Raw genomic sequence first — 50,929 nt, forward strand, 5'->3', positions numbered from 1 at the left:
AACCTATTTTAGGACTAGACAAAACCTGATCTAAATCGGACTTTATTACATGAAAATTTTATTCATTAAAAAATAGTTGAGTGCGAAGGTTTAAAGTTGTATTTTAAATGCAACTTTAAAATAAAGGAGTTCTCCTATGTCAGACTTCAAGCTCACACACAAAAAAGCCTCTAAGTTATCGGAGTACATTGCACTACGTATTACCAAGTTGCTGAAATTCACTCTGAACATCTTTTATGGCAAGAAATACGCGAAGCGCGCTGTGATTCTCGAAACAATCGCCGCTGTGCCAGGTATGGTGGCTGGGATGTTCAATCACCTTAAAGCGCTGCGTCGAATGAAAGACGATGAAGGATGGATCCGAGAACTCCTTGATGAGGCCGAAAACGAGCGCATGCACCTAATGATTTTCCTCGACATTGCCAAACCAAGTTTGGTTGAGCGTTTATTGGTGTTGCTGGGACAAGGTGTTTTCATTGTTGTGTACAGTTTCATCTATCTGCTTTCTTCTAAAATTGCTCACCGTGTTGTGGGTTACTTCGAAGAAGAAGCGTGTAATAGCTACACTGAGTACCTAGAGAAAATTGATAGCGGGGAAGTGGAGAATGTACCAGCTCCGACTCTGGCGATTGACTACTACAAGCTGCCTGCTGATGCGATGCTAAGAGACGTGATTTTGCGTATTCGAGAAGATGAAGCGGGGCACCGTGATCGCAACCATGGCTTCGCTGATGCCTATGAAGATAAAACTCTTCCAGCTCATCAATTATAGATGAAAAACAAAAAGAGCCGCGATTGCGGCTCTTTTAGATTTGGAATCAATCAGACGTGATTACTTCTTCTTAGCGGTTTTCTTTTTCGCTACTTTCTTCTTGTCGTCTTTTTTCTTTTTCTTCTTAAACACTGGTTTTTTGTGTTTAGGGCGCATCTCTTTGATGAAACGCTCTTTGATGTCTTCTTTTACGTAACGTGCAACACGATCCATCATTGGCTGGTCGTGCGCTTCTACGATAGAGATAGCGTTACCTTTTTTACCTGCACGCGCGGTACGGCCAATACGGTGAAGGTATACGTCAGCTGTGCGAGGCATGTCGTAGTTGACAACGTGTGATACGTCTGGAAGGTCGATACCACGAGCAGCAACGTCAGTGGCAAGTAGTACGTTCACAGCACCTTCACGAAAGCGTGCAATGGCATTGTTACGACGATCTTGCGGCATTTCACCTTGGATCCATGAACAAGGAATCTGCGCACTTTCTAATTGGCCACGCAACTCAGCTAGACGCTCACGAGTCTTCAAGAACACAATTGTGCGTTCTGCTTGCTCTGTGATGATGTGTTTTAACAGTTCTAGCTTATGTTCTGCTGTGTCGGCACGGTGATACCACTGAGCAATTTTTTTGCGCTCACGCAATGGTGATTTTGCATCGATCTCTGCTGGCTCGTTAAGTAGGTCTGCTGTGAAGCCTTCTACGCCTTTACCTTCTAGTGTTGCGGAGAACAGAAGGGTTTGCTTACGCCAGCGACATTCGTTTGATAGACGGTCTACCGTTGGTGCGAAGCCCATGTCTAGCATGCGGTCTGCTTCATCCAGCACTAACCATTCAATGGCACGACAGTCAAAGCGCTCTGCATCAATGTACTCACGTAGACGACCCGGTGTAGCTACGACGATGTCTTGCGTTGTTGCAAGAATATCGGCGTGCTCTTGGTACTGAACACCACCAGTGATGGTGAAGATATTCAATTTTGTGTTCTTTGCAAGCGCACGCGCTTGATCTGCAATTTGCATAGCAAGTTCACGTGTTGGCGTCAGGATCAGGATACGAGCAGGTCCAGGCTTGCGACGAGGGAAGTCTTGCAGGTATTGCAACGCAGGCAGTACGAATGCTGCCGTTTTACCTGTGCCAGTTGGTGCTGACGCTAGAATGTCACGACCATCCAACGCTTGTGGAATCGCCTCAGCCTGAATTTTAGTTGGGCGTTCGTAGCCCATCTCTTCGATGGCTTCAAGTAGGTTTGGGTCTAGATCAAGTTCAGCAAAGGTTCTGATCACAATGAGTTCTCCACAAGCAAAGCTTGGTTAATGGTTCGCCGCAGCAGCATAGAATATAAAAAGGTCGCACATTATAAAGTGATTGGTGACAAGGATCACATGTTATTTCACATCTTAAGATAAAACTCGTGAGTTAGACGGATAAATTCTTCGTCATAACCCTGATTTGAGTGGATGGTCAATTGTGATTCTTCGGTGTCGCAGACCTTTTTCGATAACTCAAATAGTACACGATGTACCGCTTTTTTCTGTGATGGTTGCACGTAGCATAGACGTGATACATACCAGCTTTGTGTTTTCGCCATGACAATAAACTGCTCACCTTCGGTGATTGGCAGAACAAAACTGGCTTTGCCGTCTTCTTCAAGTAAGTCATAGCAACACGCTAATAACGCGCGATGTTGCAATGTGTCGGTATGTCGGGCGGTGGCGCGCTGAGCCTGCTTTGATTGCTCACCATTATTGAAGTAGGGCGGATTACAAATGATGTGTTGAAAACGTTGCGTTGGTTCAAACGTTAATACATCGGTGTGCAAAACGGTTAATCGGTCAGCCCAAGGTGAATGCGTAAAGTTGGTCTGGGCGGCTTCTACTGCGGTTGATTCGATGTCCACCGCGGTGATCATCGCGCCTGAAAAGCGTTGTGCGCACATTAATGCCAGCAACCCAGTGCCAGTGCCAATGTCCAAAATTTTACTCTGTGGTGAGCAATTTGCCCAAGCGCCCAGCATCACGCCATCGGTACTGACAGGCATGCCACTTTCACCACCATCGATGGAAAATTGCTTAAACTTGAAGCCTTTAGTCTTGAATGTATCGCTCTTCATGATTGTTTTATATTTACTCAATAATAGAGTTAAATGCTCTATTGTTTCTGAATTGTATAGTTTGTTATCTTGTTGGTTATTAATTTGTATTGCTTTTTGATCGAGATAAAGAACTGGTCATAAATATCAGTGTAGTGATATCCACTGCTTTTGAGTTGGTGAACTAAATTAATATGGTGTTTTTTTCTTAAAGGTTGCCAAATGATGGTTACTTCGTCATTATGCGGCGGAAATTTATAGATTGAACCACAGGTACTCATTAACCTTGGGTATACAAAAAGTGGTCGATGCATACACAACATTCATCAATTCAGAAAAAGGGTTATCTGTGAAGCAGACGTTAAAACTAACAGATATTATCGCAGTAGGCTTTATGCTATTTGCGTTCTTTTTGGGTGCCGGCAACATCATTTTCCCACCACTAGCGGGTCAGCTAGCGGGTGATCATCTGATGCCAGCAATGTTCGGTTTCTTGCTAACAGCGGTAGGTCTACCTCTTATTACTATCGTTGCTATTGCTGTTGCAGGTGGTTCTTGGGATCATCTAACGCAAGACCTTCCTAAGAAAGCAGCAGTACTTATGGCTGCGCTTATCTTCATCATTATCGGTCCTGCATTTGCAGCGCCGCGTACTGGTCTCGTGGCTTACGAAATGGCAATCAAGCCTTTCTTCGTTGGCGCGACACAAGCACACCTTACGTCATTCTCTATCCTGTTCTTTGCAGTAGCGATGCTATTTGCTTGGTTCCAAGGTCGTCTGATTGACTTGATCGGTAAAGTGTTAACGCCTGTACTTTTCCTTGGCCTTATCGTTCTAGCAATTGCGGTATTCGTTGACCCGCAAGGCGAGATGATGGGTGCACACGGTGAGTACCTAACTCAGCCGCTGACCAAAGGTTTCCTTGAAGGCTACAACACCATGGATACGTTCGCATCGTTGATGTTCGGTATGCTAATGGTAGATGCACTTCGTAGCAAAGGCATCACTGAGCGTGCAGCAACGACAAAATACCTAATCTGCGCAGGTTGTATTGCAGCAGCAGGTCTGGCGTTCGTTTACATCTCATTGTTCTACCTAGGTGCGACGAGTGCAACTATCGCAGCTGGTGCAGACAACGGTGGTGCAGTACTAAGCCAATACGTTCAGGCACTATTTGGTCCTTACGGTCAGATTGTTCTTTCAATCATTGTATTATTGGCGTGTTTGACGACGGCGATCGGCCTTATCTCTGCATGTTCAGACTTCTTCAGCTCTAAGACGAAACTGACTTACAAGCAATGGGTTATCATTAACGGTGCCGCTTGTGCACTGATTGCGAACGTAGGTCTATCACAGCTGATTTCGTTGTCAGTTCCTGTATTGTTTGCGCTGTACCCAGTAGCAGTCGCATTGGTTGCGCTAACGTTTGTACGTAGCAAGCTACCAAACCCGCGTGTGGCATACCGCTCTGTGTTGCTAGTATCATTATTGTTTGCATTGATTGATGCAGCGAAAGTAGCAGGTCTAGACGTTTCAGCATTCAACATGCTACCACTGTTCGAAGTGGGCATGGGTTGGGTTCTACCAACGTTTGCGGCAATTGTTTGCATGTTCTTTGTAGCTAAATCTTCTCAACCTGAGTTGACAGAAGAAGCGGCATAACTGCTGACTCGCAAGATTAAAAAAGCCCGGTGAAGTGATTCACCGGGCTTTTTATTTGTCTGTCGTTTTATCAGGGTTTATGCGGACTTATAGCGTGTCGTGAAACTCAACCAACACTTGCTCACACCATTTCTCGATGCGTTCGTCACTCAATTCGTACTGGGAATCTTCATCTAATGCCAAGCCAACAAATTGACTACCATCTTCCGTTAAAGCTTTTGATGCCTCGAACTCATAACCTTCATTTGGCCAGTAACCGATAAACTGCGTCCCCGTTGCTTTGAGCTCGTCATGAAGTAGGCCCATCGCATCAAGGTACCATTCGCCGTAGCCTTCTTGGTCACCCAAGCCAAACAGTGCAACTACTTTGTCTTTTAGAGGTGTGGTTGCAATATCTTCCCAAATAGCACTCCAATCTTCTTGGATTTCACCGAAGTCCCAAGTAGAGATACCAATCAGCAATAAATCGTAGTCTGCCATCAGTGACAACGGTGTCTCTTTCACGTTGTGAATATCGACAAGGTCTGCGCCAATGATGTTGCGAATTTTCTCTGCTGCCATTTCGGTGTAGCAGGTTGTTGAGCCGTAAAAGAGTCCGATTTTCATTATATTCGTCGTTTTTTGTGTTGCTGTTGTGGCAGATTCTAACCATAAATTGAAGAAGATTGCAGCGAATATCCCGAGGGAGATGATTTTTTTATGGTATTGGCTTGGCTGTTGCCTTACTCTCAATACTGTAAATATAAACAGATAAGGACGCGTTCATGACGGCACAACAGCCTGTCAATCAACAAGATTTTGGTCTTGTTGAACAATTCTTAGATGCAATGTGGATGGAGCGTGGTTTATCAGAGAACACACTAGCTTCTTACCGAAATGACTTAATGAAGCTGCTCGTGTGGATGGAGCAACATCGCTACCGCCTCGATTTTATCAGCTTGTCAGGTTTGCAAGAGTACCAGAGTTACCTTGTTGATTTGGATTACAAGCAAACGTCCCGCGCGCGTATGTTGTCGGCGATTCGTCGTTTATTTCAATACATTCATCGTGAAAAAGTACGCGCGGATGATCCAAGTGCGTTACTGGTGAGTCCAAAGCTGCCTCAACGCCTACCAAAAGACATCAGTGAAGAACAAGTGGATGCTTTGCTTGAAGCGCCAGACCCGAATGACCCAGTAGAACTGCGTGATAAAGCCATGCTAGAGCTGCTCTATGCGACGGGGTTGCGTGTGACAGAGTTGGTCAGTCTGACAATGGAAAACGTCAGTTTGCGCCAAGGAGTAGTGCGTGTGACGGGTAAAGGTGGTAAAGAACGTCTTGTACCTATGGGGGAGAACGCCGTCGATTGGATTGAAACTTTTATCCAGCAAGGTCGGTCTGCTCTATTGGGAGAGACTACGTCAGATGTGGTATTCCCAAGTAAACGTGCCAGACAAATGACCCGTCAAACCTTCTGGCATCGTATCAAGTACTATGCTGTGATTGCGGGTATTGATACTGACCAATTGTCGCCACACGTTTTACGTCATGCATTTGCAACGCATTTATTGAACTATGGCGCAGATCTCAGGGTCGTACAGATGCTGTTGGGGCATAGTGACTTATCGACCACGCAAATTTATACTCACGTGGCGACTGAGCGATTGAAACAGATCCACAGTCAACACCACCCAAGAGCATAATGATGGTTTGTTTCATCCATTGTCTCATTGGATGAAAGGATTTTATTTTAAGGTGAATTTAATGAGCGTATTACGCCGACTAACTCTGCTGACTTTACCGTTTTTCGTTACCGCTTGTGGTGCTGAAGAAAGTCAGGCAAAAACGGAAACTCCTGCACAACAAGTCGCACCAGCGGCAAAACAGAACTTTGATGAGGCAGCGCTAAAAGCGAAGTTCTCTAAATTGGGCGTATCTATTCTTGATATCAAACCATCAGACGTTGCTGGATTATTAGAAATTCAAACTAATGGTGGTGTGCTGTTCGCATCAAACGATGGTAATCACTTTATTGCCGGTACGCTTTACGCCATCGATGATAACGGTGGTTACAAAGACGTAATTGCTGAGCGTCAAGCACCTCTAAACGCAGAGAAAATTGCCAAGTTTTCAGATAGCGTGATCGAGTACAAAGCGGACAATGAAAAGTACGTAGTGACGGTCTTTACTGACATCACTTGTGGTTACTGCGTGCGTCTGCACAGTCAAATGCAAGGTTACAACGATCTGGGTATTACCGTGCGTTACATGGCTTACCCTCGCCAAGGTGCAGCAGGTCCTGTCGCTGAGCAAATGGCAACCGTTTGGTGTGCTGAAGATCCTAAAGCAGCAATGCACAACGCAAAAGTTGATCGTTCATTTGGTAACCCAGCGAAAGATCTTAAGCAATGTAAAGAAACGATTAAAGCGCATTACGATCTAGGTCGTGAGCTTGGTATTTCTGGTACGCCAGCTATTTTCCTACCAAACGGTGAGCTAGTTGGTGGTTACTTACCACCAGCAGAACTGCTAAAACGTTTAGAGCAACAATAATCCTTTAAGGAGCAGAGTCAGCGGTATTCGCTGGCTCTTTTCAAACATGATAGAAATTCAACGACGTCCCGAACCGGACCTTTCTCTTCTTCCTGATTCTATTCCTGCGATTCTCAAACGTATCTACATTAACCGTGGTATCACGGATGTGGCGCAGTTAGAGACATCTGCTCGTGGTTTACATTCTTACCAACAACTTGGCGGTATCGATAAAGCGGTCGAGCTTTTATTCCAAGCGATCGAAGAGAAAAAACGCATTATTGTCGTAGGTGACTTTGACGCTGATGGCGCTACTAGCTCGGCTCTGTCGGTACTCGCATTGCGTATGCTTGGTAGCAACAACGTCGACTACTTAGTGCCGAACCGCTTTGAAGATGGTTATGGCCTGAGCCCTGAAGTCGTGGACCAAGCCTTAGAACTCGGCGCTGAAATGATCATGACGGTCGACAATGGTGTGTCGTCGATTGAAGGTGTTCGCTACGCCAAAGAAAATGGCATAACGGTACTGGTCACCGATCACCACTTACCGGGGCAAGTGCTACCGAATGTCGATGCAATGGTTAACCCGAACCTCGACAGCTGTGCTTTTCCATCGAAAGCGTTAGCAGGGGTTGGTGTTGCTTTCTATCTGATGATGGCACTTTGCGTGTACATGCGTAAACAGAATTGGTTTGCACTACAAGGTATGCAAGAACCAAAGCTTATGGAGCTGATTGACCTTGTTGCGCTTGGCACCGTCGCTGACGTTGTACCACTCGACGAGAACAACCGCATTCTTGTACACCAAGGCTTGCAGCGTATCCGTGCAGGTAAAGCACGTCCTGGTATTCAAGCGTTGATCGAAGTGGCGAAGCGCGATGCGCGTCGTTTGGTTGCGTCTGATTTTGGTTTCGCTTTGGGGCCACGTATTAACGCCGCCGGCCGTCTTGATGACATGTCATTCGGTGTTGAACTACTGATGAGCAATAACATCCACGCTGCGCGCCGCATGGCAAGTGAATTGGACGGACTGAACCAAACTCGTAAAGAGATTGAAGAGGGCATGAAACAAGAAGCGATGGCTTTCTGTGAGCGTCTTCAGTTTGGTGAAAACAGTGAACTTCCATACGGCTTGGCACTTTTCCAACGTGATTGGCACCAAGGTGTGATTGGTATTCTGGCTTCACGTATTAAAGAGAAGTTCCACCGTCCTGTTATTGCTTTTGCTGATGGCGGAGAAGGGACGATCAAAGGTTCTTGTCGTTCGATTCCTGGCTTACACATGCGTGATGCGTTGGACCTTATCGATACGCAAAACCCAGGTTTGATCATCAAATTTGGTGGTCACGCGATGGCGGCAGGTTTAACCATCAAAGAGCAAGACTTTGAGCGTTTTTGTCGTCTATTCGATGATGTTGTGAAAAAAGAACTTGATGAAGCGGCGCTAAAAGGCGTGATCATGTCTGATGGTGAGCTCAAGCCAGAAGAATTTTCTATGCACATTGCGGAGCAACTGCGCTCAGGTGGTCCATTTGGTCAGGCTTTCCCAGAACCTATCTTTGATGGCGAGTTTAAAGTATTACATCAAAAGCTGGTGGGAGAAAAACACCTTAAGCTAATGTTAGAGCCACTGCATAAAGGTCACCCAACGAATGTGATGATCGATGGCATTGCCTTCAATGTTGATTTGCGTCGTTGGCCAGATGCCTCGGTCAAAACGGTACGTCTCGCGTATAAGTTGGATGTGAATGAGTTTCGTGGTAATCAATCATTGCAATTGATGATTGACTACATCGAAGCCAAGTAAAGTCAGGTTTTACACTTTATATAGAGTACGGTTGCCTTTAAGTGGGGCAAAAATTTTATGACCGTGCTCTCTCTAATTGCAATCTGATTTCCCAGCCGAAATTTTCCTGTATCTCCGTCACATTTTTGAGTAGAATTTCTCGGTTAAATTCTATTCTAAAATGTTGAGCAAACATGTTTGAAATCAATCCAATTAAAAACCGTCTTCAGGACGTGTCTGAGCGCACGAATGTCCTGAGGGGGTATCTTTGACTATGACGCAAAGAAAGAGCGTCTAGAAGAAGTCAACGCAGAACTTGAACAACCAGATGTATGGAACGAGCCAGAGCGTGCGCAAGCACTAGGTAAAGAACGTGCATCTCTAGAAGCGGTTGTTGAAACTATCGTTCAACTAGAACAAGGTGTAGAAGACGTTGATGGTCTTCTAGAGCTTGCGGTTGAAGAAGAAGATCAAGAAACGTTTGACGAAATCGAAGCAGAACTTGCTGAGTTGGAACAGAAGCTAGAACAGCTTGAATTCCGTCGTATGTTCTCTGGCGACCACGACAGCTCTGATTGCTACATTGACTTGCAAGCAGGCTCAGGTGGTACCGAGGCACAAGACTGGACCAACATGATGCTACGTATGTACCTGCGTTGGGCTGAAGCAAAAGGCTTCAAGGCAGAGGTTATCGAAGTATCTGAAGGTGAAGTCGCTGGCCTTAAAGGCGCGACAGTTAAGATTTCTGGTGAGTACGCTTACGGTTGGCTACGTACGGAAACAGGTGTTCACCGCCTAGTACGTAAATCGCCATTCGATTCAGGCGGCCGTCGTCATACGTCATTTGCTTCTGCGTTCATCTACCCTGAGATTGATGAAAACATTGCTATCGACATTAACCCTTCTGACCTACGTATCGATGTTTACCGAGCGTCAGGTGCAGGTGGTCAGCACGTCAACACGACTGAATCTGCGGTACGTATTACACACGTTCCAACGAACACCGTTGTGCAATGTCAGAATGACCGTTCTCAACATAAGAACAAAGATCAGGCAATGAAACAGCTTCGAGCGAAGCTATTTGAGCTTGAATTGCAAAAGCAAAACGCGGAAAAACAAGCTAATGAAGACGCTAAGTCTGACATTGGCTGGGGTAGCCAGATCCGTTCTTACGTATTGGATGACTCACGCATTAAAGACCTCCGTACGGGCGTTGAAAACCGCAATACTCAAGCGGTTCTTGATGGCGATCTGGACAAATTTATTGAAGCTAGCCTGAAATCAGGTCTATAAAGCTTTTCACCGACAAAAAACAGGATACATCGAAAATGACTGATGCTGTTCAAAACGAAACTGTACAAGAAGCCTCTGCACAAGAAGAGAACAAGCTAATTGCTGAACGCCGCGCTAAACTGGATGCAATCCGAAAGAGCTGCAAAGCGAACGGCCATCCAAACGACTTCCGTCGTGACGCACTAGCGGGCGACCTTCAGAAAGAGTTCGGTGAAAAGACGAAGGAAGAGCTAGAAGAGCTTAACCACGTAGTAGCAATCGCTGGCCGTATCATGGCTAAACGTGGTCCATTCTTGGTAATCCAAGAGACTTCTGGCCGTATCCAAGCTTACGCTGACAAAGCAGTACAAAAAGTACTGAAAGACCAATACCAAGGCCTAGATATCGGTGACATCATCGGTGTGAAAGGTGCACTTCACAAGTCTGGTAAAGGCGACCTATACGTGAACATGGAAGAATACGAGTTGCTAACCAAAGCACTACGTCCACTTCCAGAGAAGTTCCACGGTCTAACTGACCAAGAGATGCGTTACCGTCAACGTTACGTTGACCTAATCGTTAACGAAGATTCTCGTCAAGCGTTCGTAGTACGTTCTAAAGTAATGTCTGCAATCCGTAACTTCATGATCTCTAAACAGTTCATGGAAGTTGAAACGCCAATGATGCACGTTATCCCTGGCGGTGCGAGTGCGCGTCCATTCATCACGCACCACAACGCACTAGATATGCCAATGTACCTACGTATTGCGCCAGAGCTATACCTGAAGCGTCTAGTCGTTGGTGGTTTCGATCGCGTATTTGAAATCAACCGTAACTTCCGTAACGAAGGTCTTTCTCCACGTCACAACCCAGAATTCACAATGATGGAATTCTACATGGCGTACGCAGACTACAAAGATCTGATGGACCTAACTGAAGAACTACTAAGCTCTATCGCACTAGAAGTTCTAGGTTCAACATCAATGCCTTACGGTGAAGATACAGTAGAGTTCGGTGGCACTTACACTCGCATGAGCATGTTCGAAGCAATCAAGCACTACAACCCAGACCACACGCAAATCCAAGCACTAACAGAAGAAGACATTCAAAACCGTGACCTAATGGTTTCTATCGCGAAATCTGTTCACGTTGAAGTGGAATCTTTCTGGACATGTGGTCAGCTTCTAGAAGAGATCTTCGGCGAAACTGCAGAACCTAAGCTAATGCAGCCAACGTTCATCACTGGTTACCCAGCAGATATCTCTCCACTGGCTCGTCGTAGCGATGACAACCCATTCTTCACAGACCGCTTTGAATTCTTCATCGGTGGCCGTGAAGTTGCGAACGGCTTCTCAGAGCTTAACGATGCAGAAGACCAAGATGCGCGCTTTAAAGCACAGGTTGAAGCGAAAGAATCTGGTGATGATGAAGCAATGTTCTACGATGCAGACTACATTACTGCTCTAGAGCACGGCCTACCACCAACAGCAGGTCAAGGTATCGGTATCGACCGTCTAGTTATGCTATTGACTAACACGCACACAATCCGTGACGTGATCCTATTCCCAGCGATGCGCCCACAAGCGTAATCTCCTCGCTGAGCCATAAAAAACCACCTTCGGGTGGTTTTTTTGTATCTTTAATTTGAACAAATTCAACTATTTGCATTTGAGGTCGGATAGGAGTAGTAAATAAGTATTCGCGAAATCTCAATCTGTTGCATAGTCTTAATATTGAGACAGACTTCGTCAGGCGTAGTCTCGATAATGTTACCCGTTCGCAAAGTTGGGTTTGTGGCGCGAAATTTCAATCAACAATCAATAAGGGTTAGAGAATGGCTGGGCAGTTTAAGATGGATTCCATTCCGGGATCGCTAGTCGTAGTTGGCGGTACTTATGAACCTTGGTTATCAGTACTAGAACAAGTGGGATGGAAGTGTCATCAAGTGGGTGACTTACGTAAAGCCAACACATTGTTAGAAGATATTGGACCATGCATCGGTATAGTTGACCTCAGCCATGATGAGTTCAGTCTTAATGGTTTAGCGAACTTAGTGAGTTCTCATAAACACGTTCGTTGGTTGGCGTTCATCCGCGAATCTCAACTTGGTACTGACACCATCTGCCAGTTCATCGTGAACTTCTGTATCGACTTCTTTACTGCACCAATCCCAGATGCGCAGCTATTGAGCACGATTGGTCACCAATTGGGTATGCTTAAGCTTGAAAAGAAAGTTTGGCCAAGTTTTGGTAACAGTTTAGATATGGGGTTGATTGGTGAGTCAATTCCAATGAAGCGCCTGCGTGACCAAGTTAAGCGTATCGGTCCAACAGACGTGAGTATTCTTATTTACGGTGAAAGCGGCACGGGTAAAGAGGCTGTCGCTCGTGCAATTCACAAAGTGTCGTCACGTTCACATAAGCCGTTCCTATCGATTAACTGTCGTGCACTTAACGAGCAACGTTTCCAAGCTGAAGTATTTGGGATTGAGGCGGAAGAAGAGATGGGACCAAGCCTGCTAGAGCAAGCTGATGGCGGCACCGTTTTATTCAATGACATTCTAACCATCTCAAAAGAGCAACAGATGAACCTGCTACGCTTCCTGCAAGAAGGGACGATTGAAACACGTGATGGCGCGAAGAACGTCAATGTACGGGTTCTTGCCGCTAACTCGTCTGATGTAGAGAAAGCACTCATTGACGGAGACTTCAATGAAGAGCTTTACCACTACATTAATGTACTGCGTATCAACGTACCAAGCTTGAAAGAGCGCGCAAGTGACATCGCTTTGTTGGCGCGTTTCTACCTGCAGGAGTTCTCTAAAGAGTACAACTCACAGGCGAAGAGCTTTTCTGAAGATGCTTTGAAGGCTCTGACACGTTATTTCTGGCCAGGTAATGTCCGTGAGTTGATGAACCAAGTGAAACGCGCTGTACTGATGTCTGACAGCGTCATGATTGAAGAGCATCACCTAGACCTACCTCAACGCAATGACTCAAAGCGCAGCTTGAAATCGATTCGTGAGAAGAGTGAACGAGATGCGTTGCTGGTGGTATTAGAGTCGCATTCTGGTCAAGTATCGAATGCCGCAAAAGAGCTTGGTGTGTCACGTGCGACCATGTATCGATTACTGAACAAACACAACTTGATTACAGAGCAGACGGTATAAACCCTCTATCTGACAGCAAGATAAAAGGAGCGCAATGACGCTCCTTTTTTTTTGTGCGCAAATTCTAAATATTTATAAAACTCGAGTTTTTATATATTCCTTAGTTGAATATGTTATTCAAAAAACCATATGCAACCTTATTTTAGGCTAATGGTTTGTTTTTAAGCAAAAACACAAAAATGGTTTGATAAATATCCTCTGTTGCTTACAATTCAACCGTAACTCAATGAGTTATACCACATCAATCACGGATTAATTTTTAGCTAGGAGGCGCAAGATGAAACATTACGTTGTTAACACCACTGCTTGCGCTGATCGTATGTCTGATGTTCGCTCAACCTTTGAAGCGATCAAACAAGATACTACTGGCTCATTAGATTAAATTAATCCGTAACCTACCTCTTATTACTAGGCTGCGGAAAAGTAGCGGCTTAGTCTCAACAGAGTCTTTCTGTTTAATTAGTCCACTATTTTTCCCTGTCGATTATTTATCGCTATTTGGAGAAAAATTATGCGTCACTCTATCTATTTGAAACTGGCCACTGTGCTTTTAAAAGCCGATCTCAAACGTGAAGAAAAGCAATGGCAACGTATGGTCCGCCGTAATGCTCATCAAATCCCTTGGACAAATGAGCACTTGTTAAAAGATATTGGCTTAGATAAAGAAGGTCGTTCAAACCATGTCAGTGTGCCTGATGCTGTCAAAGTTGAACGCCGAGTTCGTCATCTACGTCGTGTTTTAACTGCGCGAATACCAACGTAATCAATAACCCAAGTGGAGCTCTCAATCATATCTATTCGGTTCAACTTGGGTTTAATTCGCCAATGCAAAGAGGCTGACCATTGTGGTCAGCCTCTTTGTTTTTAGTCTATTGGGAAGTGAAATACTATGGGCATGGGTTCGAGTAAGTCGTACCAATCGCTTGGATATCATTTAGCAACGCTTCACTTAGGTGAACATCGATACTGTCGATATTGGATTTAAGCTGTTCTAGGTTAGTAGCGCCAATGATATTTGAACCCACAAACGGGCGCTGATTGACGAAGGCAAGCGCCATTTGCGCAGGATCTAATCCATGGTCTCTCGCTAGGTTGACGTATGCTTCTGTCGCTTTAACACCTTGTGGTGTGAAGTAGCGAGCGAAGCGTTCCCAAACCGTGCAACGCGCACCTTCTGGTTTTGCTCCGTTGAGGTATTTACCGCTCAAACAACCAAATGCTAGTGGTGAATAAGCCAGCAGCTGAACGCCTTCGTAGTGGCTGATTTCAGACAAACCAACTTCGAAACTGCGATTAAGTAAGTTATATGGATTTTGGATTGAAACGATTCTTGGTAAGTCATGCTTTTCTGCCAAACGCAGCAGTGACATCACGCCCCATGGCGTTTCGTTTGAGACACCGATGTAACGCACTTTACCTGCGTTGACTAACTCCGTTAGAGCTTCAAGGGTCTCGATCAGTGTGACCTCTTCTTGTTTATCTGGGTAAGGGTAGTTGAGCTGACCAAAGCAGTTGGTCTGACGCTGTGGCCAATGCAATTGGTATAGATCGACATAATCGGTTTGCAGGCGTTTTAAGCTATCGTCGATCGCAGTGTGAATATGGCGACGGTTAAGGCTCATGTTTTCACGAATGTATGGGACGTTGCGCGGACCAGCTACTTTAGTTGCTAAAACCACTTTCTCACGTTTACCACTTTTCGCTAACCAATTGCCAATGTACTGCTCGGTGAGTCCTTGTGTCTCTGCTTTCGGTGGTACGGGATACATCTCGGCAGTATCGATGAAGTTCACCCCATGATCGAGGGCAAAGTCGAGCTGTTGAAAAGCTTCTTGTTCGGTATTTTGCTCACCAAACGTCATAGTGCCAAGGCAGATCTTACTGATCTCGAGTGATGAGTGCGGTAGTTTTGTATATTGCATTTCACATCCTTGAAGAGTTACCGACTGAATAAGTCATTCCAATATAGGGGATTTTGAGTTGCTGTCGCAAATGATTTAAGTTTCGTTATGTAGTTAACTCGAAAGTTATCAATACGGTAACTAGACTTAAAGGATCTTGTAAAGGAGGTGCAATATGCAGAAGCATCAACTCGACATGTGGTTGCATGGCTATCACAAAGACTCCTATAAAACGCCTAAGGTCTTTGTGATTGGTTGTTCTGATGTCTCTGATTACCTATTAGCAGTGGAGTACAAACACCAACTTGAACCGATCAAAGACGGTGAAGATCCGATTCATTTCGGCTCATTGGATCTGGTGAAAGAAGAACTGCTGAGGTTGGGGATAGATAAAGCTTATTTGAGGCTGCACAATGCCTACGATGAGTTTGGCAGTGAAGGTACAGCCTCGTACTGTGATATTGAGTTGTCACTCGTGACACACTGATCATTCTGATTGGGCGTTGATGTAGTGCTTCAATAATATCTGTTCGGTGAATTGTGTCCTAAGGTAGAAACCACGGGGCAGGGTTTTTATCGGTTTACCATTTGAGCTGTAAGCTTCAGTTAGTGCTTTTGCGTTTGCTGCTTTAGGTCGCAAGTGAAGCGCTTCTCCATGTCTGGCGGAAATTTGATCAAACTTACCCAACACGATCAATTCCATCAGTTCTTCCCAATCATTTTTTAGAATTAACTCTTCTTCTTGATCGGGTGACCATATCAATGGGCTACCAACTCTTCGCTTTGCCAAAGGAATCTCGCGCTCGCCCTCTACAGGTACCCACAGTACTCGTGACAGTTTGTTGCGAACGTGACTGGTTTCCCACGTGAGTCCCTGAACCCCAGTCAATGGCGCAACAGAGACAAAGGTTGTCTCTAGTGGTCGACCTGAATGACTGATCGGAATGCTTTTTAGCTCGATCCCAAGCTTAGCAAAGTCTTGTTGCGGTTTGCTTCCTGCTGGCGCACCTAAATGCCATTCCAGTAATTGCCCAACCCAGCCTTTATCGCGTTTTAAGTTTTCAGGAACAGCCATTCCTGCCTCTTCGGCAAGCTCTGTAAAGCTTAAGCCCGCAATATCATGTGCGCGCTCCATCAGTTCAGCTTCGGATTGTGGTTCTGGTTTCATAACGGCAATGTGATGAGGGAAAACGTTAGTCTACCAAATTTCATCAAAATCGACTGTCCAAGATTTCACCGAGCTGGATTAAGAATGATCAATTCATAACTTATCCACAGATTAGAAAGCCACCAATAGGATCTCCATGTGGGCTGGATGAATAAACAGGGGTTTAAAGGTGGATTGAGACTTGATTTTATTGAGATGTCATGAAGTCCTACCTGTTCAATGTGGATAAATAACCGATTGAGCGATCTTTGACCGATCTGTATTTGGTGAAAAGATCATCAGGAAAATAAAGATCGTTAAATCGCCATTTTTGTGTTTTATGTTTTTATAATCAATATCTTATGTTTATTTTGTTTGTGGTTGGAAAATATTGCTTGTAATGGTTTTGAACAAAAATCTTTATTGATAATGATTTCTTCACAAAGTTATTCACAGAAAAGGTGAATAAATGTGGGCTATGTCTCAATCTTGTGTTGATAAAATAATGTCTGTCTAAAAGATATCCAAAAAAGGCCAAAAGGTAATAAATCTTGCTCATATCACATCAGTAAGTTTGCTAGTAATGGGGATATGTGGAAAAATCACGGTAATAAAAAATTATTCATAGAGGTTAGCCGGTGATAGATGGCGATGGTTACCGACTTAATGTTGGTATTGTGATCTGTAATAACCATGGTCAGGTCTTCTGGGCTAAACGATACGGGCAACACTCATGGCAATTTCCACAAGGTGGGATTGACGAAGGTGAAACACCTGAACAAGCCATGTTCAGGGAGTTATATGAAGAAGTCGGTCTGACGAAAAAAGACGTTAAGATCATCGCAACAAGTCGTCATTGGTTAAGATATAAGCTACCAAAGCGATTGGTGCGTTGGGACTCCAAGCCTGTTTGTATCGGCCAAAAACAGAAATGGTTTCTGCTGCGATTAGAATGCGATGAATCCCGCATCAATATGCAGCGTGGGAAATCCCCTGAATTTGATGGTTGGCGCTGGGTAAGCTACTGGTATCCAGTTAGGCAAGTTGTTTCTTTCAAGCGAGACGTTTATCGTCGTGCGATGAAAGAGTTTGCATCTTTAGCCATGCCTTTTCGAGAGCGTAAGACGAAAGGGAAAAGAAAAAAGCAACGTAGATAGAGGATCAACATGCTCAGTCAGCTAAGGGAAATAGTTGAGAAAGTCTCCAGAGTCGATGATGTGCATCAGGCACTGGATATATTGGTTAAAGAGACTTGCGCAGCCCTATGCACTGAGTGTTGTACTATTTATCTAGCTAATGATGAAATGCAGCGCCTTGAGTTAATGGCAACTCAAGGCCTTATTTTTGAAGGCGATAGTATTCATATCAACTTCAACGAAGGCTTGGTCGGTTTAGTCAAACGCAGTGCGGAACCCCTAAACTTAGCTGAGGCTTCAACCCATCCTGATTTTAAATTCTTCCCTCAACTCGGTGAGCAGGTTTACCACTCCTTTCTAGGTACGCCGATCATTCATCGTAAACAAGTGCTCGGTGTTCTGGTTATCCAGCAGAAAACCCCACGCTTGTTTAGTGAGATGGAAGAGTCTTTCCTTGTGACCTTATCTGCGCAGCTTGCTGTGTTGATTGCGCATGCGCAAAACTTAGGTCACTGGCAACTCGCTTCCAAGCCGACTGTTATCAAGGGGCTTCCAGCTTCGACTGGTGTCGCTATCGGTGAGTTCTGGTTTGATAATACTCAACCTAATTTAAGTGATGTTTTCCCTGCCTCTGCCTTAGATAAAGAAAGGGAACATGAACTTTTGGCGGTTGCTGTGGAAAGAGCGTTGAATGATTTTCGCCGTATGCGTAAGAAGTTTGACAGCGAAATCAATAAAGACGCGTTAGCTATTTTTGACCTCTTTACCCACTTACTCAACGATCCAATGTTGCGTGGTGATCTTAAGAAGCAGATCGAAAAAGGCGACCGAGCGGATTGGGCATTGCGACAAGTCGTCGAAACCTACTCAAACCGCTTCGCGCGTATGTCAGACGTTTATCTACGTGAACGTGCTCAAGACATTCGCGAGCTTGGGCAACGCTTGCTTTACTTTTTACATAATAGTGAGCAAGAGCATGCCTCGATTGATCGCCCGGTGATTTTAGTTGCCAATGAACTCACGGCGACGCTACTTGCTTCAATACCAAAACAGCACTTACTTGCCGTTGTTTCGCTGGAAGGTGCGGCGAACTCCCATGCTGCGATTCTATCTCGTGCGCTGGGTGTTCCTGCCATTATGGGCGCAAACATTAATACTCGCGCTGTAAACGGCAAGAAGGGCATTGTCGATGGCTACACTGGCGAGATCTATTTAGAACCGAACCGTCAATTGCTGCGTGAATATCGCAGCTTAGTGAGTGAAGAATCTGAATTGTTCGCAATGGTGAACAAAGATCTTGCACTGCCTGCGATCACACAAGATGACCATCCGATTGAAGTCATGCTCAACGCGGGCTTGAGTGCGGATAGCAATATCGCCATCAACTCTGGTGTGGATGGCGTGGGTTTGTACCGTACTGAAATCGCTTTTTTACTTAAGCATCACTTTCCATCGGAAGATGAGCAGTATCATCAGTATCAAGCAATCCTCAATAGCTATCCAAATCAACGAGTCGTAATGCGTACGCTGGATATCGGTGGTGATAAACCGTTACCGTATCTTCCGATTGAAGAAGATAATCCGTTTTTGGGTTGGCGAGGTATTCGTTTTACGTTGGATCACCCTGATATCTTTTTGATCCAGTTGCGTGCGATGCTTAGGGCGAGTGCGGAAAGTGGTAATCTAAGCATCTTACTACCGATGGTTTCTGGTATTAAAGAGCTGGATGATGCTATTACGCTGATTAACCAAGCTTACAGCGAAGTCGTGTTATTGGATGACCGCATTCAAGCGCCGAAGGTTGGGGTAATGATTGAAGTGCCATCAATGGTGTACTTATTGCCCGCGATAGCCCATCGTGTTGACTTCGTTTCTGTTGGTACTAACGATTTAACTCAATATTTGTTGGCGGTCGATCGGAACAATTCTCGTGTTGCGGATGTCTATGAATCCATGCATCCGGCAGTACTGCTGGCGTTGAAGCAAATTCATGATGTTTGCCATCAATATCAGGTTCCGGTCTGTATCTGTGGTGAGCTCGCAGGCGACCCATTTGGTGCCCTTTTACTGTTGGGCTTAGGTTACGACAGTTTGAGTATGAACACCTCTAACGTGGCTAAGGTGAAGTATTTGATTCGCCATAGCCAGCAAAAAGAATTAGAAAAACTCGTCGAAAAAGCCATGTCATGCTCTTATGGGCAAGAAATCCATCAAATGATGCATGATTTCTTTATTCAACAAGGTTTTGCCGGCTTTATTCGTGCAGGTAAGAAGTAGGTAATTGTGACCATCTCTTTATTTATATTATTGCTCGCGCTAGGCGCTTTCGTTGGCGTGATGGCAGGACTCTTAGGCATCGGAGGCGGGCTAATAGTTGTACCGGCATTACTGTATCTTCTTCCTTTAGCTGGCATTTCTCCTGAAATGAGTATGCACATGGCACTTGCTACTTCCTTGGCGAGTATCATCGTGACCTCCGGTTCGTCGGCGATGAATCACCTTAAACTGGGTAACGTCGATATGTTCGTCGTGAAATGGCTGATGCCTGGTGTGGTTATCGGTGGTTTTGTTGGTGCCAATATCGCCGAATGGATCCCTACACACTATTTACCGAAAGTCTTTGGTGTGATTGTGTTGTGTCTAGCGGTGCAGATGTTTCGTTCAATTAAAACGAAAAGCGAGAAGCCCATGCCGAGTAGTCCGGTCACTATGATGTACGGAACGGGAATTGGTGTGGTATCAAGTCTTGCAGGTATTGGCGGTGGTTCACTGTCGGTCCCTTTCTTGAACAAACATGGTATTGAAATGCGTAAAGCGGTTGGCTCCTCTTCGGTGTGCGGCTGCGTGATCGCCATCTCAGGCATGATTGGATTCATCTTACATGGCTACAAAGTAGAAGGATTACCTGACTACAGTGTAGGTTATGTGTACCTTCCAGCTTTGTTAGCAATCGCCATGACGTCGATGCTCACGACTAAAGTTGGCGCAAAACTGGCTTCTACCCTTCCAACTGCGGTATTGAAGAAAATATTTGCCGTATTCTTGATGTTTGTTGCAGCGACCATGCTGCTGTAAAGTCCACCTGTTTTATTAGTAATAAGAAGAGAATGAGTTATGTCTCAGGGATACTTTGAATTTCCCAATATTGATCCGGTTTTAGTCTCTATTGGTCCTGTTTCTGTTCGTTGGTACGGTTTGATGTACCTTGTCGGCTTCATGTTCGCACTTTGGCTGGCAAACCGCCGCGCAGATAAGCCGGGTAGTGGTTGGACACGTGAGCAAGTTTCTGACTTGTTGTTTGCGGGTTTCCTTGGGGTAGTGATTGGTGGTCGTGTTGGCTACGTGATTTTCTACAACTTCGATTTATTCTTAGCGGACCCTTTGTACCTATTTAAAGTTTGGACCGGCGGCATGTCGTTCCACGGTGGTTTAATGGGCGTGATTACTGCCATGTTCTGGTACGCGCACAAGAATGGTCGAACTTTCTTTGGCGTGGCAGACTTTGTGGCACCGCTTGTGCCATTTGGCCTTGGTATGGGCCGTATGGGTAACTTTATGAACAGTGAGCTTTGGGGCCGCGTGACAGACGTACCATGGGCGATTATCTTCCCGAATGGTGGACCACTCCCACGTCATCCATCTCAGCTTTATGAGATGTTCCTAGAGGGTATCGTACTGTTCTTAATCTTGAACTGGTTTATTAAAAAGCCTCGTCCTTTAGGGGCGGTATCAGGGCTATTTTTAGCTGGATATGGTACATTCCGTTTCCTAGTTGAGTTTGTCCGTGAACCGGATGCACAGCTTGGTTTATTTGGTGGTTATATTTCGATGGGGCAAATCCTATCTTCACCAATGATCATTCTAGGTGTGCTTATGATGGTTTGGGCGTACAAACGTGGTCTTTACCAAGACAAAGTCCAAGCAGAAACGAAGTAAGGAATTGGTGTGAAACAGTATTTAGATTTGTGTCAGCGTATCGTTGACCAAGGCACTTGGGTTGAAAACGAACGCACAGGCAAACGCTGCCTAACGGTGATCAACGCAGACTTGACCTACGATGTTGCCAACAACCAATTCCCATTAGTAACGACACGTAAGAGCTTTTGGAAAGCGGCAGTTGCTGAGCTACTTGGTTATATCCGAGGCTACGACAACGCTGAAGACTTCCGTAAGTTAGGTACGAAAACATGGGATGCGAACGCAAACCTAAATGAAGCATGGCTGAACAACTCATTCCGCAAGGGTGAAGATGACATGGGACGTGTATACGGCGTTCAAGGTCGTTCATGGGCGAAGCCAGATGGCGGTCATATCGACCAGCTGCGTAAGATTGTGGATGATTTAACGCGCGGTGTTGATGACCGTGGTGAAATCCTAAACTTCTACAACCCTGGAGAGTTCCATATGGGGTGTTTGCGCCCATGTATGTACAGCCACCACTTCTCACTGTTAGGTGACACGCTGTACCTAAACAGCACGCAGCGCTCTTGTGACGTTCCGCTGGGTCTGAACTTCAATATGGTTCAAGTGTATGTGTTCTTGGCAATCATGGCGCAAATTACAGGTAAGAAACCTGGTCAGGCTTATCATAAGATTGTTAATGCACACATCTACGAAGATCAGCTTGCGCCAATGCGTGACATCCAGTTGAAGCGTGAACCTCTGAAAGCTGCAACCTTCCACATCAATCCAGAAATCAAATCTCTAGAAGATTTGGAAACATGGGTAACTCTAGATGACTTCTGGGTAGAAGGTTACGAGCACCACGATCCAATTCAGTACCCGTTCTCAGTTTAACGAGTATATTGAGTTTCTAAGCCGCCTTTATGGGCGGCTTTTTTATATCCGAAGGGTGGCGGACAGGCTTCGCCCTACAGAACGCTACGCTTCGAAATGTGAGAGGGGATAAAAGATCCTCCAACTCACTCGAGCCTCGCTCTTGAAGATGATGTTCACTCACTCTGAAATCAAACGGTCGTCGGGAATCTCTTTTACCATAGTTTACTGCGTGATCAAGAAATGAGAGCGCTCCGCTGTAGGTATCGAGAGTGGGGGACCAGAAGCTTAGTGAAAGGAAGTTGAACTTAAAGAATTTTGGCAGGACTTGATGTCTTAGGTGGATATCATCGAGCCTTATCCCTCTCGGAGCTTAGCGTTCCTAGGGCGAGCCCGTTCTTACTTCTCTAAAACGAAAAAAGGCCCCACCGAAGTGGAGCCTAACATAAGCGATGGTAATCTTATTATTATGCTGTCAGAGCAAGGATAGAGCCTGGTAGCACGATGAATACTGCTAGTAGGTAACCTGCTACAACCGCTTTGTTCTTAATAGCCATTTCTGAAATTACTTCTGCACATTTTACTGGAATCTCACGTAGGAACGGGATACCGAAGATGAACAGTGTCGCCAGAATGTTGAACGTTAGGTGTACTAATGCAATCTGTAGTGCGAATACCGCGAACTCACCAGATACTGCTGTTGCTGCTAGTAGAGCCGTGATACATGTACCGATATTAGCACCTAAAGTGAACGGGTAGATATCACGTACTTTTAGAACACCTGAGCCTACTAGTGGAACCATTAGACTTGTTGTCGTAGAAGAAGACTGAACAAGAACCGTTACTACAGAGCCCGATACGATACCGTGGATAGGACCACGACCGATTGCGTTCTTAAGGATGTCACGAGCACGACCAACCATCAGGCTCTTCATTAGCTTACCCATAACAGTGATAGCGACGAAGATAGTACCGATACCTAGAGCGATTAGTGCTACACCACCCATGGTGTCACCAAATGTAGATAGAGGCTCTTTAATCGCGCTTACTACAGGTTTAGTGATTGGTTTGATGAAGTCAAAACCACCCATGCTCATATCGCCAGTTTTTAGTAGAGGCGATACTAACCAGTGTGAAATCTTTTCTAGAATGCCGAACATCATTTCCAATGGTAGGAAGATCAGTACTGCAAGTAAGTTAAAGAAATCGTGGATTGTTGCACTTGCGAATGCACGTTTAAATTCTTCTTTACAACGTACGTGGCCAAGTGAAACAAGAGTATTTGTTACGGTAGTACCGATGTTAGCACCCATTACCATAGGAATAGCGGTTTCTACAGGTAAACCACCTGCAACCAAACCTACAATAATAGAAGTTACGGTACTTGAAGATTGGATTAGGGCCGTAGCCACCAAACCGATCATTAGACCTGCGACTGGGTGAGACGCAAATTCAAAGAGTACTTTAGCTTGATCGCCAGTCGCCCATTTGAAGCCGCTACCAACCATAGATACTGCTAGAAGAAGCAGATATAACATGAATGCCAAGTTAGCCCAGCGTAACCAGCGAGTCGTGCTCGAGATTGGTGCTGCTGTTGAAGTAGCTTGGTTCATCATAATTTTCTCCGTGGACCTTTCAGTTCGTTTATTTGGTCTGTTGTTGAAACTGAGGGCGATGTTAGAGATTAAATATTTCAGTAATATTACAGTTCGGTTTCTATGGAGAATTTTTATTATTCTTTTTAATAGTTGCCTGTGAAGAAAAATTCACAGTATTATAATTGATTGAAATTTATGTAATTTTCTGTGTTGTTGGTTCGCTGCCACTTATCTTGATGAGATTAAAAAAGTGCGTTTTACTTCAAGTTTTATGACAGTGTGAATTCGTTATTTTCGGTAAAACTTATCTTTTTCTTATTTATTGTAGGTTTTGCCGAACTTCTTGTCTGTCCTTGTCACATTTGATATAAAAAGTGTCATCTTCTTTATAGGGATTGATGATGTCACATCTAAATTACAACCACCTTTATTACTTCTGGATGGTGTGCAAACAAGGTTCTGTAACTAAAGCTGCTGATGCTTTATTTCTAACACCACAAACTGTAACTGGGCAGATCAAAGCACTTGAAGACCGCATGAAGGGGAAGTTGACCAAGCGTAATGGGCGCACGGTAGAACCAACAGAACTAGGACAGTTGGTGTTTAAGTACGCCGACCGTATGTTTGGTTTGAGCTACGAAATGCTCGATATCGTTAACTACAGCCAGCACTCTAATATTCTTTTCGAAGTTGGCGTTGCCGATGCACTATCTAAGCGACTCGTAAGCAAAGTCTTAATGACGACGGTTCCTGAAGATAACAGCATTCACTTACGCTGCTACGAATCGACTCACGAACTGCTTTTGGAGCGTTTATCCCAGCATAAACTTGATATGATCCTTTCTGATTGTCCGGTGGACTCAACACAAAGTCCGGGCCTTTACAGCAAGAAGTTAGGTGAGAGTAGCATGAGCTTTTTTGCTTCGTCTGAAATACCAGATGTGAAATTTCCTGAAGTTTTAGAGAATAAAAAATTACTTATCCCAGCCAGTAGGACGGCAATGGGACGTAAAGTATTGCAGTGGTTTGATAGACAAGGATTACAGCCAGATGTGCTGGGCGAGTTTGATGATGTTGCCTTAATGAAGGCATTTGCTCGTTATCGTGATGATGTGATTTTTTTAGCTCCGACCGTTTATATGTCGGAGATTGAAGATGACCGCAATTTACAACTGATCGGTCACGTAGACGACCTTAAAGAAGAGTATTACGTTATTTTTGCTGAACGAATGATACAACATCCAGCAGTTAAGAACGTTTGTGATGCAGATTTTAGCCAAATGTTTGAATGAACACGTTTCGTTGCGCAAATAAATAGATTACTATCGACAAAACTATAACTCTAAATTATAAAATCTTTGTAACACAACAAACTGGCCAGGGTTGGGGAAAGTAAGTTGTAGCTAGAGGTCCAGCACATGAATCTACAAGAAATGGAGAAAAACTCCGCCAAAGCTGTCGTGTTGCTTAAAGCAATGGCAAACGAGAGACGCCTACAAATCCTTTGCATGCTGCATAATCAAGAACTATCGGTCGGGGAACTTTGCGCAAAACTAGAGTTGAGCCAATCGGCACTGTCTCAACATTTAGCTTGGCTTCGTCGCGACGAACTGGTGGCTACGAGAAAAGAAGCACAAACGGTATACTACACGTTAAAGAGTGATGAAGTGAAGGAATTAATCCAAACGCTTCATGGCCTTTACTGTGCAGAGGCCATGTGATGACAGGTCACATATAAGAAAAGCTGGCATCGCCAGCTTTTTTATTGTCTAAAATTCGATGAGTTACACGGAATTTAGATATAAAAAAACCGGCAGTAGCCGGTTTTTTCTTCACTGTAAAATCAAGTTTCTATTAAAGAGCTTTGATTTGTGCAGCGAAACGAGACTTATGACGTGCTGCTTTGTTCTTATGAACAAGGCCTTTAGTCGCCATACGGTCTAGGATAGGTGTAACTGCAGCGAATGCAGCAGTTGCAGCTTCTTTGTCGCCTGCTTCGATAGCAGCAACAGTTTTCTTCATGTAAGTACGCATCATTGAGCGACGGCTAGCATTGTGCTGACGACGTTTCTCAGCTTGGATAGCGCGCTTCTTAGCAGATTTACTATTTGCCAAGGGTCTAACTCCCAAAAACTTATTTCTGTGACAATTTAAGGGCGAGGACTATCCCTCATTTGCGCCTAAATGTCAAATGATTTGTGCAAAAACCAATCGAAGCCAAAACAAATTTTGGTAAGAAAGGTTATCGCGGTTAAGATGGCGGGGATTCTAACAGCATTTTTAGACCATTGCTAATAATTATCCGCCTAGATCTGACAATAAACGGATATATTTTTAACGCCCATTTGTAGCTTTCAAAGGCTTAGAGGAATAGGGTTGGCTATCTTTTGGTGATATTCCGAGGTTACAGTGAGTAAACGACTGCTCAAGTCTGGCATGATCGTCAGTGCCATGACATTAATTTCGCGCGTCCTAGGTTTAGTTCGTGATGTGGTAGTAGCAAACTTGATGGGGGCAGGCGCGAGTGCCGACGTCTTCTTCTTTGCCAATAAAATTCCTAATTTCTTACGCCGTTTGTTCGCAGAAGGCGCATTTTCTCAGGCCTTTGTGCCAGTACTAACCGAAAGTCACGCTCAAGGGGATATGGATAAAACTCGTGAGTTGATTGCTCGTGCGGCTGGTACGCTGGGCGTGATTGTCTCTATTGTTACCATTCTAGGGGTTTTAGGCTCTGGTGTAGTGACGGCGCTGTTTGGTTTTGGTTGGTTCCTAGACTGGATGCATGGCGGCCCGGCCGCTGAGAAGTTCGAACTTGCCAGTGTCATGCTCAAGATTACCTTTCCTTATTTATGGTTCATTACTTTTGTTGCGCTTTCTGGTGCGATCCTTAATACCTTAGGTAAGTTTGCCGTCTCTTCTTTTACGCCTGTCTTCCTCAATGTGATGATCATTTTGGCGGCGTGGTTTATTTCGCCTCAGATGTCGCAACCAGAAATCGGTCTTGCGATTGGCGTATTACTAGGTGGCCTTGTTCAGTTTCTATTCCAGATTCCCTTCCTTATTAAAGCGGGAGTAATGGTTAAGCCTAAATGGGGTTGGCGCGATCCGGGTGTGGTGAAGATCCGTACCTTGATGATTCCTGCCTTATTTGGTGTGTCGGTAAGCCAAATCAACTTATTGTTTGATACTTTTATTGCCAGTTTTCTGCAAACCGGTTCGATCAGTTGGTTGTACTATTCAGATCGCTTACTTGAATTCCCGTTAGGTTTGTTTGGTATCGCGATTGCGACGGTGATTCTCCCTGCATTGTCACGTAAACACGTAGATGCTCACAGTGAAGGTTTTGCTCATACCATGGATTGGGGCGTGCGCATGGTGACCTTACTGGGTATTCCTGCCATGCTTGGGTTGATGGCATTAGCGAAGCCTATGTTGATGGTGTTGTTTATGCGTGGAGAGTTTTCCCCGCAAGATGTACATCAAGCTTCTCTCTCTTTATTAGCATACGCCTCAGGCTTGCTTAACTTTATGTTAATTAAAGTGCTCGCTCCGGGCTACTACTCGCGTCAAGACACCAAAACGCCTGTGAAATACGGCATTATTGCGATGGTGACCAATATGGTCTTCAATGCAATTTTTGCTTATTTCTACGGTTATGTTGGCCTTGCGATTGCCACTGCACTCTCTGCGTTTGTAAACATGGCATTGTTGTATCGTGGTTTACATATTGCTGGGGTGTACCAAGTCACCAAGCGAACGGTCTTTTTTATTGTTCGTTTGATGGTGGCGGGGGGCGCAATGGTTGCGGCAATTCTATGGCAGCTCGAAGACATGTCGGTGTGGTTGGATTGGAGCTTTGCTCATCGTAGTGGTGTGCTAGCGATGTTGATTGGTTTAGGTGCCGCGGTTTACCTTGCTGTGGTGTTTTTACTCGGTGTTCGTTTAAAAGATCTAAAAGCTGGGACAGAATAAGGTTGATTGGTATATAATCCGTCAGTTTCACACAGTGCAAAGTAAAAACAGAGGCATAAAGCAGTATCCAATGGAACTGATTAGAGGCATTCACAATATCAAGTCGCGCCATCAAGGCTGCGTGCTGACTATTGGCAATTTCGATGGCGTACATAGAGGCCATCAACAAGTATTGCAACAAGTGTCTGAACAAGCGAAGAAACTTTTGTTACCTTCGGTTGTGATGACCTTTGAACCTCAGCCTATGGAGCTGTTCGCTCGAGATAAGGCACCAGCAAGGTTAACGCGACTGCGAGACAAATTTGTCCAGCTGAGTAAGCTGGATATTGATCGCTTACTTTGCGTTAACTTCAATCGTCATTTTTCCGACCTAACGGCGGAAGAGTTTATCCGTGACTTGTTGGTTACTCGATTGGGTGTTAAGTTTCTTGTCATTGGTGATGATTTCTGTTTTGGCAAAGGTCGAACAGGTAACTTTGCAATGCTACAAGAAGCGGGGGAAAAGTACGGCTTTAAAGTCGTAAGTACTCAAAGCTTTTGTTTACAGCAGTTACGAGTCAGCAGTACAGCAATTCGAGATGCATTGGCTCGTGATGATTTGCAGTCCGCACATGAGATGCTGGGAAGAGATTACAGCATCAGCGGTCGTGTTTCACATGGAAGAAAACTAGGTAGAACCATCGGGTTCCCTACGGCAAATATTCCTTTGAAACGCTGTGTTTCTCCGGTTTCCGGAGTCTATGTTGTTCAAGCGCTTGGCTTAGGAGATAAGCCGATTGGTGGTGTCGCTAACATTGGTCAACGACCGACGGTTAATGGTGTTCGCCAACAGTTAGAAGTACACTTATTCGACTTTCATGCTGATTTATATGGTAAACAGCTAGAAGTGAAACTTTTGCATAAACTTAGAGATGAGCAAAAGTTTGAGTCGTTTGAAGCACTTAAACAACAAATCGTATTGGATGCTGAAGCAGCAAGGGTGTGGCTGCGTCAGCTTAAGCGTTGAGCGGTTTATTCCACCGTTCAACATAATGTCTAATTTTCGCCCAATATAACGGAATTAAGAATCGATGAGTGAGTATAAAGATACCCTGAACTTACCTGAAACAGGGTTTCCAATGCGCGGCAACCTGGCCAATCGTGAGCCAGAAATGCTTAAGCGTTGGTACAAAGAAGATCTTTACGGTGAAATCCGTAAAGCGAAGAAAGGCAAAAAGTCATTCGTATTGCACGATGGCCCTCCTTACGCGAACGGTGACATTCACATTGGTCACGCACTAAACAAGATTCTTAAAGACATTATTATTAAATCCAAAACACTTTCAGGTTTTGACGCACCTTACATCCCAGGCTGGGACTGCCACGGTCTACCAATTGAATTGATGGTAGAGAAGAAAGTCGGCAAACCAGGTCAAAAAGTGACAGCAGCTGAGTTCCGCGAGAAATGTCGTGAGTACGCTGCAGGTCAGGTTGAAGGTCAAAAAGAGAGCTTCAAGCGTCTTGGCATCATGGGTGAGTGGGACAAGCCATACCGCACTATGGATTTCGCAACTGAAGCGAACATCATCCGTGCTCTTGGTAAGATCGCAAGCAAAGGTCACCTACTGAAAGGTTTTAAACCAGTTCACTGGTGTACAGACTGTGGCTCAGCACTGGCTGAAGCTGAAGTTGAGTACAAAGATAAAGTATCGCCATCTATCGACGTTCGTTTTAAAGCGGCTGACGAAGCGGCACTATTGTCTAAGTTTGAACTGACAGAAGGTCATGAAGGTCACGGTGACGTATCTATCGTTATCTGGACAACAACACCTTGGACACTGCCAGCAAACCGCGCAGTATGTCTACGTGATGATCTAGAGTACGTGCTTATCCAAACAGAAGGCGACAACGCTGAGCGTATCATCGTTGCTGCTGAGCTGGCGAAAGACGTAATGGATCGTGCGGGTATCGAGCACTTCCACAACCTTGGCTTTGCTAAAGGTGCGGATCTTGAGCTTTCTCAATTCCAACACCCATTCTACGATTTCACTGTACCGGCGATCCTTGGTGATCACGTTACGACTGATTCAGGTACTGGTGTTGTTCACACTGCACCTGGTCACGGTCAAGAAGACTTCGCGGTTGGTAACAAGTACAACCTAGAAGTAGCAAACCCAGTTGGCTCAAACGGCGTTTACCTACCAGATACAGAGCTATTTGCTGGTCAGCACGTATTTAAAGCGAACGATGCAGTAGTAGAAGTACTGAAAGAAAAAGGTGCACTACTACACCACCACGCTTACGAGCACAGCTACCCACACTGTTGGCGTCATAAGACTCCAATCATCTTCCGTGCTACGCCTCAATGGTTCGTTTCTATGGACCAAGCTGGCCTACGTGCTAAAGCACTAGAGTCAATCAAGAACGTAGAGTGGATGCCTGAGTGGGGGCAAAGCCGTATCGAAGGTATGATCGAAGGTCGCCCTGAGTGGTGTATCTCTCGTCAACGTACTTGGGGTGTGCCAATTGCTCTGTTTGTTCATAAAGAAACAGCAGAACTTCATCCAAACACGCTAGAGCTGATCGAGAAAGTCGCTAAGCTGGTTGAAGAGAAAGGCATCCAAGCATGGTGGGATGTAGATGCAGCTGAACTACTAGGTGCTGACGCTGACCAATACGAAAAAGTACTAGATACGCTAGACGTATGGTTCGATTCAGGTGTGACTCACTTCTCTGTGGTTGATGCTCGTGAAGAGTACAACGGCAACAGTGCAGACCTATACCTAGAAGGTTCTGACCAACACCGTGGTTGGTTCCAGTCTTCTCTAATTTCATCTATCGCGATGAAAGACGAAGCGCCTTACAAACAAGTACTGACACACGGTTTCGTGGTTGACGGTCACGGTCGTAAGATGTCGAAATCTATCGGTAACGTAGTTGCACCAAAAGACGTAACTAACAAGCTAGGTGCTGACATTCTTCGTCTATGGGTTGCTTCAACAGACTATACGGGTGAAGTTGCGGTTTCTGATGAAATCCTAAAACGCAGCGCAGATGCTTACCGTCGTATCCGTAACACAGCGCGTTTCTTCCTTGCTAACCTAAGCGGCTTCAATCCTGAAACAGACATCGTTCCTGTTGAAGAAATGGTTGCGCTAGATCGCTGGGCGGTTGGTCGTGCACTAGCTGCACAAGAAGAGATTGTTAAAGCATACGAAGAGTACAACACACACGGTGTGACTCAGCGTCTAATGCAATTCTGTTCAATCGAAATGGGCTCTTTCTACCTAGACGTTATTAAAGACCGTCAGTACACAGCAAAACGTGGCGGCAACGCTCAACGTAGCTGTCAGACTGCACTTTACTACATCGTAGAAGCGCTAGTTCGTTGGATGGCGCCAATCATGTCGTTCACTGCAGATGAAATCTGGAACGAAATGCCAGGTCAACGCGACAAGTTCGTATTCACTGGTGAGTGGTTCGATGGTCTATTCGGTCTTGCTGAAGGTGAAGAGCTGAACAACGAATTCTGGACTGAGCTCCAAGCGGTTCGTGGTGCAGTAAACAAACTTCTAGAAGATGCGCGTAAAGAGAAAACCATTGGTGGTGCACTACAAGCTGAAGTGACTCTATTTGCTGATGACGCACTCGCGGCGAAGATCAACAAACTTGAAGATGAACTGCGTTTTGTTCTACTAACATCTGCTGCGAAAGTTAAGCCACTAAGTGAGAAGACTGATGCAGCACAAACGACGGATATCGAAGGCTTGTTTGTTGAAGTAGCAGCAGCTGAAGGCGAGAAGTGTGACCGTTGTTGGCACCACACGCCAGACGTAGGCACAATCGAAGGTCACGAGAAGATCTGTGGTCGTTGTGTGTCGAACGTAGACGGCGAAGGTGAAGTACGTAAATTCGCGTAATTGCCTAGAACGACTGAACTTTTTTTAAAATTAACAGCCCCAGTATTTACTGGGGCTGTTTGTAGGTAAAGTAATGAGTGAAAAAGCACTGACGTTAAAGCAATCTGGAGTTCGCTGGCTGTGGTTAGCAATTCTGGTATTTATTGCAGATATTGGCATCAAATTGGTGGTGATGGACAACATGGGCTATGGATGGGCAAACCGAATTGAGGTGCTGCCATTCTTCAACCTACTTTATGTTCATAACTACGGTGCAGCATTCAGCTTCTTGAGCGATCAAGCGGGTTGGCAGCGCTGGTTGTTCACAGGTATCGCGTTTGTTGTGACAGGTCTTTTGACCTACTGGATGAGCAAGCTTCCAGCAAAGGAAAAATGGAACAACATCGCTTACGCACTGATTATTGGTGGTGCAGTGGGCAACGTGTTTGACCGTGTTGTTCATGGCTTTGTTGTTGATTACCTAGACTTCTTCTGGGGTAACTACCACTGGCCAGCATTCAACCTTGCAGATACAACTATCTGTATTGGTGCGGCAATGATCATTCTTGATGGCTTTCGCAAAAAGGACGCTGACAAGTAATCTTTTGCGATATATCGAATAACCCTAAGCGTCGTCCGTTGATTCGGACGACGCTTTTTATTATGTTGGAGCCCAATCCGCGTATCTTCGTACAATAAAAAGCAATCACAGCAGGTGATCAGATAGAGCGCAGGAAACCCAAGAACAAGGAAGCAGTAACGTGACAACAATAAATCAAGATTCAGCAGTAACGCTGCACTTCACCATTAAAATGCAAGATGGCTCTGTAGCGGACAGTACACATAATATGGGCAAACCTGCTAAGTTCGTTATGGGCGACGGTAGCTTGAGTGAGAACTTCGAGCAATGCTTACTGGGCTTACAAGTAGGCGAGCAAAAGGCAATTGAACTAAAAGCGGCGGACGCTTTTGGTATGCCAAACCCAGACCATATCCACTATATGGACCGCACTAAATTTGTTGGCGAAGCGGAAGTTGAAGTCGGCACAATCATGGCATTTAGCGGTCCTGATGGAATGGAAATTCCAGGCATTATCACTGAGATTGCTGGTGACTCAGTGACTGTGGACTTCAACCATCCACTCGCGGGACAAGACGTGACTTTCGAAGTCGAAATTTTGTCAGTAGAATAGCGAACCAAATAAAAGATAACTTCCATGAGCAATGAAATGAAAATCCTGTTAGCTAACCCACGTGGTTTCTGTGCTGGTGTTGACCGCGCGATTAGCATCGTAGAGCGTGCGCTAGAGATGTATCAGCCACCTATCTATGTTCGACATGAAGTGGTGCATAACCGTTTTGTGGTTGAAGGTCTAAAACAGCGTGGTGCTATCTTCGTTGAAGAACTGCACGAAGTTCCAGACAACCACATTGTGATTTTCTCCGCTCATGGTGTATCTCAAGCTGTTCGTCAAGAAGCGAAGTCTCGTGACCTAACGGTATTCGATGCGACCTGTCCACTGGTAACCAAAGTACATATGGAAGTGGCACGTGCAAGCCGTCGCAATATGGAAGTGGTACTGATCGGTCACGCTGGTCACCCAGAAGTGGAAGGCACAATGGGTCAGTATTCAAGTGATACAGGCGGCATGTACCTAGTGGAAACGCCAGCCGATGTTGAGAAGCTAAAAGCGATCGTGAAAGATCCATCGGATCTGCACTACGTGAGCCAAACGACACTGTCTGTTGATGAAACTGCTGACGTAATTGAAGAGCTACGCCGCGTATTCCCAGACATCCAAGGTCCTCGTAAAGATGACATCTGCTACGCGACGCAAAACCGTCAAGATGCCGTGCGTGAGCTTTCTGCTGATGTAGATGTGATGGTTGTTGTAGGTTCCAAGAATTCATCAAACTCAACGCGCTTAAAAGAACTGGCTGAAAAGCTAGGTACGCCAGGATACCTAACAGACTGCCCAGAAGACATCATGCCTGAATGGTTTGAAGGCAAAGTGAAAGTTGGTGTGACTGCTGGCGCATCTGCACCAGAAGAGCTGGTAAACCAAATCCTAGATCGCATCAAAGAGCTGGTTGGTGCAGAAGCGGTAGACGAAGTGCTTGGTCGTGAAGAGAACATGTTCTTCGAAGTGCCAAAAGAGCTACAAATTAAGCAAGTCGATTAAGACGAGTCAAACATCAAAAAGGCGACCACAAGGTCGCCTTTTTAATTGGGAATTTCTACACGAGTTATGCCAGAGTCTGAGCTTAGTGACTGATGCCTAGAAGTTCTTTGAGCACCTTTAAGTAACGGCGGCTCACTGGGATCTCAAAGCCTGTTTTGGTGATGATTTCAGCTAGGCCGTTTTCCAATAATCTAATCTCGCTGATGGCTTTGATACTCACCAGATACTGGCGATGACAACGCACCAGTGGCGTTTTTTCTTCCAAGGTTTTCAACGTTAACTGTGTACTGGCCGTTTGGTTGGTAGAGCGCACATGCACACCGCTAATATCGCTGTAAGCAGACTCAACTGTCTCGGTTGCCATGATCACAATGCGGTTGTGGCCAATGCATGGGATTTGATCAAGGCTATCAGGAGCAATGCTGGAGATTTGTTGCGTCAAAGCTGATTGGCTAACGACTTTATTTAAGCGTTTCACCGTCTTTGTTAAGCGGCATGGATCAACCGGTTTTAATAGATAGTCGAACGCATTGTCCTCAAAAGCTTGAATCGCATATTGGTCGTAAGCGGTAACAAATACCACGTAGGGCATGGTCTCTGGATCTAACATACCCAGTAGCTCGATGCCCGTCACCTGAGGCATTTGGATATCAAGGAACACCACATCGGGCTTGAGCTCATTGATCTTCTTAAGGCCCATAATGGCGTTTGATGCATCGCCTATTACTTCAATTTGGCCTGTTTCGTCCAATAGCTCTGCCAGCTCTTCACGAGCAAACTGTTCATCATCAATGACGAGGGCGGTTAACATCCAGCATTACCTTTTTATGCGTTTTTATTGCGCTTATCGCGATGAGGGAATGATAAAACTCATTTTAGTAAATTGGTGTTGTTGATAGTTAATTTTTAGCGCTGAATCACGTCCAAATTGATTAGAGAGGCGCTTATCGACAATTTCCATCCCCAAACCAGAATGATTCTCTTTTGGTGATTCATAGCTGCCTGCATTGTCTTCCACGGTAATAAGGTACCCTTGTGCATGAGGTTGGCTATAGATTTTTACTTTGCCGCCTTCCAACATAGTCGAGATGCCGTGTTTGATTGCATTTTCGACCAAAGGTTGCAGCGTAAAGCTTGGTAACTTGATATCCAGCAGTTCAGGTTCAATATCAATCTCAACTTCTAGGCGATCAGTAAAGCGTGCTTTTTCGATCGATAAGTAGGAATTCACATGTGCTAATTCTTCTTTCAGCGTCACGGTATTGATGTTCTGTTTTAAGTTACTACGGAAGAAGTGCGACAAGTTTTGGATCAGTTCTCGTGCTTTATCTGGATCACGACGCGTAATCGCACTGATGGTGTTTAGCGCGTTGAATAAGAAATGTGGGTTCACTTGCGCGTGCAGTAGTTTGATTTCTGCCTGAGCTAATAACGTTTGTTGCTGTTGGTAATCGCCATAAAGAATTTGACTCGAAAGAAGCTGAGCAATGCCTTCTGCCATTGACATATTTGCCGTCGAGAACAGCTTACGTTTTGGTTCGTAAAGCTTAATGGTGCCCACCACTTCTTTTCCTGCTCGTAGTGGAATTATCAGTGCGGAGCCCAGTTTACAGTCTTGTGCTAATGAACATTGGTAAGGGTGCTCACTGCCATCAAGGTAGATGATGTCGTTCTTCTCCATTGAGTCGAGCGTACTCTGCGATGAGATTGGAGTATTTGGCCTATGATGATCATCGCCGATGCCAACGAAAGCCAGAATCTTCTCTTGGTCAGTAATGGCGACTGCGCCTACTTTGGTTTCTTCATAAATGATGCGGGCGATCTTATCGGCATTTTCGCTGTTAAATCCGGTGCTGAGAATACCAACTGAGCGGTCGGCAATGCTTAATGCTCGGCGGGAAAAGGCGGCCGAGTACTTTTCAAAAATGGTTTTACGATCTTGCAGAATACTCATAAACAGAGCGGCACCAACGGAGTTAGCGATGATCATTGGGGCAGCAATCGCTGAAACGAGTTCATAGGCTTGGTTGAATGGTTTAGCGACAGCAAGCAGCAGCACCATCTGAACGATTTCTGCAACAAAAGTAATGCTGAATACTACGCTCGGGTTAAACAGCATTGCCCCTTTGTTACGCTTAATGAGGTAAACGTGGAGTAGCCCCCCAATGAGCCCTTCTGCTGTTGTGGAAATCGCACAAGCTAAGTCGGTAAAACCGCCTAAAGTATAACGATGAATCCCCCCAGTTAAGCCCACCGCAAAACCGACAACAGGACCGCCAAACAGTCCTCCCATCACCGCACCAATTGCACGCGTGTTTGCTATCGCGTCGTTGATCTGTAAACCGAAGTAGGTGCCTAGGATACAAAAACCAGAGAAAAGCACATAACAAATGAGTCGGTGACTTAAGCGAGAAGAAATGCTCAGTAAGGGAAGAATGATTGGCGTTTTACTCAGCATATAAGCCAGCACTAAGTAAACACACATTTGTTGCAAAAGGGAGATGATCAGTTCCATAGCGAACCTAACCTAGACATGATGTTGTTATTGTAAGTGAATTCATTCTTTAAAGAGAAAGAAAAAGAGCCTGCGATAGGCAGGCTCTTAGCGTTATCCAGATATTGATAATGAATCGGTTAGCAAGCGAAGGATTTCATTACGCCGTTTCTGAGACAGTGTCTGGTTTATCTTCATCTGCAAGATCTGTTTCGCCTTTGCCTTTCGAGATTTTGATAACGTAAGCCGCTGCAGCAAGAGCGAACAAAACGCCAGAGATTGTCGAGATTTGCATTGGTAGACCGAAGCCTAGCGTGCTGTTGTTCAAAATGAAAGTGACACACACGGTTGTCATGAAGACTGCTGGGATAGTCGTAATCCAATGCAGTTTGTTGTGACGTAGTAGGTAAGCCGACGCAGTCCAAAGCATCATTACTGCTGTTGTTTGGTTTGCGAAACCGAAGTAGCGCCAGATAATACCGAAGTCTACTTGAGTCAGAATGCCACCGATAACGAACAGTGGTAGAGCCATTAGAAGACGGTTACGTAGTGTTTTCTGTTCCATACCGAAGTATTCAGCAAGAATCAGACGGCTTGAGCGGAATGCGGTGTCACCCGATGTGATTGGCAGAATAACAACACCAAGGAAGGCAATCACACCACCGAATACACCCAGTAGACCGAATGAAGCGCTGTATACCACGTTACCAGGGCCACCGTTTTTCACTGCTTCTGCAAGGCCATCAAGCGTGCCGAAGAAAGACAGAGCGATAGCACACCAGATTAGCGCGATAACGCCTTCACCAATCATTGCACCGTAGAATACGAAGCGACCGTTCTTCTCATTTTCCATACAACGCGCCATCAGTGGAGACTGAGTTGCGTGGAAGCCAGAGATAGCACCACATGCGATAGTGATGAATAGTGCAGGCCATAGAGGCATATCGTTCGGGTTCAAGTTAGTCAGCATGTCGCTTACTTGGAAGTCACCCATCACAGTGTGTTCGCTAGAGAAAGCAATAGCAGTCATTAGACCTACAGACATGAAGATCAGTAGCGCGCCAAACAATGGGTAGAAGCGACCGATGATTTTGTCTACAGGAACAATTGTCGCGATGATGTAGTAAGCGAAAATCAACACAACCATGGTTGTCATGCTTACGCTAAAGCTAGTTTGGTCGTTGATTAGGTTTGTGATCATGCCTGCTGGCGCTGACACGAATACCACACCAACAAGAAGCAATAGGACAATGGCAAAGATGTTCATAAAGTGTTTTGCGCCATTGCCTAGGTAGCGACCCGTAATTGTTGGTACTGATGCACCGCCGTTACGAACAGAAAGCATGCCTGAGAAGTAATCGTGTACCGCACCTGCGAAGATACAGCCAACAACAATCCAAAGCATTGCAGCAGGACCGTATAGGGCACCCATGATTGGGCCAAAGATAGGACCAACACCTGCGATGTTCAGAAGCTGAACAAGGTAAACACGCTTGGTTGACATTGGAACGTAGTCAACGCCGTCCGTCTTAGTATGAGCTGGCGTTTGACGATTCTCATTGATGCCGAAAATCTTCTCAACGAAAGCACCGTAGATGAAGTATCCGCCGATGAGGGCTGCGACACAGGTTAGAAACCACATCATAGCAATTGTCCTTGGTTTGTTAGGTAGGGTAATTTTTTAAGCTCAGGATGTATGGTATTCATCTCTTTTGTTAAGCGCATTCGCTCTATGGATGAGTGGTCGAATAGAGAAGCGAGTGGTCGATATAACGGTTAAGTGGTTTTATCGTTTGCCTAGTGGTCGTGCGTAGGGCTGAGTGGTTCTATTAACCATTAAGCGGTGGTTATCAAAGGTGAGCGGCGAGTTCGAGAGTTAAGTGGTGAAATCAACAGATAAGCGGCAAAGCACAGGCTTTAGTGGTAAGCTTGTTTTGAAAACAATTAGTTAAGGAAGAATGATGAAAAAGGCAACGTTAGGCTTGGCGCTGGCTTTACTAGCAGGGTGTGCGGCAACAACGGAAGAACTGGCGCAGTCCGGAGATTGGTACCAGATCGGTTATCAAGATGGTGTCGCTGGGCATACCTCTCGTACCATGAAAGAACTTCGCTCGTTAGGAAATGTAAAGCAAGGCGATTATGACCAAGGTTACCTTGAAGGGGTGACTGAATATTGTAATCCTGATTTTGCTTACCAAATGGGCTTATCTGGTCAGTATTATGAAGGTGTATGTGAGGGAACGCCTGGGGCACAAAAATTCCGTATGGAATGGCAACGTGGCTGGAACGAATACAGCAACTAGATCTGTTTCATAATCAAGACTGTGGTTTTGCTTGTTGATCTTCTGACATTTGAATTTTATTGCTTTGCTGTACTTATGGCTTGAGATTCAATCAGAAGTGAAATGAAAACATGAAGAAGTATTTTTTGGTCGCATTAGCATTGTTGCCCTTAACGGTCGGTGCGACCAACGTGTTGAAAGAGTCGATTAAGATGAAGCGTAAATACGATCACGATAAGCATCGTATTACCAATACCATCAACAATACCAAGCGTAATATTAAAGAAGTCACTGACGGTACTTATGTCGAGAACCAAGTGAAGCGAGAAGTAAACCAAACCACTCGCAAGTACACCAATAAAGTAGAGAACGTTAAGAACATAACGAACCCTGATCACATCAAACGTAAAGCAAATGACAAGCTTAACCAAGAGTTTGATGAATGGTTGTATGAAGACTAAATCTTGATATCTAAAACAAAAAAGGAGACTACGAGGTCTCCTTTTTGTTTGTCTTCTATCGACAGATTTGAACTACGGGACTCGAGATTTATTTAGGCTGGTGGTTTTCCACTGCTTTGCGTAAGAAGCCGTCTTGGTGGTGCAGGTGAGCACGAGCAGATTCAATATCAAGATCGGTCAGGATCATTAAGATCGCCAGTTTCACCTCATAACCAGTTTGTTTAAGTACGTCGGTAGCTTGTTCTTTGCTGCAATCGGTCGCTTGCATCACAATACGTGCGGCGCGTGCAACGAGCTTATTGTTGGTTGCTTTCACATCGACCATTAAGTTTTGATAACTCTTACCCAAACGGATCATGCTGGCAGTAGTCAGCATGTTCAGGACCAGTTTCTGCGCCGTACCTGATTTCAAACGTGTTGAGCCAGTCAATGCTTCAGGGCCTACAACAGGGCTAATTGCGACGTCGGCAATGTCGGCGATTGGAGAATCTGGATTACAAGATAGTGCAATCGTGGTTGCACCGATCTCGTTGGCGTACTCCAAACCACCAATGACATAAGGCGTTCGGCCACTTGCAGCGATACCTACGACCACATCGAGATTTGTGAATTTGATATCTTTTAGGTCTTGCTCACCTAAAGCCGGCGAATCTTCCGCACCTTCTTTTGCTTTTAGAATCGCCTCTGGGCCACCTGCAATCAGACCGACCACCATCTTGTCAGATACGCCAAATGTTGGCGGACATTCCGATGCATCAAGCACACCTAAACGGCCACTGGTGCCAGCGCCTATATAAACCAGACGACCGCCGACTTTAAACGCGTCGGTGATCTTATCCACCGCGAGTGCGATTTCGGGTAAAACCTTCTCAACCGCAAGTGGTACGAGCTTATCTTGCTGATTAAGTCGCTGAACAATGTCCAGAGAGGGCAGTAAATCGATGTCCATCGTATCTGGGTTACGACCTTCTGATACTAGGTGGGCAAGAGCAGCAATAAGCGCGTCATTTGTCATAGTGGTTTAAGCCTTTTGAATACTGATTTCGATTTATTTTGTCGCTGTGTCTGGCACAACGCATTTAGTTTTTAGGATGGAGCACACCCAGCGAAGCAAGACGGCTCGCACCAGTCACTTCAGGTAAGTTGCTCGGCAGCCCGTCAATATGTCGCTGAGCAAGCCAAGCAAACGCCATGGCTTCCATGTAATCGCCATCGACACCTTTATCATCCGTTGTTGCGACTTGCCACTGCGGCAGAAGTTCCGCTAAACGTTGCATCAGTAGAGGGTTTCTCGCCCCTCCGCCACACACCAACAGCTGTGGCTGCTGACCATACGTGAATTTCTCCACTTCGTTTGTAATGGTCTTCGCCGAGTATTCACACAGCGTGCGTTGTACATCTTGTGCTGAGATATTGTGGTTGGCTAACTGATGATGCAGCCAATCGATATTGAACAGCTCTCGACCAGTGCTCTTAGGCGCCGACATGGCGAGGTAAGGCTCTGCTAAGAGTTGAGTTAGTAGTGTTGCATCGGTGTTGCCTTGCAGAGCAAATCGCGCGTCTTTGTCGAAGCCTTGTCCTGTGTGCTGTTCACACCATGCATCCATCAACATGTTGCCTGGGCCAGTATCGTAGCCGATCACTGCTTGGTCAGGATGCAGTACCGAGATATTGGCAATTCCACCGATGTTAAGCACCACGGTGGTGGAATCTTGCATGGCAAAAATACTTTTATGGAAGGCAGGGACGAGCGGTGCACCTTGGCCACCTAACGCCATGTCTTTACGACGAAAATCTGCCACGGTATCAATGCCAGTTTTGACTGCAATGATGTTGGCATCACCCAGTTGGGTGGTGAAGGGCTGTTCGCCAGTCGGCTGATGGAACACGGTTTGACCATGATTACCAATGGCTCGGATTTGCTCTGCGGAATAGCCGGATTTATCCAGTAGCTGTAAAACCGCATCGGCAAACAGATGGCCAAGTTGGTGGTCGAGCTCACCAATGGCTTTTAGATTCGTGTCTTGCCCAGTGCAAACCGACAAAAGCGTCTGCTTAATATGAGCAGGCATTGGGTAATCATCGTGTGCGAGCAAGCGAACACGGTTATCTTCAATTTCAACCAGTGCGGTATCTACACCGTCCATACTGGTTCCAGACATCACACCGATATACAGTTTGTTAAGATTCACAGCCAATTCCGTCAATTCTTCGATTCACTTATTGTAAAGCAATTCTGAAGCGAATAACCTCATCGAATACGAGATATTCAGCCGATTTTGAGGAGAAAAAATGGGACCGTTATGGGTTGATGTTGCAGGCTATGAACTGACTGCAGAAGACAGAGAAATTTTGGAGCATCCAACGGTTGGTGGTTTGATTTTATTTACGCGTAACTACCACGACAGCAAGCAGCTTCAAGCTCTTACCCAATCTATCCGAGAAGCGGCGAAACGTCCGATTTTGATTGGTGTTGACCAAGAGGGCGGACGCGTTCAGCGTTTCCGTGAAGGCTTTTCATTGATTCCTGCGGCAGACGAATACGCCAAACACCAAAACAGTGAAGATCTGGCCCGCATGGGCGGTTGGTTGATGGCTGCTGAGCTGATTGTTCATGATATCGACCTAAGCTTCGCGCCAGTGTTGGATAAAGGTCACCAATGTAAAGCGATTGGCAGCCGTGCTTTTGGTGAGGATTTAGACACTATTTTGCGTCACAGCACTGCTTATATGCAGGGTATGAAGAGTGTCGGTATGGCGACGACGGGCAAACATTTCCCGGGTCATGGTGGTGTGATTGCTGATTCACACTTAGAGACACCATATGACGAGCGTAGTGATATCTTTGAGCAAGACATGGCTATCTTCAAAGCACAAATTGATGCTGGCATCTTAGACGCGATGATGCCTGCTCACGTCATTTTCTCAAATTATGATGACCAACCTGCTAGCGGCTCTGAGTATTGGCTTAAACAAATCCTGCGCCAGCAACTTGGTTTTAAAGGTTTGATCTTCTCTGATGATTTGACCATGGAAGGTGCCGCAATTATGGGTGGTCCTGCCGAACGTGGCGCACAAGCATTAAACGCTGGCTGCGATATGCTGCTGGTTTGCAACAAGCGCGATGCGCAAGTTGAGGTGCTTGATAATCTACCCATCACTTCTGTTCCTCTCGCTGGTGCCTTGTTGAAGAAACAGAGCTTTTCTCTAAGCGAGCTAAAACGTTCGCAAGAGTGGAAAGACGCCTCTGAAGCTATGAAGCGATTGGTTGGCTAGCCATCTCACCCCTGAATAATGGTTTGTTCAGGGTGAGACGTAAACTTTCTAAAACATCCATTTAAAGCCGAAGTGCTCTGCATTTCGGCTTTTTCTTTTAATGTAAATTTAAATTTACACTGGATGTTTTTTATTGTGTACGGTTGTAATTCTTTTTTAGCCTGTTATCTTGTCCGTAAAGCTTAGTTTTCTCACCAAGGAATTGGTTGGGTGTAAAAAATAATATACAGGTCAAGGTTATGCAAAGAAGTGAATTGAGCAACATTAACATCTGCGAAGAACAAGTTCTTATCACGCCTGAGGAGCTAAAAGTTAAGCTTCCTCTAAGTGAAAAGGCCCGTCGTTTTATCCAAGATTCTCGTCAAACCATCGCTGATATCATTCACAAAAAAGATCATCGTCTACTCGTTGTATGTGGACCATGTTCTATCCATGACGTAGACGCTGCGAAGGATTACGCCAAGCGTTTAAAAGCACTTTCAGAACAACTAAGCGACCAACTGTATATTGTTATGCGTGTTTACTTTGAGAAGCCTCGAACCACGGTTGGTTGGAAAGGCTTGATCAATGACCCACACCTAGACGGCAGCTTCGACATTGAACATGGCCTGCATGTTGGTCGTGAACTGTTGGTTGAACTCGCTGAGATGGATATTCCGCTGGCAACAGAAGCTCTTGACCCAATTAGCCCACAATACTTGGCAGATACGTTTAGTTGGGCAGCGATCGGCGCTCGTACGACTGAGTCACAAACACACCGTGAGATGGCAAGTGGTCTCTCAATGCCTATCGGCTTTAAGAATGGTACGGACGGTAGCTTGGCAACGGCGATCAACGCAATGCAAGCGGCTTCTTCTAGCCACCGTTTCATGGGTATTAACCGTGAAGGTCAAGTAGCGCTTCTGACTACGCAAGGCAACCCGAATGGTCATGTGATTCTTCGTGGTGGTAAGCAGACCAATTACGACTCAGTATCCGTTACTGAGTGTGAGCAAGAGATGGCGAAGTCCAACCTTGATGCGTCCTTGATGGTGGATTGTAGCCATGCGAACTCACGTAAAGATTACCGCCGTCAGCCGTTAGTTGCAGAAGACGTGATTCACCAGATTCGAGAAGGCAACACGTCGATCATTGGCCTGATGATTGAAAGTCATATTAATGAAGGTAATCAATCTTCAGACCTTACTCTCGAAGAGATGAAATACGGTGTTTCAATTACCGACGCGTGTATCAATTGGGATTCAACTGAGGCACTATTACGTCATGCACACGAAGAGCTGGTGCCTTTCTTAGAGAATCGCCTTAAAGGCTAAAACGGAACTTATTTAAGGAACATCAATGGCAGTTGAACTTAACGCATTGCGCGATCAGATTGATGCAGTCGACAAGCAAATGCTAGAGCTACTCTCTCAGCGTTTAGCGCTAGTAGAGAAAGTGGGTGAAGTAAAAAGCGAACACGGTTTGCCAATTTACGCCCCAGATCGTGAGGCGGCAATGCTGGCATCACGACGAGCTGAAGCTGAAAAAATGGGGATCCCTCCACAGCTGATAGAAGACATTCTTCGTCGAACAATGCGTGAGTCTTATGCCAGCGAGAAAGATTCCGGTTTTAAGTGTTTGAACCCAGAATTGCGCTCAGTCGTTATTATTGGTGGTAATGGCCAGTTAGGTGGTTTGTTCGGACGTATGTTCAAACTGTCTGGATACCAAGTGAAAGTCTTGGGCAGTAAAGACTGGGAGCACGCTGACGAAATCTTAAAAGACGCTGGCCTGGTGGTCGTGACTGTGCCAATCCATTTAACTGAAGGTGTGATTGAAAAGCTCGGTAACCTGCCACAAGATTGCATTCTTTGTGATCTGACTTCTATCAAGTCCAAGCCACTGCAAGCAATGTTAAATGTACACTCTGGCCCGGTTGTTGGTCTCCATCCAATGTTTGGTCCTGATGTGCCAAGCTTAGCGAAACAGGTGATTGTGTACTGCGATGGTCGTGAGAATGAGCAATACCAATGGCTACTGCAACAGTTTGGTATTTGGGGCGCAAGCTTGTGCCAGATCGATGCGCAAGAGCACGATCATGGTATGACTTTGATTCAGGCGCTACGTCACTTTACTTCCTTCGCTTACGGTATGCACCTAAGCAAAGAAAACCCTAATATTGAACAATTGTTAAAGCTGAGCTCGCCAATTTACCGCTTGGAGCTAGCGATGGTAGGGCGTCTGTTTGGTCAAGACCCAAATCTATACGGTGACATCATTCTTTCATCACAAGAAAACATCGATATGATTAAGCGTTTCCACCAACGCTTTGGTGAAGCTTTGTCTGTTTTAGACAGTAAAGACAAGGCTGAGTTTGTCGAAAGCTTCGAGCAAGTGAGCGATTGGTTTGGTGAGTACTCTCAGCAATTCATGAACGAGAGTCAGAACCTACTTAAGCAAGCGAACGATAATATCCATCGTGGCTAATTCCCTATTTTAGATGCAAAAAGAGCAGCACATTGGCTGCTCTTTTTTGTTTGAAAATAATCAGTTGGTCGATGTACCACTGTTGTCTTCACTTGATACCGTGCTAATACTCGTATCTCGGTATGGCGAATTGGTTAGATTGATTTGCAGACGAACCACGTTATCGATCAACTGAACCAGAGGACCCCATTTTACCATCTTTTCTTTCTCGAACACGGAGTTAAAGTTCTCTGGTGTCCAATCCATTAAGTAGCGCGGGTTTAGCGTACGCCCAAGAAAGCGTACTTCGTAATGAAGGTGTGGCCCAGTCGAGTTACCTGAATTACCACATTTCGCTATTACATCGCCTTTACTGACAAACTGGCCATTTTTCACGCTGAATTTGTTCAGATGAGCGAATGAGCTTGAGAAACCAAATGAATGACGGAGCGTAAGGTAGTTACCGTATCCACGATTACTTGGTCGCACCGTTTCTACCACACCATCCGCTGGGGCTAAGATTTCTTCGCCGCGTTTACATGTAAGGTCGATGCCTGTATGCACATGACGTTTGCCAGAAATAGGGTTAATCCGACTGCCATAAGGGGAGGAGATACGTTGGTAAGTCATCGGACTGTCGTTTGGAATTAAACGGAACATCGTTGCGCGCACTGCTGAATCAATGGCTGCGGCATCAATACGCTCTTCTAGGGCAACGTTGTACTCTTCGCTTTCAAGCTCTTCGTCAGCGAGACCGAGAACCGACTCCACATCATATACACGCTTACCTAGCAATTGAATCTGATTGTTTTTGTCAGTTAAAGATTGAGAAAGAGAGTGGTTCGTATCAAGTTGTTCTTCATACAGTGCCGTGATCTCCGCTTTTTCACCTTCCAGCTTTGCGATGGTTTGGTTTAGCGTCTCTTGATTGTATGTTTGTTGTTGATTCAAATACCAAGCGCTACCAACGACGGCAGGCAAAGCGATGACTGACACACATACTGCAAGGATCGAAAGGCGACCCACATAAAATTGCTGATTCCCATCTTTTGTTGGGATCTGCATGATGATTTTTTTAGACATAGTTATTGTTACTAAAGCAGGCGTTCAATTTATTCTTCCCCCAAATCAGAAAGGTATTCTAACTCTCGATTCAGCAGCTCGTTATTGCCTACGTTTAACTCTATAAATCGTTTTAATTGGCTAATACTGTCGATGTCTATGTTGATGATCTTCAGCCGGATCTCGTTACTTGCAACAGCGATGATATCAGCGGTTAACTGCATCACCTGTTCTGATTGAGCGAACGAGAATGCGACTTCTACCGGTAGTGACGACTCAAGTGAGTTTGCATTTTCAGCTCTTAACAATAAACCATGTAATGAGAGATCTTGAATCGTGGCTTGTAGTGCCAAGTCACTTTGTTCCACTAAAGCAGAAACTTGGTAGATGATGCGTGAAAAGCGTCGTCTCTCCGTCATAGAGCTTTCTCATATAGTCGTCGAATCTGTCGATGACTATATCAAATAGAACAAAAATTGTTCAATTGTTGTTCTTAAAATGTCGAGGTAGCACAGAGTTACGATTGCTAAAGGTCAAGCTCTTAATTGAAAAAATGCCAATCTGAGCCATTTATGCAACACATATAACAAAGGCCGCTATGATAGCGACCTTTGTACGAATTACAAGCAAAGGTGAGTGTAAGGTGATATACCGCACACTCATCTTATAAACGAAATTACTTCGATACGCGCTTGTATTTGATACGGTGTGGTTCAGCGGCTTCAGGACCAAGCGTCTTCTTCAGCCATTCCATATACTCGTTGTAGTTACCTTCGTAGAAGTTAACTTGGCCTTCATCGCGGTAGTCGATGATGTGCGTTGCGATACGGTCTAGGAACCAACGGTCGTGCGAGATAACCATGGCACAACCAGGGAACTCAAGCAGCGCTTCTTCAAGTGCACGTAGTGTTTCAACGTCAAGGTCGTTGGTTGGCTCATCGAGTAGTAGTACGTTACCGCCGGCTTTAAGCAGTTTAGCAAGGTGCACACGGTTACGCTCACCACCAGAAAGCTCGCCGATAACTTTCTGTTGATCTGAGCCTTTGAAGTTAAAGCGAGAACAGTAAGCACGTGCAGGGATTTCGAAGTTGTTGATCTTGATGATGTCAGCGCCTTCTGAGATCTCTTGGAATACCGTGTTTTTATCGTTCATTGAATCACGGAACTGCTCAACAGAAGCCAGTTTCACAGTGTCACCCAGTTCAATCGTACCCGAATCAGGTTGTTCAGTACCGCTTAGCATCTTGAATAGGGTTGATTTACCCGCACCGTTGGCACCGATGATACCCACGATGGCACCCTTAGGCATGCTGAATGATAGATCATCGATAAGAACGCGACCGTCGAATGACTTAGTCAGGTTGTTCACTTCGATAACTTTATCACCTAGACGCTCACCTGGCGGGATGAACAGCTCGTTAGTTTCGTTACGTTTTTGGTGGTCAGTGTTTTGTAGCTCTTCAAAGCGCGCCATACGTGCTTTAGATTTCGCTTGGCGACCTTTAGGGTTTTGACGAACCCATTCAAGTTCTTTCTCGATGGTCTTTTGACGAGCTTTTTCTTGCGACGCTTCTTGTTGTAGGCGCGCATCTTTTTGCTCTAGCCAAGAGGTGTAGTTACCTTCCCATGGAATACCTTCACCACGGTCAAGTTCTAGGATCCAACCCGCTGCGTTATCTAGGAAGTAACGGTCGTGGGTAATCGCAACTACAGTACCAGTGTAATCAACTAGGAAGCGTTCTAGCCATGCAACAGACTCAGCATCCAAGTGGTTGGTTGGTTCGTCGAGCAGTAGCATGTCTGGTTTTTCTAAAAGAAGACGACAGATAGCCACACGGCGACGCTCACCACCGGATAGGTGTTGGATTTTTTGATCCCATTCAGGAAGACGAAGTGCATCAGCAGCACGTTCTAGCGCGTTGTCTAGGTTGTGACCATCTTTCGCTTGAATTAGCGCTTCTAGTTCACCCTGTTCTTTTGCTAGAGCATCAAAATCGGCATCTGGTTCTGCATACGCTGCATATACCGCATCCAAGCGCTTAAGTGCGCCAGCAACATCTGCAACAGCTTCTTCAACGATTTCACGAACGGTTTTTGACTCGTCCAGAACGGGCTCCTGCGGTAGGTAACCTACGTTTAGGCCCGGTTGTGGGCGTGCTTCACCATCGATATCGGTATCGATACCCGCCATGATACGTAGCAGCGTAGATTTACCCGCACCGTTCAGACCTAGAACACCGATTTTTGCACCAGGGAAGAAGCTTAGAGAGATGTCTTTAAGAATTTGACGCTTAGGTGGCACAATTTTGCTCACCCGCGACATGGTATATACGTATTCAGCCATTGCCGATCGTTCCTAAATTAACTGTCATTCAAAGGCTCTATTTTATACCAACTCCTTCAGTTTTGTTACCGCATTGCAAGAAATTAGCATCTTGTGTGATTTCTTCTTCATCGCTGACCGGAAACTCTCAACTTTAGGGTATACACTTTTCTTGTTCGTCTTTAAATCAAAGCCAACAGTTCATTTAGTTGGATGAATTGATGGGAATCTATTTGTCTTAAAGGGTTCTAAAGTTTTACGAGTACAACATTTATTACATCAAGTCGCTTTACAATAAGCACTTATTACGGTGTAAATAGATGCATATGCTTTATTGCTTACTACGTTTGTATTCACCAGTGGTAAAGCATGAAGAGAGAAACGTCTGGGGAAAATGACGCACATGAAATTCAACGTAACTGAATTGGCTAAAAGAGTATGCTACGCAGCCGCTTTATGTGCGGTAAGCGTGTCGGCAAACGCGACGCTGAGCCTAGAAAAGCAGCGTCAAGTCTATGAGCAGGCACAAAATTTATTAGACAAGAATGACATTGATGGCTACTTGTCTATTCGTTCCAAAATCGCTGATTATCCACTCACTCCTTATGTGGACTATCGGGTATTTCTGAGGCAATTATCGAGCAAGTCACCACAACAGGTAGATGCGTTTATTAGTGAACATGAAGCTTTTCCATTCTCACGTCGTATTCGCGCCCCGTATCTAGATAACCTTTATCGCCAGAAAGATTGGAAAACCATTACCGAGTTCCAGAAAGTTGAGCCAAGTGGTGAGCGTTATCAGTGTATTTTTTATGTCGCTCAATTAGAACAGGGTAAACAAGTTGCTGCCTTTAAAGGCGCAGAGCATATGTGGCTGCGCGGCAAGAGTATTGCTGATGAATGTGACCCACTGTTCTCTGCATGGGACAAAGCGGGTGAACGTACAGATGACATGATTTTACAACGCATGTTATTAGCATTTGATGCGCGTAATGGCGGGCTAATGGCCTATCTGCAAAAGTTGCCTACATCGGCCAAAGCTCAGCAGCAAGCCAAAGCGATGAAGGCATTGTTCGATAAGCCTGAAAATGTGGCGGAGTTTGCCAAGAAGCAACAAGCGAATGACTTTAATCGAACTCAAGCAGAATTCGCATTAGAGAAACTGGCTCGAAAAAACACCAAGCAAGCGCAAGATGCTTATGCGACCGTAGTGAAAGGGCAAAAGTTCTCTCCAGAAAAGGCTCAAGCACTGGCGGATTACATTGCGATTCGTTTGATTCGTACTGAATCAGATTCATTGGCGAAGTGGCGCGATGACAAAACAAAAACCAGTAAAAACCTACCTCTGATTGAAAGTCGTATTCGTTTATCGATTCAAAATGGCGACTGGCAAGGGGTAAAAAAATGGATCGCAGTGCTTAATGATGAAGAGCAAGCATCACTTCGGTGGCAATACTGGTTAGGGCGCAGTGAAATCGCATTGGGTGATGAAGTCGCAGGTAAGCAACGTTTAGCAAAACAGACTGGCCAGCGTAACTTTTACAGTGTGGCCGCAGCGAATGCGATTGGTCAATCGATCAAGTATCCATCAAGCTCTGTTAAGCTCGATAAGACAGCTATTCAGCCATATCAAAAATCGCTGCTTCGTATTGAAGAGCTGATAGCAACCGACAAGATCGCTGCGGCGAAGAGTGAATGGACACATTTGCTCCGTCGTGTTGGTAAAGAGGAGAAAACGCAACTTGCCGCTTTTGCCGCGTCTAAGCATTGGCATAACTTGACGGTTATTGCGAGTATTCAAGCTCAGATGTGGGATAACATTCCGTTGCGATTCCCTGTCGCGCATCGCTGGTGGTTTAACTTTTACGCTGAGAAACACAATATCGACCCAATCACAATGATGTCTTTGGCGAGACAAGAGAGTGCACTTGATTCTGAAGCGCGCTCTCCGGTTGGAGCTCGTGGTCTGATGCAGATTATGCCAGCGACGGCTAAGTACACGGCAAACAAGTACAAGCTGAAATATCAAGGTACGCAAGATCTCTACAATGTAGGTAAGAACATTGAAATTGGTAGCCATTACTTACAAGGCTTAATGGAAGATTACGATAATAATCGTATTTTTTCGCTCGCTGCTTATAATGCAGGGCCTAACCGAGTAAAAATGTGGCGAGAGCGAACTCAAGGAAAAGTGGATGCTTATTCCTTTATAGAGGCGATTTCATTTAAAGAGACGCGTGGGTATGTACAGAACATTTTGATGTTCGAAACGTACTACCGCGACCTTTTAGGTGTCGACGGTTCGTTCTTGACCCAAGAAGAGATCAATACCAAGTATTGAGTGAGGTAACTTGATGTCACATGAACCTGAGTACAAAGACTGGCAACAGATTGTCGAGTTAATCTGTTCAAGTGTGGACAATCAGCAACACGAAATGTTGTTGACCATGCTAATGACACCGGATGAGCGAGAGTCACTGACCGCACGTGTTAATATTCTCAACGAGTTGCTAAAAGGTGAGCTCTCACAGCGTCAAATCAGTCAAATGCTTGGGGTTGGTATTGCGACAATTACCCGTGGCTCTAACGAGTTAAAGTCAAAGTCCGATGTCGACAAAGACAAACTTAAGACATTATTAGAGCAGGGCGCTCAATAATCTTTGAGTTACGGACAGCAAAAAGGGCGGAATATCCGCCCTTTTTAATACGTATGTACCGTCCTAAATAAGGTT

General features: G+C 45.2%; 45 protein-coding genes. 30 read left to right on the forward strand and 15 right to left on the reverse strand.

Translation table 11 applies throughout. The annotated features are described in order from the left end of the window. Positions 1-136 precede the first annotated feature (136 nt). Complete coding sequence (locus tag BCT11_RS07355; RefSeq protein ID WP_005434918.1) at positions 137-772, forward strand: alternative oxidase; 636 nt, start codon at positions 137-139, stop codon at positions 770-772. A gap of 60 nt (positions 773-832) precedes the next feature. Here BCT11_RS07355 and srmB read toward each other — a convergent pair whose 3' ends face one another. Beyond that, positions 833-2,056: an ATP-dependent RNA helicase SrmB gene (gene srmB, locus BCT11_RS07360; RefSeq protein WP_039977403.1), complete on the reverse strand. Its 1,224-nt coding sequence runs from the start codon at positions 2,054-2,056 to the stop codon at positions 833-835. A 107-nt stretch (positions 2,057-2,163) separates the two neighbouring features. Further along, on the reverse strand, positions 2,164-2,883 hold the full coding sequence (locus BCT11_RS07365; protein WP_042605381.1) for a tRNA1(Val) (adenine(37)-N6)-methyltransferase: 720 nt from the start codon (positions 2,881-2,883) through the stop codon (positions 2,164-2,166). Positions 2,884-3,211: 328 nt separating this feature from the next. On the opposite strand from BCT11_RS07365, the gene brnQ reads away from it, so the two are divergent. Beyond that, complete coding sequence (gene brnQ, locus BCT11_RS07370; protein ID WP_102387805.1) at positions 3,212-4,525, forward strand: branched-chain amino acid transport system II carrier protein; 1,314 nt, start codon at positions 3,212-3,214, stop codon at positions 4,523-4,525. Between the two features lie 87 nt (positions 4,526-4,612). On the opposite strand, the gene fldB is transcribed toward brnQ, so the two are convergent. Continuing rightward, positions 4,613-5,131 (reverse strand): flavodoxin FldB, encoded by a 519-nt coding sequence (gene fldB / locus BCT11_RS07375; RefSeq protein ID WP_039977400.1) that lies wholly within the window; start codon positions 5,129-5,131, stop codon positions 4,613-4,615. Between the two features lie 158 nt (positions 5,132-5,289). On the opposite strand from fldB, the gene xerD reads away from it, so the two are divergent. From xerD to BCT11_RS07410, 7 genes are all read left to right on the forward strand, one after another. Next, positions 5,290-6,207 (forward strand): site-specific tyrosine recombinase XerD, encoded by a 918-nt coding sequence (gene xerD / locus BCT11_RS07380; protein WP_038876233.1) that lies wholly within the window; start codon positions 5,290-5,292, stop codon positions 6,205-6,207. Positions 6,208-6,268: 61 nt separating this feature from the next. Next, positions 6,269-7,057 carry a bifunctional protein-disulfide isomerase/oxidoreductase DsbC gene (gene dsbC, locus BCT11_RS07385; protein ID WP_102387795.1) on the forward strand — a complete coding sequence of 263 codons (789 nt, stop codon included), beginning with the start codon at positions 6,269-6,271 and terminating at the stop codon, positions 7,055-7,057. Positions 7,058-7,103: 46 nt separating this feature from the next. Beyond that, positions 7,104-8,843 carry a single-stranded-DNA-specific exonuclease RecJ gene (gene recJ, locus BCT11_RS07390; RefSeq protein WP_039977397.1) on the forward strand — a complete coding sequence of 580 codons (1,740 nt, stop codon included), beginning with the start codon at positions 7,104-7,106 and terminating at the stop codon, positions 8,841-8,843. Between the two features lie 173 nt (positions 8,844-9,016). Then, positions 9,017-10,115, forward strand: a protein-coding gene (gene prfB, locus BCT11_RS07395; RefSeq protein WP_102387796.1) for a peptide chain release factor 2 whose coding sequence is annotated in 2 segments (ribosomal slippage) — positions 9,017-9,091 and positions 9,093-10,115 — 1,098 coding nt in all. Because the reading frame shifts where the segments join, the coding sequence is not laid out codon by codon here. Positions 10,116-10,150: 35 nt separating this feature from the next. After that, positions 10,151-11,683 (forward strand): lysine--tRNA ligase, encoded by a 1,533-nt coding sequence (lysS, locus tag BCT11_RS07400; protein ID WP_102387797.1) that lies wholly within the window; start codon positions 10,151-10,153, stop codon positions 11,681-11,683. Positions 11,684-11,928: 245 nt separating this feature from the next. Then, positions 11,929-13,263 carry a cyclic-di-GMP-binding transcriptional regulator VpsR gene (vpsR, locus tag BCT11_RS07405; RefSeq protein WP_038866373.1) on the forward strand — a complete coding sequence of 445 codons (1,335 nt, stop codon included), beginning with the start codon at positions 11,929-11,931 and terminating at the stop codon, positions 13,261-13,263. A gap of 511 nt (positions 13,264-13,774) precedes the next feature. Further along, positions 13,775-14,026 carry a hypothetical protein gene (locus tag BCT11_RS07410; protein ID WP_038866374.1) on the forward strand — a complete coding sequence of 84 codons (252 nt, stop codon included), beginning with the start codon at positions 13,775-13,777 and terminating at the stop codon, positions 14,024-14,026. Between the two features lie 124 nt (positions 14,027-14,150). On the opposite strand, the gene BCT11_RS07415 is transcribed toward BCT11_RS07410, so the two are convergent. Then, complete coding sequence (locus BCT11_RS07415; RefSeq protein ID WP_038866375.1) at positions 14,151-15,185, reverse strand: NADP(H)-dependent aldo-keto reductase; 1,035 nt, start codon at positions 15,183-15,185, stop codon at positions 14,151-14,153. Between the two features lie 154 nt (positions 15,186-15,339). Here BCT11_RS07415 and BCT11_RS07420 point away from each other — a divergent pair, with 154 nt between their 5' ends. After that, entirely contained in the window at positions 15,340-15,651 is a 312-nt protein-coding gene (locus tag BCT11_RS07420) for a DUF6482 family protein (protein WP_038866376.1), read from the forward strand. On the opposite strand, the gene mutH is transcribed toward BCT11_RS07420, so the two are convergent. After that, positions 15,652-16,332 carry a DNA mismatch repair endonuclease MutH gene (gene mutH, locus BCT11_RS07425; RefSeq protein ID WP_102387798.1) on the reverse strand — a complete coding sequence of 227 codons (681 nt, stop codon included), beginning with the start codon at positions 16,330-16,332 and terminating at the stop codon, positions 15,652-15,654. It lies immediately after the preceding gene. Positions 16,333-16,949: 617 nt separating this feature from the next. Between mutH and rppH the strand changes: the two genes are divergently transcribed. Genes rppH through BCT11_RS07455 form a run of 5 tightly spaced genes read left to right on the forward strand, consistent with a single transcriptional unit; the run spans position 16,950 to position 22,244 of the window. Beyond that, the gene (gene rppH, locus BCT11_RS07435) at positions 16,950-17,468 is read left to right on the forward strand and encodes an RNA pyrophosphohydrolase (protein WP_005434895.1); all 519 of its coding nucleotides are present in this window, start codon (positions 16,950-16,952) and stop codon (positions 17,466-17,468) included. 9 nt (positions 17,469-17,477) lie between these two features. Further along, positions 17,478-19,724, forward strand: a complete 2,247-nt coding sequence (gene ptsP, locus BCT11_RS07440) for a phosphoenolpyruvate--protein phosphotransferase (protein ID WP_102387799.1) — start codon at positions 17,478-17,480, stop codon at positions 19,722-19,724. 6 nt (positions 19,725-19,730) lie between these two features. Beyond that, positions 19,731-20,522: a sulfite exporter TauE/SafE family protein gene (locus BCT11_RS07445; RefSeq protein WP_038866383.1), complete on the forward strand. Its 792-nt coding sequence runs from the start codon at positions 19,731-19,733 to the stop codon at positions 20,520-20,522. Positions 20,523-20,561: 39 nt separating this feature from the next. Next, positions 20,562-21,383 (forward strand): prolipoprotein diacylglyceryl transferase, encoded by an 822-nt coding sequence (gene lgt, locus BCT11_RS07450; protein ID WP_038866385.1) that lies wholly within the window; start codon positions 20,562-20,564, stop codon positions 21,381-21,383. A gap of 9 nt (positions 21,384-21,392) precedes the next feature. Beyond that, positions 21,393-22,244 carry a thymidylate synthase gene (locus tag BCT11_RS07455; RefSeq protein WP_102387800.1) on the forward strand — a complete coding sequence of 284 codons (852 nt, stop codon included), beginning with the start codon at positions 21,393-21,395 and terminating at the stop codon, positions 22,242-22,244. Between the two features lie 446 nt (positions 22,245-22,690). On the opposite strand, the gene BCT11_RS07460 is transcribed toward BCT11_RS07455, so the two are convergent. Beyond that, positions 22,691-23,839, reverse strand: coding sequence for a Na/Pi symporter (locus tag BCT11_RS07460; RefSeq protein ID WP_005440565.1), 1,149 nt, complete (start codon positions 23,837-23,839; stop codon positions 22,691-22,693). 383 nt (positions 23,840-24,222) lie between these two features. On the opposite strand from BCT11_RS07460, the gene nhaR reads away from it, so the two are divergent. Together nhaR and BCT11_RS07470 are read left to right on the forward strand one after the other, a co-directional pair. Beyond that, positions 24,223-25,113: a transcriptional activator NhaR gene (gene nhaR / locus BCT11_RS07465; RefSeq protein WP_038866387.1), complete on the forward strand. Its 891-nt coding sequence runs from the start codon at positions 24,223-24,225 to the stop codon at positions 25,111-25,113. Between the two features lie 126 nt (positions 25,114-25,239). After that, positions 25,240-25,542 (forward strand): metalloregulator ArsR/SmtB family transcription factor, encoded by a 303-nt coding sequence (locus tag BCT11_RS07470; RefSeq protein WP_038866389.1) that lies wholly within the window; start codon positions 25,240-25,242, stop codon positions 25,540-25,542. Between the two features lie 133 nt (positions 25,543-25,675). Here the strand turns inward: BCT11_RS07470 and rpsT are convergent, their stop codons facing one another. Next, positions 25,676-25,936, reverse strand: a complete 261-nt coding sequence (rpsT, locus tag BCT11_RS07475) for a 30S ribosomal protein S20 (RefSeq protein ID WP_005440571.1) — start codon at positions 25,934-25,936, stop codon at positions 25,676-25,678. A 294-nt stretch (positions 25,937-26,230) separates the two neighbouring features. Between rpsT and murJ the strand changes: the two genes are divergently transcribed. The 6 genes from murJ (at position 26,231) to ispH (ending at position 33,854) form a co-directional block, all read left to right on the forward strand. Continuing rightward, entirely contained in the window at positions 26,231-27,793 is a 1,563-nt protein-coding gene (gene murJ, locus BCT11_RS07480) for a murein biosynthesis integral membrane protein MurJ (RefSeq protein ID WP_045498982.1), read from the forward strand. Positions 27,794-27,863: 70 nt separating this feature from the next. After that, complete coding sequence (gene ribF / locus BCT11_RS07485; protein WP_038866392.1) at positions 27,864-28,799, forward strand: bifunctional riboflavin kinase/FAD synthetase; 936 nt, start codon at positions 27,864-27,866, stop codon at positions 28,797-28,799. 64 nt (positions 28,800-28,863) lie between these two features. Then, on the forward strand, positions 28,864-31,692 hold the full coding sequence (ileS, locus tag BCT11_RS07490) for an isoleucine--tRNA ligase (RefSeq protein ID WP_054756171.1): 2,829 nt from the start codon (positions 28,864-28,866) through the stop codon (positions 31,690-31,692). 73 nt (positions 31,693-31,765) lie between these two features. After that, a complete protein-coding gene (gene lspA, locus BCT11_RS07495) occupies positions 31,766-32,272 on the forward strand; it encodes a signal peptidase II (RefSeq protein ID WP_005440576.1) in 507 nt (168 codons plus the stop codon). Positions 32,273-32,432: 160 nt separating this feature from the next. Further along, positions 32,433-32,864, forward strand: a complete 432-nt coding sequence (fkpB, locus tag BCT11_RS07500; RefSeq protein ID WP_038876251.1) for an FKBP-type peptidyl-prolyl cis-trans isomerase — start codon at positions 32,433-32,435, stop codon at positions 32,862-32,864. 24 nt (positions 32,865-32,888) lie between these two features. Continuing rightward, on the forward strand, positions 32,889-33,854 hold the full coding sequence (gene ispH / locus BCT11_RS07505; protein WP_198593927.1) for a 4-hydroxy-3-methylbut-2-enyl diphosphate reductase: 966 nt from the start codon (positions 32,889-32,891) through the stop codon (positions 33,852-33,854). Between the two features lie 82 nt (positions 33,855-33,936). On the opposite strand, the gene btsR is transcribed toward ispH, so the two are convergent. The 3 genes from btsR to BCT11_RS07520 form a co-directional block, all read right to left on the reverse strand. Then, complete coding sequence (btsR, locus tag BCT11_RS07510) at positions 33,937-34,665, reverse strand: two-component system response regulator BtsR (protein ID WP_045400249.1); 729 nt, start codon at positions 34,663-34,665, stop codon at positions 33,937-33,939. A gap of 33 nt (positions 34,666-34,698) precedes the next feature. After that, entirely contained in the window at positions 34,699-36,369 is a 1,671-nt protein-coding gene (locus tag BCT11_RS07515; RefSeq protein WP_038876256.1) for a sensor histidine kinase, read from the reverse strand. A gap of 139 nt (positions 36,370-36,508) precedes the next feature. After that, positions 36,509-37,993 carry a carbon starvation protein A gene (locus BCT11_RS07520; protein ID WP_039973777.1) on the reverse strand — a complete coding sequence of 495 codons (1,485 nt, stop codon included), beginning with the start codon at positions 37,991-37,993 and terminating at the stop codon, positions 36,509-36,511. A 316-nt stretch (positions 37,994-38,309) separates the two neighbouring features. On the opposite strand from BCT11_RS07520, the gene BCT11_RS07525 reads away from it, so the two are divergent. Continuing rightward, a complete protein-coding gene (locus tag BCT11_RS07525; protein ID WP_009707688.1) occupies positions 38,310-38,651 on the forward strand; it encodes a DUF2799 domain-containing protein in 342 nt (113 codons plus the stop codon). A gap of 110 nt (positions 38,652-38,761) precedes the next feature. Further along, positions 38,762-39,091 (forward strand): hypothetical protein, encoded by a 330-nt coding sequence (locus tag BCT11_RS07530; protein WP_005440588.1) that lies wholly within the window; start codon positions 38,762-38,764, stop codon positions 39,089-39,091. An 88-nt stretch (positions 39,092-39,179) separates the two neighbouring features. Here BCT11_RS07530 and murQ read toward each other — a convergent pair whose 3' ends face one another. Next, positions 39,180-40,106 carry an N-acetylmuramic acid 6-phosphate etherase gene (murQ, locus tag BCT11_RS07535; protein ID WP_102387801.1) on the reverse strand — a complete coding sequence of 309 codons (927 nt, stop codon included), beginning with the start codon at positions 40,104-40,106 and terminating at the stop codon, positions 39,180-39,182. Positions 40,107-40,170: 64 nt separating this feature from the next. Further along, positions 40,171-41,283, reverse strand: a complete 1,113-nt coding sequence (locus BCT11_RS07540) for an anhydro-N-acetylmuramic acid kinase (protein ID WP_102387802.1) — start codon at positions 41,281-41,283, stop codon at positions 40,171-40,173. A gap of 100 nt (positions 41,284-41,383) precedes the next feature. Here BCT11_RS07540 and nagZ point away from each other — a divergent pair, with 100 nt between their 5' ends. The 3 genes from nagZ (at position 41,384) to tyrA (ending at position 44,833) form a co-directional block, all read left to right on the forward strand. Then, entirely contained in the window at positions 41,384-42,367 is a 984-nt protein-coding gene (gene nagZ / locus BCT11_RS07545) for a beta-N-acetylhexosaminidase (protein WP_102387803.1), read from the forward strand. A gap of 239 nt (positions 42,368-42,606) precedes the next feature. Beyond that, positions 42,607-43,680, forward strand: a complete 1,074-nt coding sequence (locus BCT11_RS07550) for a 3-deoxy-7-phosphoheptulonate synthase (RefSeq protein ID WP_038866412.1) — start codon at positions 42,607-42,609, stop codon at positions 43,678-43,680. Between the two features lie 25 nt (positions 43,681-43,705). Continuing rightward, positions 43,706-44,833 (forward strand): bifunctional chorismate mutase/prephenate dehydrogenase, encoded by a 1,128-nt coding sequence (gene tyrA, locus BCT11_RS07555; RefSeq protein WP_038866413.1) that lies wholly within the window; start codon positions 43,706-43,708, stop codon positions 44,831-44,833. Between the two features lie 60 nt (positions 44,834-44,893). Here the strand turns inward: tyrA and BCT11_RS07560 are convergent, their stop codons facing one another. From BCT11_RS07560 to ettA, 3 genes are all read right to left on the reverse strand, one after another. Next, positions 44,894-45,895, reverse strand: coding sequence for a M23 family metallopeptidase (locus tag BCT11_RS07560; RefSeq protein ID WP_038876270.1), 1,002 nt, complete (start codon positions 45,893-45,895; stop codon positions 44,894-44,896). Between the two features lie 29 nt (positions 45,896-45,924). After that, positions 45,925-46,293: a PilZ domain-containing protein gene (locus tag BCT11_RS07565; protein ID WP_038876273.1), complete on the reverse strand. Its 369-nt coding sequence runs from the start codon at positions 46,291-46,293 to the stop codon at positions 45,925-45,927. 257 nt (positions 46,294-46,550) lie between these two features. Continuing rightward, positions 46,551-48,218: an energy-dependent translational throttle protein EttA gene (ettA, locus tag BCT11_RS07570; RefSeq protein WP_038866420.1), complete on the reverse strand. Its 1,668-nt coding sequence runs from the start codon at positions 48,216-48,218 to the stop codon at positions 46,551-46,553. A gap of 373 nt (positions 48,219-48,591) precedes the next feature. Here ettA and BCT11_RS07575 point away from each other — a divergent pair, with 373 nt between their 5' ends. Both BCT11_RS07575 and trpR read left to right on the forward strand, forming a co-directional pair. Further along, complete coding sequence (locus tag BCT11_RS07575) at positions 48,592-50,538, forward strand: transglycosylase SLT domain-containing protein (RefSeq protein WP_038876277.1); 1,947 nt, start codon at positions 48,592-48,594, stop codon at positions 50,536-50,538. A 13-nt stretch (positions 50,539-50,551) separates the two neighbouring features. Then, a complete protein-coding gene (gene trpR / locus BCT11_RS07580; RefSeq protein ID WP_102387804.1) occupies positions 50,552-50,854 on the forward strand; it encodes a trp operon repressor in 303 nt (100 codons plus the stop codon). The last annotated feature ends 75 nt before the right edge of the window (positions 50,855-50,929 follow it).

Origin of the sequence: Vibrio sp. 10N.222.52.B12 (genome assembly GCF_002875385.1) — a bacterium.
Lineage (GTDB): Bacteria > Pseudomonadota > Gammaproteobacteria > Enterobacterales > Vibrionaceae > Vibrio > Vibrio jasicida.

Coding starts and splice junctions, on each gene's coding strand:
- tyrA (WP_038866413.1), top strand. CDS start 43,706: ATGGCAGTTGAACTTAACGCATTGCGCGATCAGATTGATGCAGTCGAC.
- BCT11_RS07365 (WP_042605381.1), bottom strand. CDS start 2,883: ATGAAGAGCGATACATTCAAGACTAAAGGCTTCAAGTTTAAGCAATTT.
- btsR (WP_045400249.1), bottom strand. CDS start 34,665: ATGTTAACCGCCCTCGTCATTGATGATGAACAGTTTGCTCGTGAAGAG.
- vpsR (WP_038866373.1), top strand. CDS start 11,929: ATGGCTGGGCAGTTTAAGATGGATTCCATTCCGGGATCGCTAGTCGTA.
- BCT11_RS07420 (WP_038866376.1), top strand. CDS start 15,340: ATGCAGAAGCATCAACTCGACATGTGGTTGCATGGCTATCACAAAGAC.
- BCT11_RS07515 (WP_038876256.1), bottom strand. CDS start 36,369: ATGGAACTGATCATCTCCCTTTTGCAACAAATGTGTGTTTACTTAGTG.
- ettA (WP_038866420.1), bottom strand. CDS start 48,218: ATGGCTGAATACGTATATACCATGTCGCGGGTGAGCAAAATTGTGCCA.
- BCT11_RS07355 (WP_005434918.1), top strand. CDS start 137: ATGTCAGACTTCAAGCTCACACACAAAAAAGCCTCTAAGTTATCGGAG.
- recJ (WP_039977397.1), top strand. CDS start 7,104: ATGATAGAAATTCAACGACGTCCCGAACCGGACCTTTCTCTTCTTCCT.
- ribF (WP_038866392.1), top strand. CDS start 27,864: ATGGAACTGATTAGAGGCATTCACAATATCAAGTCGCGCCATCAAGGC.
- BCT11_RS07520 (WP_039973777.1), bottom strand. CDS start 37,993: ATGATGTGGTTTCTAACCTGTGTCGCAGCCCTCATCGGCGGATACTTC.
- nhaR (WP_038866387.1), top strand. CDS start 24,223: ATGTCACATCTAAATTACAACCACCTTTATTACTTCTGGATGGTGTGC.
- ileS (WP_054756171.1), top strand. CDS start 28,864: ATGAGTGAGTATAAAGATACCCTGAACTTACCTGAAACAGGGTTTCCA.
- BCT11_RS07460 (WP_005440565.1), bottom strand. CDS start 23,839: ATGATGAACCAAGCTACTTCAACAGCAGCACCAATCTCGAGCACGACT.
- mutH (WP_102387798.1), bottom strand. CDS start 16,332: ATGAAACCAGAACCACAATCCGAAGCTGAACTGATGGAGCGCGCACAT.
- BCT11_RS07560 (WP_038876270.1), bottom strand. CDS start 45,895: ATGTCTAAAAAAATCATCATGCAGATCCCAACAAAAGATGGGAATCAG.
- BCT11_RS07530 (WP_005440588.1), top strand. CDS start 38,762: ATGAAGAAGTATTTTTTGGTCGCATTAGCATTGTTGCCCTTAACGGTC.
- lgt (WP_038866385.1), top strand. CDS start 20,562: ATGTCTCAGGGATACTTTGAATTTCCCAATATTGATCCGGTTTTAGTC.
- BCT11_RS07415 (WP_038866375.1), bottom strand. CDS start 15,185: ATGCAATATACAAAACTACCGCACTCATCACTCGAGATCAGTAAGATC.
- BCT11_RS07565 (WP_038876273.1), bottom strand. CDS start 46,293: ATGACGGAGAGACGACGCTTTTCACGCATCATCTACCAAGTTTCTGCT.
- lspA (WP_005440576.1), top strand. CDS start 31,766: ATGAGTGAAAAAGCACTGACGTTAAAGCAATCTGGAGTTCGCTGGCTG.
- dsbC (WP_102387795.1), top strand. CDS start 6,269: ATGAGCGTATTACGCCGACTAACTCTGCTGACTTTACCGTTTTTCGTT.
- lysS (WP_102387797.1), top strand. CDS start 10,151: ATGACTGATGCTGTTCAAAACGAAACTGTACAAGAAGCCTCTGCACAA.
- ptsP (WP_102387799.1), top strand. CDS start 17,478: ATGCTCAGTCAGCTAAGGGAAATAGTTGAGAAAGTCTCCAGAGTCGAT.
- fldB (WP_039977400.1), bottom strand. CDS start 5,131: ATGAAAATCGGACTCTTTTACGGCTCAACAACCTGCTACACCGAAATG.
- BCT11_RS07525 (WP_009707688.1), top strand. CDS start 38,310: ATGAAAAAGGCAACGTTAGGCTTGGCGCTGGCTTTACTAGCAGGGTGT.
- BCT11_RS07410 (WP_038866374.1), top strand. CDS start 13,775: ATGCGTCACTCTATCTATTTGAAACTGGCCACTGTGCTTTTAAAAGCC.
- xerD (WP_038876233.1), top strand. CDS start 5,290: ATGACGGCACAACAGCCTGTCAATCAACAAGATTTTGGTCTTGTTGAA.
- BCT11_RS07575 (WP_038876277.1), top strand. CDS start 48,592: ATGACGCACATGAAATTCAACGTAACTGAATTGGCTAAAAGAGTATGC.
- murQ (WP_102387801.1), bottom strand. CDS start 40,106: ATGACAAATGACGCGCTTATTGCTGCTCTTGCCCACCTAGTATCAGAA.
- trpR (WP_102387804.1), top strand. CDS start 50,552: ATGTCACATGAACCTGAGTACAAAGACTGGCAACAGATTGTCGAGTTA.
- BCT11_RS07550 (WP_038866412.1), top strand. CDS start 42,607: ATGCAAAGAAGTGAATTGAGCAACATTAACATCTGCGAAGAACAAGTT.
- ispH (WP_198593927.1), top strand. CDS start 32,889: ATGAGCAATGAAATGAAAATCCTGTTAGCTAACCCACGTGGTTTCTGT.
- BCT11_RS07470 (WP_038866389.1), top strand. CDS start 25,240: ATGAATCTACAAGAAATGGAGAAAAACTCCGCCAAAGCTGTCGTGTTG.
- nagZ (WP_102387803.1), top strand. CDS start 41,384: ATGGGACCGTTATGGGTTGATGTTGCAGGCTATGAACTGACTGCAGAA.